This window comes from Pseudomonas sp. FW507-12TSA, from assembly GCF_058781435.1.
In genome coordinates, this window is sequence record NZ_JBYSWT010000005.1 from 54604 (window position 1) to 109706 (window position 55103).

Annotated in this window: 54 protein-coding genes (1 of these 54 running past the window's edge); 30 read left to right on the forward strand and 24 right to left on the reverse strand. The window is 65.7% G+C overall.

Annotated elements, in window-relative coordinates; genetic code table 11:
• Nucleotides 1-14, reverse strand: partial view of a hypothetical protein gene (locus AC3WK8_RS06570; protein WP_103324300.1) — the start only. It extends 388 nt beyond the left edge of the window; only the first 14 of its 402 coding nucleotides appear in the window; it begins with the start codon at nt 12-14; its stop codon lies off the left edge, out of view.
• 373 nt (nt 15-387) lie between these two features.
• Here AC3WK8_RS06570 and AC3WK8_RS06575 point away from each other — a divergent pair, with 373 nt between their 5' ends.
• The 4 genes from AC3WK8_RS06575 to AC3WK8_RS06590 all read left to right on the forward strand — a co-directional run bounded on the left by AC3WK8_RS06575 (nt 388) and on the right by AC3WK8_RS06590 (nt 2960).
• On the forward strand, nt 388-606 hold the full coding sequence (locus AC3WK8_RS06575) for a DUF3079 domain-containing protein (RefSeq protein ID WP_022644042.1): 219 nt from the start codon (nt 388-390) through the stop codon (nt 604-606).
• Between the two features lie 106 nt (nt 607-712).
• Nucleotides 713-1357, forward strand: a complete 645-nt coding sequence (locus AC3WK8_RS06580) for a DUF2239 family protein (RefSeq protein WP_103324299.1) — start codon at nt 713-715, stop codon at nt 1355-1357.
• A complete protein-coding gene (locus tag AC3WK8_RS06585; RefSeq protein ID WP_103324298.1) occupies nt 1357-2256 on the forward strand; it encodes an alpha/beta fold hydrolase in 900 nt (299 codons plus the stop codon). Before AC3WK8_RS06580 ends, AC3WK8_RS06585 begins: the two co-directional genes overlap by 1 nt.
• Before the next feature lie 83 nt (nt 2257-2339).
• Nucleotides 2340-2960: a LysE family translocator gene (locus AC3WK8_RS06590; protein WP_085598779.1), complete on the forward strand. Its 621-nt coding sequence runs from the start codon at nt 2340-2342 to the stop codon at nt 2958-2960.
• Between the two features lie 46 nt (nt 2961-3006).
• Here AC3WK8_RS06590 and AC3WK8_RS06595 read toward each other — a convergent pair whose 3' ends face one another.
• Complete coding sequence (locus tag AC3WK8_RS06595) at nt 3007-3618, reverse strand: AidA/PixA family protein (protein WP_158091441.1); 612 nt, start codon at nt 3616-3618, stop codon at nt 3007-3009.
• Between the two features lie 224 nt (nt 3619-3842).
• Nucleotides 3843-4484 (reverse strand): alpha/beta fold hydrolase, encoded by a 642-nt coding sequence (locus AC3WK8_RS06600; protein WP_103324297.1) that lies wholly within the window; start codon nt 4482-4484, stop codon nt 3843-3845.
• A 233-nt stretch (nt 4485-4717) separates the two neighbouring features.
• Here AC3WK8_RS06600 and AC3WK8_RS06605 point away from each other — a divergent pair, with 233 nt between their 5' ends.
• Complete coding sequence (locus tag AC3WK8_RS06605) at nt 4718-5911, forward strand: PrpF domain-containing protein (protein WP_103324296.1); 1194 nt, start codon at nt 4718-4720, stop codon at nt 5909-5911.
• A gap of 120 nt (nt 5912-6031) precedes the next feature.
• Here AC3WK8_RS06605 and AC3WK8_RS06610 read toward each other — a convergent pair whose 3' ends face one another.
• Nucleotides 6032-6361 carry a low molecular weight protein tyrosine phosphatase family protein gene (locus AC3WK8_RS06610; protein ID WP_103324295.1) on the reverse strand — a complete coding sequence of 110 codons (330 nt, stop codon included), beginning with the start codon at nt 6359-6361 and terminating at the stop codon, nt 6032-6034.
• Between the two features lie 171 nt (nt 6362-6532).
• Between AC3WK8_RS06610 and AC3WK8_RS06615 the strand changes: the two genes are divergently transcribed.
• The 3 genes from AC3WK8_RS06615 (at nt 6533) to AC3WK8_RS06625 (ending at nt 8295) form a co-directional block, all read left to right on the forward strand.
• Nucleotides 6533-7090 carry a helix-turn-helix domain-containing protein gene (locus AC3WK8_RS06615; protein ID WP_053130558.1) on the forward strand — a complete coding sequence of 186 codons (558 nt, stop codon included), beginning with the start codon at nt 6533-6535 and terminating at the stop codon, nt 7088-7090.
• 92 nt (nt 7091-7182) lie between these two features.
• A complete protein-coding gene (locus AC3WK8_RS06620) occupies nt 7183-7755 on the forward strand; it encodes an HD domain-containing protein (protein ID WP_103324294.1) in 573 nt (190 codons plus the stop codon).
• A gap of 33 nt (nt 7756-7788) precedes the next feature.
• Nucleotides 7789-8295, forward strand: coding sequence for a GNAT family N-acetyltransferase (locus tag AC3WK8_RS06625; RefSeq protein ID WP_103324293.1), 507 nt, complete (start codon nt 7789-7791; stop codon nt 8293-8295).
• An 11-nt stretch (nt 8296-8306) separates the two neighbouring features.
• On the opposite strand, the gene AC3WK8_RS06630 is transcribed toward AC3WK8_RS06625, so the two are convergent.
• The 4 genes from AC3WK8_RS06630 to AC3WK8_RS06645 all read right to left on the reverse strand — a co-directional run bounded on the left by AC3WK8_RS06630 (nt 8307) and on the right by AC3WK8_RS06645 (nt 14916).
• Nucleotides 8307-10649, reverse strand: coding sequence for a penicillin-binding protein 1A (locus AC3WK8_RS06630; RefSeq protein WP_103324292.1), 2343 nt, complete (start codon nt 10647-10649; stop codon nt 8307-8309).
• 41 nt (nt 10650-10690) lie between these two features.
• A complete protein-coding gene (gene mrdA, locus AC3WK8_RS06635) occupies nt 10691-12613 on the reverse strand; it encodes a penicillin-binding protein 2 (RefSeq protein ID WP_103324291.1) in 1923 nt (640 codons plus the stop codon).
• A gap of 157 nt (nt 12614-12770) precedes the next feature.
• On the reverse strand, nt 12771-14462 hold the full coding sequence (locus AC3WK8_RS06640) for a peptidoglycan D,D-transpeptidase FtsI family protein (protein ID WP_103324290.1): 1692 nt from the start codon (nt 14460-14462) through the stop codon (nt 12771-12773).
• Nucleotides 14463-14538: 76 nt separating this feature from the next.
• On the reverse strand, nt 14539-14916 hold the full coding sequence (locus AC3WK8_RS06645; protein WP_085598762.1) for a peptidoglycan-binding domain-containing protein: 378 nt from the start codon (nt 14914-14916) through the stop codon (nt 14539-14541).
• A gap of 185 nt (nt 14917-15101) precedes the next feature.
• Here AC3WK8_RS06645 and AC3WK8_RS06650 point away from each other — a divergent pair, with 185 nt between their 5' ends.
• Nucleotides 15102-16013: a LysR family transcriptional regulator gene (locus AC3WK8_RS06650; protein WP_103324289.1), complete on the forward strand. Its 912-nt coding sequence runs from the start codon at nt 15102-15104 to the stop codon at nt 16011-16013.
• Nucleotides 16014-16037: 24 nt separating this feature from the next.
• Here the strand turns inward: AC3WK8_RS06650 and AC3WK8_RS06655 are convergent, their stop codons facing one another.
• Complete coding sequence (locus tag AC3WK8_RS06655) at nt 16038-16931, reverse strand: LysR family transcriptional regulator (protein ID WP_103324288.1); 894 nt, start codon at nt 16929-16931, stop codon at nt 16038-16040.
• Nucleotides 16932-17032: 101 nt separating this feature from the next.
• On the opposite strand from AC3WK8_RS06655, the gene AC3WK8_RS06660 reads away from it, so the two are divergent.
• Nucleotides 17033-18172, forward strand: a complete 1140-nt coding sequence (locus AC3WK8_RS06660) for an alpha/beta hydrolase (protein ID WP_103324287.1) — start codon at nt 17033-17035, stop codon at nt 18170-18172.
• 133 nt (nt 18173-18305) lie between these two features.
• Nucleotides 18306-19421 carry an MFS transporter gene (locus AC3WK8_RS06665; protein WP_256592249.1) on the forward strand — a complete coding sequence of 372 codons (1116 nt, stop codon included), beginning with the start codon at nt 18306-18308 and terminating at the stop codon, nt 19419-19421.
• Between the two features lie 96 nt (nt 19422-19517).
• On the opposite strand, the gene AC3WK8_RS06670 is transcribed toward AC3WK8_RS06665, so the two are convergent.
• The gene (locus tag AC3WK8_RS06670) at nt 19518-20567 is read right to left on the reverse strand and encodes a hypothetical protein (RefSeq protein WP_146043242.1); all 1050 of its coding nucleotides are present in this window, start codon (nt 20565-20567) and stop codon (nt 19518-19520) included.
• Between the two features lie 144 nt (nt 20568-20711).
• Nucleotides 20712-21014 (reverse strand): hypothetical protein, encoded by a 303-nt coding sequence (locus tag AC3WK8_RS06675; RefSeq protein WP_146043241.1) that lies wholly within the window; start codon nt 21012-21014, stop codon nt 20712-20714.
• 642 nt (nt 21015-21656) lie between these two features.
• Here AC3WK8_RS06675 and AC3WK8_RS06680 point away from each other — a divergent pair.
• Nucleotides 21657-22106 carry a hypothetical protein gene (locus AC3WK8_RS06680; RefSeq protein WP_103324285.1) on the forward strand — a complete coding sequence of 150 codons (450 nt, stop codon included), beginning with the start codon at nt 21657-21659 and terminating at the stop codon, nt 22104-22106.
• A 46-nt stretch (nt 22107-22152) separates the two neighbouring features.
• Here the strand turns inward: AC3WK8_RS06680 and AC3WK8_RS06685 are convergent, their stop codons facing one another.
• From AC3WK8_RS06685 to AC3WK8_RS06705, 5 genes are all read right to left on the reverse strand, one after another.
• Nucleotides 22153-22818 (reverse strand): TIGR02466 family protein, encoded by a 666-nt coding sequence (locus tag AC3WK8_RS06685; RefSeq protein WP_103324284.1) that lies wholly within the window; start codon nt 22816-22818, stop codon nt 22153-22155.
• Nucleotides 22819-22829: 11 nt separating this feature from the next.
• The gene (locus AC3WK8_RS06690; RefSeq protein ID WP_031320216.1) at nt 22830-23144 is read right to left on the reverse strand and encodes a DUF2388 domain-containing protein; all 315 of its coding nucleotides are present in this window, start codon (nt 23142-23144) and stop codon (nt 22830-22832) included.
• Nucleotides 23145-23449: 305 nt separating this feature from the next.
• Nucleotides 23450-24118, reverse strand: a complete 669-nt coding sequence (locus tag AC3WK8_RS06695) for a hypothetical protein (protein ID WP_178087995.1) — start codon at nt 24116-24118, stop codon at nt 23450-23452.
• Complete coding sequence (locus AC3WK8_RS06700; RefSeq protein WP_053130527.1) at nt 24096-24740, reverse strand: hypothetical protein; 645 nt, start codon at nt 24738-24740, stop codon at nt 24096-24098. The genes AC3WK8_RS06695 and AC3WK8_RS06700 overlap by 23 nt, the downstream gene beginning before the upstream one ends.
• 66 nt (nt 24741-24806) lie before the next feature.
• The gene (locus AC3WK8_RS06705; RefSeq protein WP_068583903.1) at nt 24807-25235 is read right to left on the reverse strand and encodes a hypothetical protein; all 429 of its coding nucleotides are present in this window, start codon (nt 25233-25235) and stop codon (nt 24807-24809) included.
• A 180-nt stretch (nt 25236-25415) separates the two neighbouring features.
• Here AC3WK8_RS06705 and AC3WK8_RS06710 point away from each other — a divergent pair, with 180 nt between their 5' ends.
• The 5 genes from AC3WK8_RS06710 to AC3WK8_RS06730 all read left to right on the forward strand — a co-directional run bounded on the left by AC3WK8_RS06710 (nt 25416) and on the right by AC3WK8_RS06730 (nt 28831).
• Nucleotides 25416-26372, forward strand: a complete 957-nt coding sequence (locus AC3WK8_RS06710; RefSeq protein WP_103324282.1) for a helix-turn-helix transcriptional regulator — start codon at nt 25416-25418, stop codon at nt 26370-26372.
• 20 nt (nt 26373-26392) lie between these two features.
• The gene (locus tag AC3WK8_RS06715) at nt 26393-26656 is read left to right on the forward strand and encodes a hypothetical protein (protein WP_103324281.1); all 264 of its coding nucleotides are present in this window, start codon (nt 26393-26395) and stop codon (nt 26654-26656) included.
• 312 nt (nt 26657-26968) lie between these two features.
• Nucleotides 26969-27250 (forward strand): DUF3077 domain-containing protein, encoded by a 282-nt coding sequence (locus AC3WK8_RS06720; protein WP_103324280.1) that lies wholly within the window; start codon nt 26969-26971, stop codon nt 27248-27250.
• Between the two features lie 321 nt (nt 27251-27571).
• A complete protein-coding gene (locus tag AC3WK8_RS06725; protein ID WP_146043240.1) occupies nt 27572-27955 on the forward strand; it encodes a hypothetical protein in 384 nt (127 codons plus the stop codon).
• Between the two features lie 99 nt (nt 27956-28054).
• Nucleotides 28055-28831 (forward strand): hypothetical protein, encoded by a 777-nt coding sequence (locus AC3WK8_RS06730; protein WP_256592248.1) that lies wholly within the window; start codon nt 28055-28057, stop codon nt 28829-28831.
• A gap of 154 nt (nt 28832-28985) precedes the next feature.
• Here the strand turns inward: AC3WK8_RS06730 and AC3WK8_RS06735 are convergent, their stop codons facing one another.
• Together AC3WK8_RS06735 and AC3WK8_RS06740 are read right to left on the reverse strand one after the other, a co-directional pair.
• Nucleotides 28986-29612 (reverse strand): helix-turn-helix domain-containing protein, encoded by a 627-nt coding sequence (locus AC3WK8_RS06735; RefSeq protein ID WP_068583919.1) that lies wholly within the window; start codon nt 29610-29612, stop codon nt 28986-28988.
• A gap of 73 nt (nt 29613-29685) precedes the next feature.
• Nucleotides 29686-31638: an oxidoreductase gene (locus AC3WK8_RS06740; RefSeq protein ID WP_103324278.1), complete on the reverse strand. Its 1953-nt coding sequence runs from the start codon at nt 31636-31638 to the stop codon at nt 29686-29688.
• A gap of 214 nt (nt 31639-31852) precedes the next feature.
• Between AC3WK8_RS06740 and AC3WK8_RS06745 the strand changes: the two genes are divergently transcribed.
• From AC3WK8_RS06745 to AC3WK8_RS06800, 12 genes are all read left to right on the forward strand, one after another.
• The gene (locus tag AC3WK8_RS06745) at nt 31853-32908 is read left to right on the forward strand and encodes an ABC transporter substrate-binding protein (RefSeq protein ID WP_103324277.1); all 1056 of its coding nucleotides are present in this window, start codon (nt 31853-31855) and stop codon (nt 32906-32908) included.
• A 73-nt stretch (nt 32909-32981) separates the two neighbouring features.
• Nucleotides 32982-33776: a class II aldolase/adducin family protein gene (locus AC3WK8_RS06750; RefSeq protein ID WP_022644048.1), complete on the forward strand. Its 795-nt coding sequence runs from the start codon at nt 32982-32984 to the stop codon at nt 33774-33776.
• A gap of 281 nt (nt 33777-34057) precedes the next feature.
• Nucleotides 34058-34696 (forward strand): TetR family transcriptional regulator C-terminal domain-containing protein, encoded by a 639-nt coding sequence (locus tag AC3WK8_RS06755; RefSeq protein ID WP_085598724.1) that lies wholly within the window; start codon nt 34058-34060, stop codon nt 34694-34696.
• An 83-nt stretch (nt 34697-34779) separates the two neighbouring features.
• Nucleotides 34780-35496, forward strand: a complete 717-nt coding sequence (locus tag AC3WK8_RS06760) for a response regulator (RefSeq protein WP_022644050.1) — start codon at nt 34780-34782, stop codon at nt 35494-35496.
• A gap of 1 nt (nt 35497) precedes the next feature.
• Nucleotides 35498-36283 carry a substrate-binding periplasmic protein gene (locus AC3WK8_RS06765; protein ID WP_103324276.1) on the forward strand — a complete coding sequence of 262 codons (786 nt, stop codon included), beginning with the start codon at nt 35498-35500 and terminating at the stop codon, nt 36281-36283.
• Nucleotides 36280-38550: an ATP-binding protein gene (locus AC3WK8_RS06770; RefSeq protein WP_103324275.1), complete on the forward strand. Its 2271-nt coding sequence runs from the start codon at nt 36280-36282 to the stop codon at nt 38548-38550. Before AC3WK8_RS06765 ends, AC3WK8_RS06770 begins: the two co-directional genes overlap by 4 nt.
• A 274-nt stretch (nt 38551-38824) precedes the next feature.
• Nucleotides 38825-40165, forward strand: a complete 1341-nt coding sequence (locus AC3WK8_RS06775; protein WP_164485052.1) for an amino acid permease — start codon at nt 38825-38827, stop codon at nt 40163-40165.
• A 334-nt stretch (nt 40166-40499) separates the two neighbouring features.
• The gene (locus AC3WK8_RS06780) at nt 40500-41291 is read left to right on the forward strand and encodes an enoyl-CoA hydratase/isomerase family protein (RefSeq protein ID WP_068587065.1); all 792 of its coding nucleotides are present in this window, start codon (nt 40500-40502) and stop codon (nt 41289-41291) included.
• A 52-nt stretch (nt 41292-41343) separates the two neighbouring features.
• Nucleotides 41344-42504, forward strand: coding sequence for an acyl-CoA dehydrogenase family protein (locus AC3WK8_RS06785; protein ID WP_085598715.1), 1161 nt, complete (start codon nt 41344-41346; stop codon nt 42502-42504).
• 21 nt (nt 42505-42525) lie between these two features.
• On the forward strand, nt 42526-44625 hold the full coding sequence (locus AC3WK8_RS06790; protein WP_103324274.1) for an acetate--CoA ligase family protein: 2100 nt from the start codon (nt 42526-42528) through the stop codon (nt 44623-44625).
• Between the two features lie 10 nt (nt 44626-44635).
• A complete protein-coding gene (locus AC3WK8_RS06795; protein WP_103324273.1) occupies nt 44636-46246 on the forward strand; it encodes a 5-guanidino-2-oxopentanoate decarboxylase in 1611 nt (536 codons plus the stop codon).
• 27 nt (nt 46247-46273) lie between these two features.
• Nucleotides 46274-47449 carry a pyridoxal phosphate-dependent aminotransferase gene (locus AC3WK8_RS06800; protein ID WP_068595681.1) on the forward strand — a complete coding sequence of 392 codons (1176 nt, stop codon included), beginning with the start codon at nt 46274-46276 and terminating at the stop codon, nt 47447-47449.
• A gap of 144 nt (nt 47450-47593) precedes the next feature.
• Here the strand turns inward: AC3WK8_RS06800 and AC3WK8_RS06805 are convergent, their stop codons facing one another.
• Nucleotides 47594-48031 (reverse strand): RrF2 family transcriptional regulator, encoded by a 438-nt coding sequence (locus AC3WK8_RS06805; protein ID WP_103324272.1) that lies wholly within the window; start codon nt 48029-48031, stop codon nt 47594-47596.
• Nucleotides 48032-48162: 131 nt separating this feature from the next.
• Here AC3WK8_RS06805 and AC3WK8_RS06810 point away from each other — a divergent pair, with 131 nt between their 5' ends.
• On the forward strand, nt 48163-48867 hold the full coding sequence (locus AC3WK8_RS06810) for an NAD(P)H-dependent oxidoreductase (protein WP_103324271.1): 705 nt from the start codon (nt 48163-48165) through the stop codon (nt 48865-48867).
• A 151-nt stretch (nt 48868-49018) separates the two neighbouring features.
• Here the strand turns inward: AC3WK8_RS06810 and AC3WK8_RS06815 are convergent, their stop codons facing one another.
• The 5 genes from AC3WK8_RS06815 to mgtA all read right to left on the reverse strand — a co-directional run bounded on the left by AC3WK8_RS06815 (nt 49019) and on the right by mgtA (nt 54982).
• Entirely contained in the window at nt 49019-49804 is a 786-nt protein-coding gene (locus AC3WK8_RS06815) for a PA4824 family protein (protein WP_103324270.1), read from the reverse strand.
• Between the two features lie 68 nt (nt 49805-49872).
• On the reverse strand, nt 49873-50220 hold the full coding sequence (locus AC3WK8_RS06820) for a DUF2493 domain-containing protein (RefSeq protein ID WP_022644062.1): 348 nt from the start codon (nt 50218-50220) through the stop codon (nt 49873-49875).
• Nucleotides 50208-51917, reverse strand: a complete 1710-nt coding sequence (locus AC3WK8_RS06825; protein ID WP_053130492.1) for a Na/Pi cotransporter family protein — start codon at nt 51915-51917, stop codon at nt 50208-50210. Before AC3WK8_RS06825 ends, AC3WK8_RS06820 begins: the two co-directional genes overlap by 13 nt.
• Nucleotides 51918-51944: 27 nt before the next feature.
• On the reverse strand, nt 51945-52145 hold the full coding sequence (locus AC3WK8_RS06830) for a hypothetical protein (RefSeq protein WP_085598703.1): 201 nt from the start codon (nt 52143-52145) through the stop codon (nt 51945-51947).
• Between the two features lie 125 nt (nt 52146-52270).
• Nucleotides 52271-54982, reverse strand: coding sequence for a magnesium-translocating P-type ATPase (mgtA, locus tag AC3WK8_RS06835; protein WP_103324269.1), 2712 nt, complete (start codon nt 54980-54982; stop codon nt 52271-52273).
• Between the last annotated feature and the right edge of the window lie 121 nt (nt 54983-55103).

A 55103-nucleotide genomic window follows, 5' to 3' on the forward strand; every position in this document is an offset into this window, starting at 1 on the left:
GGGCTTGGATTCATGGGGATCCATCATAGCGGCGGCGTTCCGGCTTTCGCAGCTAAATCTGCACCGGGCCGGCAACGGCTCGGCAGTCTTGGAAAAGGGGGGAGGGAACCCTCGCACCGCAGGGCTGCGGTGAGAGGGAGGTGGAACACAAGGAAGGGGTGTGGGCAGGACTATAGCGACGCCGAAAACGGCTCGTCATTAGTACAGATGGACTAGTTCGCGGACCGGTTCTGCCGATATGCCCAGTGCCAGGGCCGCTGTGCCCCGGGAAACCCCGACAGTCTTTCCGGCCTCGCCACGCTGGCAGGCCGGGCTTGATCGGGATCAAGGTCGCGGCGCATGGGACGTTTTAACTTGAAGCTCCTTTCCCCGGCACCGGGAGTTCCCATGGCCAAGCCCTTTCCCCTTTCCCCCAAGCATCCCGAGCGCATCTGCTGGGGCTGCGACCGTTACTGCGCCGCCAATGCCTTGTCGTGTGGCAACGGCTCGGATCGCACCATGCATCCTTCCGAAATGCTCGGTGAAGACTGGTACCTGCATGGCGACTGGGGTTTCGACATCCCGGCCAGCGCCGAGCCAGCCCCGCCGGAGCGCGATACCCACTGAACCGGGAAGGGCCGGAGACGGCGGATCGAATATTTTTACCCGGGTATATTGATTGGTGTTTTATTACCCGGGTATTATTCGGCTTCATCTTCATGAGACCGTTGCCATGTCCGACATCCTCACCAAACCTGTCACCGCCTTCCAGGCCCAGCGCTTGCTGGCCCGTGGCCCGTTGCTGGAAGTGGCCCTGGCGGTGCGCGACGCGTCCCGGGATCCGGCTTGCGCCAGCCTGCTGGTATTCGACGATGCTACGGGGCGGGTCATCGACCTCGACCTGCGGGGCAGCGAGGCCGAATTGACGCAACGCCTGGCGCAGGCCCCCGCACCGGGTCGCGGGCGTTACCGTTCGGCCGCGGCTGCCGAGACCGAGGTGGAGGTTGCGGCCGATTCGCCCCGTGGCCGTGGGCGGCCCAAGCTGGGGGTGATCGCCCGCGAGGTGACCTTGCTGCCACGCCAGTGGGACTGGCTGGCCAGCCAGCCCGGTGGTGCCTCGGCGGTGCTGCGGCGGCTGGTGGACGAGGCCCGGCGCAATCCCGATGCGGCGCAGCAACGACGCATGGCGCAAGAGGCTGCCTATCAGTTCATGCTGGCGCTGGCCGGGGATTTGCCCGGCTACGAAGAAGCCACCCGCGCCTTGTTCGCCGGTGATCTCGAGGGCCTGGGCCACCGACTGCAAGGTTGGCCCGAAGATATCCGTGAACATGCCCTGCGCCTGGCCAATGGGGCCCAGCTCGCCGGGGCAGGGCAGTGATGGCCCGGCCGGGTGCCGGCCTGCAGTATGCATTGGTCAATGGCATCGAACTGGCCTGGGACAGTCATGGCGACGAGACCGCCGAGGCGATCCTGCTGATCGCCGGCCTGGGCACCCAGATGGTGCGCTGGACCTCGGACTTTTGCCGGGACCTGGCGGCCCGTGGGTTCCGGGTGATTCGTTTCGACAATCGCGATGTTGGCGCTTCGACGCATCTGGTCGAGGCCGATGTTCCGGATCTTGCGGCACTGCTGGCCGGTCGGCCGTTGGCGCTGCCCTACAGCTTGCAAGACATGGCCGCCGATGCCCTGGGGCTGCTGGATCACCTGGGCATCGAGCGAGCCCATGTGGTGGGGCGTTCCATGGGCGGGGTGATTGCCCAGGTGCTGGCCTGCGAATATCCGCAGCGGGTGCGTTCGTTGACCTCGATCATGGCCAGCAGCGGCAACCCGGCCTTGCCGCCGCCCGCACCGCAGGTCATGGCCTTGCTGACGGCGCCAGCGGCAGACCCGGCGCTCGACCTGGAGGGCCATGTTGCCCAGCGCCTGGCCCTGGCCCGCTGCATCGCCGGCAGTGTCCGGGCATTCGACGAAGCGGCCCAACGCGAGCTGGTGCTGGAGGAACTGCGCCGGGGCTGGAACCCTGCAGGTTTCATGCGCCAGCTGGCGGCCCTGGCCTGTGCTGGCGATCGCCGGGCTCGGCTGGCCAGCATCCAGGCGCCGACCCTGGTGGTCCATGGCAGCGACGACCCGCTGGTGCCCGCGGCCTGTGGCGAGGACACCGCGCGTTCGATCCCCGGTGCCGAGTGGTTGCTGATTCCCGGCATGGGCCATGACCTGCCACCGCCCTGCCAACCCCAGGTGCTGGCGGCCATCGAGCGTACGGCGCGCCAGCGCTAGGGATGGCAGGTTGTGTGGCGCCCTGGCGCTCTTTTATATTCGCGGCTGACCCGCTTCGAAGCCCAGCCCAAGGTGCACCACCAATGAACCTCACCACCCTGGTTTTGTTCCTGCCTGCCTGTTTTGCGCTGAATATGGCGCCCGGCCCCAACAACCTGCTTTCGGTGAAGAACGCCACCACCTTTGGTTTTCGGGTTTCGTGCCTGGCCGGGGTGGGGCGCTTGCTGGCCTTCATGCTGATGATCGGCCTGGCCTCGGTGGGGCTGGCGGCGGTGCTGCAGGCCTCGGAGCTACTGTTCCACGGGATCAAGATTCTTGGCGCTGGCTACCTGCTGTACCTGGCATATCGGCTGTGGACGGCCGATACCCGCGTCGAGGTCGAAGGCCGGGACGCTGCAGGCGGACTGTTGGCCCTGGCCCGACAGGAGTTCCTGATCGCCATCGGCAATCCCAAGGCGATCCTGGTCTTCAGCGCATTCCTGCCGCAGTTCATCGATCCCACGGCGCCGGTGGCCGGGCAGTTCCTGATGCTTGGGGGCTTGTTCCTGGTGCTGGAGTGCGTGGCCATCGCCGCCTATGCCGGCATGGGCCTGCACATGCGCCGCTGGTTCGGCCAACCCGCCGGGCGCCGCGTGTTCAACCGTGGTTGCGCGGTCTTGCTTTCGGGGGCGGCGTCATTGTTGCTGCTGGCGCGGCGAGCCTGAGGCCAGCCCCTCTCCCAGGCGCAGAGAGAGGCAGGAGCCTAGAGAGCTAGCTGATGACGAAGTAGGGATCCCAGGCGCAATAGCCGAGGATCTTGTCGTTGCCTACGATCATGAACGACCAGTTGTACCTCAGGTTGCTGCAGGCCTTGGCGGCACGCGCGCTCCAGTAGTAGGCCGTGACCTTCTGCGGGAACGGCTGCTCGCAGTAGCTGCCCGGAGGGTTGCTGTTGTTGATGATGGGCATCGGGGTGTTCGGCGAGACATTGGCGGTTATTTGATCCAGGTAGACATTCCTGTCTGTGGCGGGGTCAGGATTGGTCTGGGTGTACTGGTAGAGGATTGCCGAGTACTTCATGTCCTTGGTCAGGGTGGTGGTGCGCCAGTGGACGTAATCATCCTGGTTCAGGTCCACCGAGAGCTCGGCGGTGCCTTCACTGTTGCTGCCGCCGCTGACGTAGTTGCGGGTGGTGTACATGCAGACGACCTGGTCGGAAACCCGGGTGGACGAGTTGGGCATGTAAAAGCTGTACAGCTGAGTCGGTTGGTCGGGGTGTGGGCTCAGGCCGCCCGGGAAAACGCCCTGTTCGGCGCACTGCAAGATGGTGAGGGCATCGATGACGATCATGATGTCCACGACTTTTTCGTTTTCGTAGCTCATATCCAGCTCCCTGCTGTCAGGTTGGGCACCCGGTTGTCCAGGCGCATGGTTGATCACCTTTTCCGGGGGGCGACCACCGAGCATCGGGTCTCTGGCCCGGTATGCCGACAGCGGGCTGGATGCACTTCCATGAAGTCGCGAGTGGAATCTAGATCCTCAAGATGGTTAGTCAAATGGCCAGCCCCAAAAAGCGCGAGCGCAAGACGAGCGGTGCAAGGCCAGGGTTAGGCGCTCGCTGTGGCGCCCTCGGTCCGGTGGTTGCCCAGGAACTGATCGAGCCACTGCGCCACCTCAGTGGCATGGGTCAGGCCCAGGTCGTGCTCGGCCTCGGGCACGATGCGCAAGAGGGCCTGTGGCAACAGGCGGGCCAGACGCTGGCCTACCGCCACTGGACTGATGGGGTCGCGGTCGCCCCAGAGCAGCAGCACCGGCATGCACAACTCCCCCAGGCGCGGACCAAGGTCGCTGTGATCGTCGACAAACCAGCGGGGCAGTTGCGGGTAGGCCGTGCGGTAATCGTTGCGCCAGTCGGCGGCGTCCAGGTCGCTCATGTCCACGCCGCCAGAGGTGACGCTCAAGACCAGGTGGGTGACCCGCTCCGGTCGCTCAAGGGCCGCACGCACCGCAATGATGCCGCCCATGGATTGGGCCACTAGCGCTGTCGGCTGGTCGATGCGTTGCAGCACCAGGTCCACCAGATCGTCCATGCCCTGGACGTCTGGCTGTGCCGGGGTATCGCCAAAACCGGGCCAGCCCAGATGCACTTGGCGCGCCGGATGGCGCAGCTGCGTGGCCAGGGGTTGCCAGAATTGACGATTGCCCGAGGCACCAGGCAGAAACAGCAGTTGTTGGGGGGCTTGTGACATGACATCGCTCCTGGTCCATGGGCGGCGGATAAAGCCTCGCGCTGACAGCAGGGCCGCGCGGCGGCGCTAGAAAATACGGTGCTCGAGTCCTGCGAGCAAGCGCTGCCGCAGGCGACAGCGGCTTGCCATGCTGGCGCCCCGGGATCGGCTGCCAGGGTTTATCATGCTGCGCCGCCGCTTGTTGCCTGCCCGACAAGGGGCGGCTCCTTTCGCCCACCGTGGAGGTGCCCGCCATGTCCGATCTGCACAAGCTGCCAGCCTGCCCAGCCAGCCTCCTTGAATTCCCGGTGTGCCACGCCCGTGGCGGCACCTCCACCGGGCTGATCCTGGCCCGGGAAGACTTGCCCGAGGACGAGGCCCTGGTGGAGGAACTGCTGCGCCACCTGATGGGCGTACCCCTGGCTGGCGAGTGGCCGGGCAACAGCCAGATCACCGGCCTGGGCCGGGGCGGTCCCACCAGCAACAAGGTGTTCATCGTCGAGCGTCGCCCCGGCCAGACGCGGATGATCAGCACCCTGGCGCAGCTGGCGGCGGGCAAGAGCACCATCGACTGGAGCGTCAACTGCGGCAACATGTCGGCGGCCCTGCCGTTGTACGCCTGGCAACGGGGCTGGTTGTCGCCGGAGGTCAATGACGGGCAGATCGAGATCTACAACAGCAACACCCAGACCACCCTGCGCGCGCGCCTGGGCTTCCACGCCGGCCGGCTGCTCAGCGACACGCGGATCCCCGGGGTCAATGGCCAGTTCCCCGGGGTCGATCTGTTCCTCGATGACCCGGTAGGCGCCAAGACCGGGGCGCTGTTTCCCACCGGGCAGCGCGTCGACCTGCTACACGGTATCCAGGCCACCTGCATCGATGTGGCGGTACCCATGGTCATTGTGCGGGCCACGGACCTGGGCAAGACCGGCCAGGAAACCCCGGCACAGCTGGACGCCGACCCGCTGTTCAAGGAGCGCCTGCTGGGGCTGATGGTCGAGGGCGGCCTGCGCATGGGCTTGCGTCGGCGCGACGGTGGCTTGCTGACGGCCGAGGAACTGCGACGCAGCGAAACCATTCCCAAGATCTGCATCGTCAGCCCGGCCCGCGAAGGCGGTGATATCGCCACCCGCTACTTCACCCCGCAGAACGCCCATCCGTCCCTGGCGGTATCCGGCGGCTGTTGCCTGGCGGCGGCCTGCCTGGCCGAGGGCACCGTGGCCCAGCAACTGCTGGCCCAGCCCCGGCAATTGAGCGCGACCCGAAGCGAGTATCCGCTGGCCATCGAAAACCCCGCCGGCATCCTCGAGACTCTGATCAGCGCCCGCGTGCATGGCGGCGAGCTCTCGATCGATGGCGCTGCCTACCGGCGCAGCGCACAGATCCTGCTGCAAGGCCGTACCCCGCTGTACAACGCCTCCCCGGAACTGCTCCAGGCGCTTCTGTAGTGGGTTATACGGTCGATCGCTGAAGGCCCTGCGGGCCTTGTCGCAGCTTCGCAGGCTCAGCAGCGGTTACAGGTTTGGTGTAGCCGCTGCCGCAGGCTGCGCACGGGCGCGCAGCGGCCGTCAGGATTCGGGCAGGAAGGGTGGCACCCGTTGTTGCAGCAGTTGGATCAGTTGTGGGTCCATGAACTCGTAGTCATCGGGAATGTTCAGGCACACCACCTGTTGCTGGTGCAGGTGCTGCTTGAAGCGCTTGCGCAGTTTTTCCCGGTGCCGGGTTTCCATCACCAGGATCAGCCCGGCCCATTGCACCAGCTCCGGGCCCAGGGGCACCTGGGCATCGTGGTTGAGCCCGGCGGACGCGGTGACGATCCCCGGCCAATCGGCGAATACCTGTTCGGCGGTGGGGCTGCGCAGCTTGTTCTGGCTGCAGACGAACAACACATTGAGCATTCTGCCGGAGTCCCTGGCTGATGGTGCCGCCGTGATGGTGGGCGAGGGCCGAGAGTTTTTGCGGCTTCGGCCCGCTTGTCCAGCGCTGGTGCGCTCGGTCAGGCCGATTTGCCGGCAGGCTGCGGCCCCGGGCAAACTGTCGCGTCTTTCCAGCCGGGACCTGTCGCTTTCATGTCCGCATCCTTGTTCACCTCCCCGCACCTGGGCCTGGCCTTGCGCCGCTGGCGCCTGCTGCACCGGGTCAAGCAGCAGCACGCCGCCGAGCTGTTCGGGGTGGCGCAGTCGAGCATTTCCCGCTGGGAAAACGGCCAGCAAGCCATGGAACCCAGCGAGCGCGCCAAGCTGGAGCAACTGCTGGCGGCCAACCTCAGCGCCGCCGCCGACCAGGCCCTGGCCCGGTTGGTGAACGACAGCCCGCGCGCGGTGCACCTGGTCTGCGACCTGACCCACCGCCTGCTGGCCTGCTCGGCCACTCGCGCCGGGGAGTTCGGCGTGCCCTTGAGCGAGTTGCTGGGGCAATCCTTGTGGGGCTTCTGCACCGAGGAAATCGTGCGCAAGGAGAGGGCCCTCGACGACCTCGGGTGGCGCGAAGTGCTGGCGCCCCCGGCGCTGGAGTTCTTCAGTGGCCACAACGATTCGGCCATCGTGCCCATTGCGGCCAGCCAGTGCCGCTGGACCCGCCTGAACCTGTCCGACGGCAACGCGGTGCGGCTGGTGGAAACCCTCTGACTCCAGCCTGCTCCGGCGCCACGGATATTTTATCCGTGGTCGGTTACACACATCGTGGTTAGGCTGGGCTGTCATTTCATCCAGGTTTAGCCATGAACGATCAACTCCTCGGCGGTCGCCTCGAATTCCTGCGCCAGGCGGAGCGCCTCAAGGACGTACTGCGCAGTGCCCACACCTCCAGCGGTCGCCAGGAAAGCACCGCCGAGCACAGCTGGCGCCTGTGCCTGATGGCCTTGCTGCTGGAAGACCAGCTGGGCGAGCTGGACCTCTTGCAAGTGCTCAAGCTGTGCATCGTCCACGACCTGGGCGAAGCCATCCATGGCGACATCCCGGCGGTGCGGCAGGCGGCCCACCCGGACAAGGGCCAGCAGGAGCGCGAAGACCTGCAGACCCTCGCCAGTTGCCTCGATGCCCCGGCCCGCCAGCGCCTGCTGGCCTTGTGGGACGAATACGAGAATGCCAGCTCGGCCGAGGCCCGGGCGGTCAAGGCCCTGGACAAGCTGGAGACCCTGATGCAGCACAACCAGGGGCGCAACCCGGCGGATTTCGATTACCGCTTCAACCTCGACTACGGCCGCCGCTACACTAGCGCCACGCCGCTGTTCCGAGCCCTGCGCGAACAGATCGACCACGACACGCGGCGCCACATCGACGCGGCCGGCTGAGCGCCGGTCCCTTCCTGAGAGTATCCGCAGCCCATGAACCCGATCCTGCGCGCCGAACGTCCCGGCGATATCCCGGCCATCGAACAGCTGACCCGCGAAGCCTTTCGCGATGCGCCTCGCTCCAGCCATACCGAGCAGTACATCGTCAACGCGCTGCGCAGTGCCGGCGCGCTGACCCTGTCCCTGGTGGCCGTGGAGGGCGGTGCACTGCTCGGCCATGGATCGATCTCCCCGGTGGTCTTCAGCGGTGGCGAGCCCGGCTGGTTTGGCCTGGCGCCGGTGTCGGTAGTGCCGGAGCGCCAGGGCCAGGGGATCGGCTCACGCTTGATCCGCCAGTTGCTGGCGCAGTTGCAGGAGCAGGGCGCCGCCGGCTGCGTGGTGCTGGGCGACCCGGCCTACTACGCGCGTTTTGGCTTCAAGGCCGGGCAAGGACCGGTATTGCCCGGGGTGCCCCCTGAGTACTTCCAGGCGCTGGCGTTCCAGGGCCGTTGCCCGGAGGGCGAAGTGCGCTTTCATCCGGGTTTCGAGGCCCAGGGCTAGGGGCGCGGGGTTTAGAACAGCTCCTGCAAGGTGCGCTCCACGGCCGGGTTCGAGGCGGGCGCGGTATTCTCCAGCGCCGGTGCGCTCTCGCTCTTGAACAGCTCCATGGCCGTGTGCGCGGCGTCCGCGGGCGCGGCCGTGCCATCTTCCAGGTGGATGCGCCGGGTGACGATGCCCGGAGGTTCGGGCTGCGAGTAGGGGGCCTTGCCTGCCAGGGCCTGGCCCATGTAGTCCATCCAGATCGGCAGGGCGATGGTCACCCCCCATTCCCGGCGGCCCAGGCTTTGCGGCTGGTCGAAACCGGCCCAGACGCTGGTCACGTAGTCGCCGTTGTAGCCGGTGAACCAGGAGTCCTTGGCGTCGTTGGTGGTGCCAGTCTTGCCGGCAATGTCCGGTCGCCCCATGGCGGCGGCAGCGCGCCCGGTGCCGCGCTTGATCACGTCCTGGAGCATGCTGGTCAGCAGGTAGGTGGTGCGGCCGTCCACCACCTGTTCGGCCACGGCGGCTGGCGCCGGATTGCGCAGGCTGGGGGCGCAGCTCGGGTTGGCGGCGAAGAGCAGCTGGCCATTGCGGTCCTCGATGCGCTCGATGAGGTAGGGCGTGACCCGGTAGCCGCCGTTGGCGAACACGCTCCAGGCCGCGACCACCTCCATGGGCGTCACCGAGGCCGTGCCCAGGGCCAGGGACAGGTTGCGCGGCAGATCGTCGGCGGCGAACCCGAAGCGCCGGATGTAGTCGAGGGTCGGGTCGATGCCCATGGCCTGCACCAGGCGGATCGCGATCATGTTCCGCGAGCGATACAGCGCCTCGCGCAAGCGGATCGGGCCGAGGAAGGTGCGGTTCTCGTTGCGTGGGCGCCAGGCCGGGCCGGCGTAGTCGCTGCCCAGCACGATGGGCGCGTCGTTGACGATGCTCGCCGGGGTAAAACCGTTGTCCAGCGCTGCGGCGTAGATGAAGGGCTTGAAGCTCGAACCCGGCTGGCGCTTGGCTTGCAGCACCCGGTTGAAGTGGCTCTGCTGGAAGTCGAAGCCGCCCACCAGCGCACGGATCGCGCCATCTTCCGCTGCCACCGACACCTGCGCACCCTGGGCCTTGGGCACCTGGCTGAAGGCCGGTGGCTGTGCATCTTGCTGTTCGACGCGGATCACATCTCCCACCTTGACCAGGTCGGCCGGTCGCGCCGGGGCGCGGCCCAATGCGTTGTGGCTGATGAAGGGCCGGGCCCAGGCCATGGTCGACCAGGGCACGGCGTGTTCCCGGCCACTGCCATCGACGATCACCAGGCTCTGGTCCAGGACCTGGGTCACCGCCACCGCCTTCAGGCCGCCCAGGGTCGGGTAGGCCTGCAGCGCTTGTGGCCAGTCCGGCCGCGGCGTGCCACGCAGCTGGGCCTCGGGGCCGCGATAGCCGTGGCGCCGGTCATACACCTTCAAGCCCTTTTGCAGCGCGCTGTTGGCCGCCGCCTGCAATGGCGCGGTGACCGTCGTCACCACCTGCAGCCCTCGGGTGTAGGCCTGTTCGCCGAAACGCTCGACCATCTGCGCCCGGGCCATCTCCGCCACGTAGGGCGCGTCCACCTCGGGTTCCGGTGCGTGGTAGCGGGCCGTGAGCGGCTCGGCCAGGGCTGCCTGGTAGCGCGCGGCATCGATGCTGCCCAGCTCGTGCATGCGCCCCAGGATCCAGTCCCGGCGCTGCTTGGCCCGGGTCGGGTTGTTGATCGGGTTGAAACGCGACGGCGCCTTGGGCAGGCCGGCGATCATCGCCGTCTGGGCCAGGGTCAGTTGCGCCACCGGCTTGCCGTAGTAGACCTGCGCGGCAGCGGCGATGCCGTAGGCGCGCTTGCCCAGGTAGATCTTGTTGACGTACAGGTTGAAGATCTCGTCCTTGGACAGGCTGCGTTCGATCTGCAAGGCCAGCAGGATCTCGGTCAGCTTGCGCGAAAAGGTCCGCTCCTGGCTGAGGAAGAAGTTCTTCGCCACCTGCATGGTGATGGTGCTGCCCCCGGAGCGCACATGCCCGCTCCTGGCCAGCTCCAGGGCCGCGCGCAGCAGCCCCGAGGGATCGACGCCGACGTGCTGGCGGAAGTTGCCATCCTCGGCGGCCATGAAGGCTGCGAGGAAGTCATCGGGGATATCGGCGTTGGCGATGGGAATCCGGCGGATCTCGCCGAATTCGGCGATCAGCTTGCCCTCGTGGCTGAGGATCTGCAGCGGCTCTTGCAACTGCACGTCCTTGAGCGTCGCCACATCGGGCAGTTGCGGTTGCAGGTACAGGTAGGTGCCGCTGGCGCCGAGCACCAGCAGGCTGGCGATGGCCAGGGCACACCAGCCCAGGTTCTTCAGTAGTCGCATCAAAGGTTCCTCGACTGCGGTTGGCGATGGGCCCGGCATGGGCCTCAAAGGGTTGCGCTGGCGGCGCGCCGTGGTTCGCCGAGCGTCGCCTGCTCCCCGGCGGCCGGCACGGCGTACTCGGCCTTGAGCCGGCCGCTGTCATCCAAGAGCCAGGCGTCCATCACCTGGCGCACCACCGGGCCTGCCACCCGGGCGCCGGCCTCGCCGTTCTCGATCATCACGGCGACCACGATGGCCGGGCGCTGGGCCGGGGCGAAGCCGACGAACAAGGCGTTGTCGCGGTGGCGTTCATGGGTCTTGGCGCGGTTGTAGCGTTCGCCCTGCTTGATCGCCACCACCTGGGCGGTGCCGCTCTTGCCGGCGATCCGGTACTGCGCGCCACGGGCCGCCCGGCGCCCGACCCCGCGTGGGTGGTGCATGACCATCTGCATGCCCTGGATCACCCGGTCCCAGGTCTGCGGGTCCTTGAGGCGGATGTCCGGCAGCGGTTGCGGGTCGGCCAGAGCCTGGCCGCCGACCGACAGCGCCAGGTGCGGCCGGTGCCAGATCCCTCGACTGGCGATCAGGCTGGTGGCCTGGGCCAGTTGCAGCGGGGTGACCTGCAGGTAGCCCTGGCCGATCCCCAGGATCAGGGTCTCCCCGGGGTACCAGTCCTGGCGGCGGCTCGCGCGTTTCCACTCCGGGGATGGCATCAGCCCGGGCGACTCCTCGAACATGTCGATGGACACCCGCTGCCCCAGGCCGAACTCGCTGAGGTAGTCGTGCAGCCGGCGGATGCCCAGCTTGTGCGCCAGGTCGTAGAAGTAGGTGTCATTGGACCGCATGATCGCGTCGTACATGTCCACCCAGCCATCGCCGCCGCGATTCCAGTTGCGGTACTTGTGCCGGTAGTTGGGCAGTTCGTAGTAGCCGCGATCGAACACCCGCTGGCTCGGGGTGGTCACGCCGCTGTCGAGCCCGGCGACCACCACCATGGGCTTGATGGTCGAGCCGGGCGGGTAGAGCCCGCGCAGCACCCGGTTGAACAGCGGCATGTCGGCGGAGTCGCGCAGGGCGGCATAGGCCCCGGCACCGATGCCCTTGACGAAGGGATTGGGGTCGAAGCTCGGGCGGCTGACCATGGCCAGCACCTGGCCGGTGTCCGGGTCCAGGGCCACCACCGCGCCCCGGCGCTCGCCAAGGGCCGCTTCGGCGGCGCCCTGCAAGCGCACGTCCAGGCTCAGCACGACGTCCTGGCCCGGCACCGGTGGCTGGCGGCGCAGTACCCGCATGACCCGGCCCTGGGCGTTGGTCTCCACCTCTTCGTAACCCATGCGGCCATGCAGCGCCTCTTCATAGAAACGCTCGATGCCGGTCTTGCCGATCAACTGGCTGCGCAGGTACTTGGCCGGGTCGAGACGCGAGTATTCCTGTTCGTTGATCCGCCCGACATAACCCACCGAGTGGGCGAAATGTTCCCCCAAGGGATAGACCCGCGAGAACTGCGCCTGGACGTCCAGCCCCGGCAGGTGGAACTGGTTCACCGCGATCAGGGCGATCTGCCGCTCGCTCAGGTCCGGCAGCAGCATCAGCGGCTCGAAGGCCCGCCCACGGCGTTGCAGCAACTTGGCAATTCGCGCCTGTTGCCCGGCGTCCAGGCCGAGGATCCGGCTCAGGCGGGCGATCACCGTTGCCACGTCGCCGGCCCGCTCGCGGGTGAGGAACAGGTTGAAGGTCGGTACGTTGCCCGCCAGCAGCACCTTGTTGCGGTCATACACCAGGCCCCGGGGCGGCGGGATCGGGCGCAGGTGGATGCGGTTCTTCTCGGACACCGCCACTTGATAGTCGTGTTGCGTCACCTGCAGGACGTACAGCCGGCCCACCAGCGCGCAGGTCAGGACGATCACCAGCACGGCGCTGGCGATGATGCGGCGGTTGACGATCCGCTGGTTGTCGACCTGATCGTGGAAGGGAGTGTGCTCTGGCATCGAAGACTCTTGGGGCTGGGCAGTGACCGGCCAGGCGGATGGCCGGCCAGCATGGGGAACATTGGCGGTGGTCGCCGGGGGCAACCACGATCGTGGGTCGGAGCGCGGCGGGCCGTGGCGGTGGACGGATGCGCACGAGCATGGACATGGGCTGGCCTCAGCCCGGGTCCGGGGCGACCTGGTTCAGGCGCAGGGTCTCGGCCATGATCCGGCTGAACAAAGGCGCCGCTACCAGGCCGCCGAAGAAGCCGTGCTGGCGCGGGTTGTCCACCACCACCACGATCACGTAGCGCGGCGCGGCAGCCGGGGCGAAACCGGCGAACATCGCCCGGTAGGAGCGCGCCAGGTAGCCCTGGACTCCGGCACCGGTCTTGCGCGCCGTGCCGCTCTTGCCGCCCACCTGGTAACCCGCGACCCGCGCCCGGTAGATACCCCGCGGCCCCTCGACCACCTGCACCAGCATGTCCCGCACGCGGTTGGCCACCTGCGGCGCCATGGCCTGCACGCCCTTGGGCGGCGCCGATAGCCGCAGCAGCGACAAGGGCAGGCGGACGCCACCGTTGGCCAGGGTGGCGTAGGCCCTGGCCAGTTGCACCGCGCTGACCGAGAGACCGTAGCCGTAGGCGAGGGTGGCGGTTTCGCTCGGGTGCCAGGTTGCCCGGTTGGGCAGCACGCCGAGCCGTTCGCCGGGAAATTCAAGGCCCGTTGCCTGGCCCAGGCCCACCCGTTGCAGCAGGTCATGGATGCGTGGCGCGCCGATGTCGAAGGCCACCTTGCTGATCGCCACGTTGCTCGAACGCACCAGGATGCCGGTCAGGTCCAGGGTTTCGCCGGCGGTCCTGGAGGCATCGCGGATGGTGTAGCGGCCGACCTTCAGGGTGCCGGTGTCGACGTGCACGCTGTCGCCGGGTTTCCAGCGCCCGCTTTCCAGGGCCGCCGCCACCGAGAACGGCTTGATGGTCGAGGCTGGCTCGAACACGTCCACCACGGCGCGGTTGCGCATCATTGCCGGGCTCAGTTGTGCGCGGTTGTTGGGGTTGTAGCTGGGCTGGTTGGCCAGGGCGAGGATCTCCCCGGTCTTGACGTCTAGGATCACCACGCTGCCGGCATCGGCACCGTTGTCCTCGATGCCTTGGTGCAGCTCGCGATGGGCGACGTACTGCAAGCGCAGGTCCAGGGACAGCGCCAGGTGCTGGCCGGGCCGGGCCGGGCGGGACACGCCCAGGTCCTGGATCAACTGCCCACGCCGATCCTTCAGCACCCGTTGCAAGCCATCGTGCCCGCTCAGCAGTGGGTCATAGGCGAGCTCGATGCCCTCGCTGCCGCGGTTGTCGATATCGGTGAAACCCACCGCATGGGCCGCCGTCGCCCCGGCCGGGTAGAAGCGCCGCGACTCTTGCACGGCGTGCACACCGTCGATCTTGAGCGCTTGCACTTGCTGCAGCATGCGTTCGGCGACTTGCGGTGCCAGGCGCCGATGCAGGTAGAGAAACGCCTTGTGGCGATTGCCCAGCAGCAAGGCCTCCAGGCGGGCTGGCGGGATTTCCAGGGCCTGGGCCAGGGCCGGCCAATGCGGGCGTTGTTCGAGCAACTGCCGGGGGTTGGCCCACAGGGTGGTGACCGGGGTGCTCACCGACAGCGGCTGGCCGTTGCGGTCGGTGATCAGCCCCCGGTACGCGGGCAGGCCGAGGTGCCGCAGGCTGCGGGCATCGCCCTGCTTGATCAGGAAGGCCTTGTCGGTCACTTGCAGCTGGATGATCCGTGCGCAGATCGCCAGGGCCATGCCGGCGACGATGGCCACGGCCAGGCTGAAGCGCCAGGGCTGGCGGGTGGTTGATGCTGGAGTCATGGGGCAGTGCTTTGCAGGCCCGCGGTGGGCAGTCGATGGCTTGAAGAGGTCGTACACGGCGGGTCCAGCCGTGGCGTCATTCGGTTAACCAGGCAGGGCTGGGGATGTGCAGCAACTTGAGGATTCGGGCATTGAGGCTGCCGGTCAGCGGCAACTCGCAGTCCATCTGGAACAGGAAGATCGCCTGGGCGGTCTGTTCACCTGCCACGCCATCGACCAGGCCCTGGTAGTAGTCCCGTGCGGCCAGCGCCCGTTGCAACTGGCTGATGACCTGCTGGCCGGATGCCGAGCCTGGGGCCTCCTGCATGCAGTGTGGCTCGGGCGCTGAGCAGGGGCCGGCGGTATCCGTTCCCGTTTCCTGGCTCGCCAGCGTTGCCGTCAACGCCCCGGCAGGCACCACCAGCAGCAGGGCCAAGGCCGCCAGGGCTGCGCCGTGCTTGGCATGCTGTTTCATGTCTAGTCCCCTGGTATCCGTCGTGCCTCCCTGGCGCCCATCGGGCCCGGGTTGCACCGGCTGCGGATATTCCTGTGTCGCTTGAAAAGCCTTATCGCTCAATCGCTTAGTGGGCGATAAAAGGTTATGGGGGACATTTTAAGAAGGCTAGAATATAGAGCAACGCGCTATAGAGGCTATCTGATATGAATTCAGTTGATATCGAAGCGGTGGACCTCAACCTGCTTCGGGTGTTCGTCGCCTTGATCGAGGAGGGCGGGGCCAGTCGCGCCGCCATTCGCCTTGGGGTCACCCAGCCGGCGGTCAGCGCCGCTCTCGGGCGCCTGCGGGACATCTACGGCGATCCGCTGTTCGAGCGCACCGGCCGTGGCCTGCGTCCGACTACCCGGGCCAATGAGCTGGCGCCGCTGATCGGCGAGGCCATCGATCGTTGCCGCCTGGCCCTGAGCCTGTCGGTGGGCGGCCGGGAGACCCGTGGCCGGACCATCACCATCGGCCTTTCCGACGACAGCGAGATCGCCCTCGGGCAACAGATCCTGGCGGCGGTGGAGCAGCGCCTGCCCGGGCTGCGGATCATCTTCCGCCAGACCCACAGCGGCGTGGTGCAGGACATGCTCATGGGCCACAAGGTCGATATCGCCATCAGCGCCGGCGGCTTCTCGTCCCAACTGGTGACCCGTACCCGCCTGGGCCGGGGCAACTACCTGTGCATCGCCGATGCCCACAACTCGATCCCCCAGAGCGCCGCAGACTACGCGGGGCGCCCGCACCTGCTGGTGTCCTCGGCCGGCTACGTGGGCGTCGTCGACGAAGGGCTGAACGCCGCCGGCTACAAACGCACGGTCAAGGTCTCGACCTCGCACTTTGCCGCCGTGCCGTTCCTGCTGGTGGGCTCCAGCCTGATCACCACAGTGCCGACCCACGCCGCCCGGGCGATGGCGCGGATCACCTCGTTGCAAACCTTTCCCTGTCCCGTGCCGATGCCGTCCTACGAGCTGGAGATCGGCATGCGCGTGGGCAGCAAGCACGATGAAGCGATGCAGGTGGTCAAGGCCCTGATCCTGGATTGCATCAAGGAGCATTTTTTCCTGCAGTGAGTAGCGGGGGCGGGGCCAGCGGGTTCAGCCGCGGTATCTCAGGGCCTCGACCAACGCAGAGAATGCCGGCGAGGCCTGGCGCCGGTTGGGGTAGTACAGGTGGTAGCCCTGGAACACCGGGCACCAGTCGGCCAGGACTTCCACCAGCCGGCCATCGGCCAGGTACGGCGCGACCAGTTCTTCCGGCACATAGCCCAGGCCCAGGCCATCAACGGCGGCATTGAGCACATGCATGATGCTGTTGAATACCAGCTGTCCATCGGCCTTGACCGTGAACGCCTGGCCATCGCGTTCGAACTCCCAGGCATAGATCGTCCCCGATGGCCGGTGACGAATATTGATGCATTCATGGCGAGTCAATTCATGGGGTGTTGCCGGTGGCCGATGGCTCGCCAGGTACTGGGGCGAGCCCACCACCGCCAGCCGCCAATCGGGACCGATACGTACCGCGATCATGTCCTTGCTGATCGACTCGCCCAGGCGGATACCCGCATCGAATCGTTCCTCGACCACATTGGTGAACCCGTAGTCGACGTAGAACTCCAGGGTGATGTCCGGGTATTGCCGCAGGAAGCCGGCAAGCATGGGGCGCACGCACAGCTCGATCTGATCGTCGGTGCAGGAAATCCGCAGGGTGCCACTGGGCGTGTCACGCAGCTCGCCCAGGGCTTCCAGCTCGGCCGCGAGCTGCTCGAACAGCGGGGCGATCGAACGCATCAGCCGTTCTCCCGCCTCGGTCGGTGCCACATTGCGTGTGGTACGGGTTAGCAGACGGATGCCCAGCCGTTCCTCCAGGGTCCGGATCGTATGGCTCAACGCGGACGGGGTAACCCCGAGCCTGGCGGCGGCCCGGGTGAAGCTCTGCTCTTGTGCCACCGCGAGGAAGGCTTGCAGGTCATTGACTTTGGGAGAGGCCATTACTGAATTTTTCTCATAACTGCATAAAGATTATGCCTACTAATCAAGTTATCGCCGATGGGTCAAGCTCCGTTGACTGAAGTTCGAACGGAGCACTGACGATGAGCGAGACACCACTATCCCTGCTTGACGCGGACGGGGACTTTTGCCCTCAAGGGCTTGGGCGACGCGAGCTGGTAAAGACCGCAGGTGTCAGCATCGCCCTGAGCCTGCTGTCGGTTGCCGATGGTGCTGTCAGCGCCGCCGATGTGCGCTCGCCAGTCGACCTGCCGCAGGACGCTGCCAACTTTTATCAGAGTGACCAAGTCACCGTAGGTAGGGTGAGTTTCAGGAATTCATACAATCTCACCCTCGTAGGCAATCTGGTGATGCCCAAGCGGCTGGCCCATAGCGTCCCGGCGCCGACGATCATCGTGGGCCACCCCATGGGGGCGGTCAAAGAACAGAGCGCCATGCTCTATGCCCAAAAACTGGCGGAGCGAGGTTTCGTCACCCTGGCGATCGACCTGCCGTTCTGGGGCGAGAGCGAGGGCCTGCCGCGCAATCAGGTAGCTCCGGAAATCTATGCCGATGCGTTCAGCGCAGCGGTTGATTACCTGGGCACCCGGGGTGATGTTGATCGTGACCGGATCGGTGTACTGGGGATCTGTGGCAGCGGCGGGTTTGCCATCAGTGCGGCCAAGATCGATCTGCGCTTGCGTGCCATTGCCACGGTGAGCATGTACGACATGGGGGCGGCGACCCGTCATGGCCTGGGCCATTCGGTCAGCGGCGAGCAGCGCCAGTCGAGGCTGGCCAGGGCCGCAGAGCAACGTTACGGCGAGTTTGCCAGCGCAACGATGCAGTTCCTGAATTACCTGCCGGCGCAGCTTGACCCGCAAACCGACGAGGTCACTCGGGAGTTCTGGGCGTTCTATCGCACGCCACGCGGCATGCATGTTCCCAAGGGCAGGACGCTGGAGCTGACGCAGAATCGGGCGCTGACCAGTGAGGTCCGATTCATGAATTTCTATCCCTTCAATGACATCCAGACGATTGCCCCACGCCCATTGCTGTTCATCACTGGCGATCGTGCGCACTCCAGGGAATTCAGCGAAGACGCCTACCGGCGTGCCGCCGAACCCAAGGAACTGGCTTGGGTTCCAGGTGCTGGCCACGTGGATCTGTACGACCGCGCGGGCCTGATTCCCTGGAACACACTCAGCTCTTTTTTCACCCGCCACCTGGCTCCGGCTGGTTGAAAGCCTTGCCGACACACCAACCACTGGATGAGGTATGCCGATGACGGCTCAAGTATTCGATAGGCCGCCAGACGCAGCACTCGGCCGTTCTGGAACCCACACGCAGCCAGCCTGCTGGAGTGGCATCTGGGCGATGACGCTGTGCGTATTCGTGCTCATTGCTTCGGAGTTCATGCCCGTCAGCCTGCTGACGCCCATCGCCGCGGACCTGCATATCAGCGAAGGCCTGGCCGGTTACGGGATAGCCATTTCCGGCGTCTTCGCCGTGCTCACCAGCCTGATGATCCCCAGGTTGGCGGGCACGATGGATCGAAAGACGCTGTTGTTGCTGCTGACCGCCACCATGTGTGTATCAGGACTGGTTGTGGGCCTGGCGCCCAATTACGGGGTGTACTTATTCGGACGCGCCTTGATCGGCATCGTGATCGGCGGCTTCTGGTCACTGTCGGCGGCGACGGCCATGCGCCTGGTACCCGCGCCAAGCGTGCCCAGGGCCCTGGCGATCTTCAACGGCGGCAATGCGCTGGCCACTGTGGTGGCCGCGCCATTGGGCAGCTACCTGGGAAGTGTCATTGGCTGGCGAGGGACGTTCTGCTGCCTGATCCCGGTCGCGCTCATCGCCCTGGTCTGGCAATGGTTCAGCCTGCCCAGCATGAGGGTGGAGCCGGGGAGGGCGGCGGGCCCGGTCTGGCGACTGTTCAGCCGTCCCTTGGTGAGGTACGGGATGCTGGGTGCGGGACTGTTCTTCATGGGGCAGTTCGTCCTGTTCACCTACCTGCGCCCGTTCCTGGAGATCGTTACCGGCGTGGACGTTGCCACGCTGTCGAGCCTGTTGCTGGTCATCGGCCTTTCGGGTTTTGCCGGAACCGTCGTGATCGGCGCGGTATTGAAAACCGGCCTATATCGTGTCCTGATCGGCATCCCGCTGCTGATGGCCGCCATTGCCCTGGCCCTGATTGTCCTGGGCAGTACAGTGCAAGCCGCTTTTGTCCTTCTGGCGCTGTGGGGCATGGTGGCTACGGCAGCGCCAGTGGGCTGGTGGTCGTGGCTGGCCGAGGTCTTGCCCGAAGATGCCGAAGCCGGTGGCGGCCTGATGGTGGCGGTGATCCAGTTCTCCATCGCGCTGGGCTCCACCCTCGGTGGCTTGCTGTTCGATGGCAGCGGTTATCGCCTGACCTTCCTGGCGAGCGCGATGCTGTTGCTGCTTGCAGCAGTTCTGGCCTGGTTGACCTCACGCCGGGCGCGGTAGGAGCGGGGAGAGTGGCCGGCCGTGTCCATGGCTTGCCCCATGATTGAGGTGGGGATGCCGGCTTTCGTCGGCATCCCGTGGTGCCGGGAAACATCCCTATTTTAGAAGATCATTGACGTCAGTGACCTGAATGGCAGTGACGGTGCCTTTCGCGCCATCGGCCCCATCGCCCCTGGTACCCAGGTTGATGGGATCGGGATATTCACCCGCAGCACCGGGCTGGCCGGGCTTGCACCATCCATTGGAGCCCGCCGCTCGACCACCGGCGCCATAGACGCCCACCCGCCCAGGCACGCCGGCACTGCCACCCTGGCCGCCTGCATTGACGATATTCGCGTAGCTGAACAGCTCAAGCCCGGCTTGGGTCGAGACGATGACGATGTCCGCGCCGTTTCCACCTTTACCGCCCTGGCCTCCCTGTCCTCCTTGCCCGGCATTGCCGCCCCGACCGCCTCGACCAGGACCTTCCTTGCAATCAATGGCGCTGGTTGCTCCTTCCTTGCCAGGTGCGCCTTTGCCCCCGTTGCCGCCCAGCCCTCCCTTGCCGCCACTGCCGCTGTTGATCCCCCTGACGATCAGGTTCAGGTTGATGAAGCCGGGTTTTGGCTCTCCGTCGGGGCTGCTGATCTCGCCTGCAATGAGATAGATCACCGGCAGGTTCTTGCTTTCACCGTCCGTGCCTGGGCCTCCAGGCAGTCCAGGGGCCCCCGGGTTGCCCTGCCTATTGATTTCACCTGTGCCATTGGCGCCATTGGGGCCGCTAGCGCCGTCTGCTCCGTTCTGCACCGATACATATCGGTCACGTTCTATCTTGGTGGGGCTGTTGGGTTTCAGGAACTTCCACTTCTTGGCTGCGATCACGATCCAGGGTGCCTCCAGTGACTTGAGCACCAGACGTGAGTCTTGCTGAAAGACCAGTTCATCGGCCTTCAGGATCTGCCCTGAAAAATTTTCCTCCCCCGATACGGGATAGATCGTGCGAGTCAGCGGTGCGTTTCTAATGGCTTTCGCGATCTCTGGTGGCAGGGCCTGCTCCAGTTTGGCGAAGTTTGAGAAAGTATTGGTTTCATCCGCCAATACCCATTGACCAGACATCCACTGGCTCAATAGCAATGCCAGCAGAATCCTCGGTTGAAGAATGGCCATCATTGTTCTCCCCGGGCATGAAATCATGCATGCCCTCTGTGTGCTCAAGTTGCAGTTGTGCCGATCTTTTTGATATGCGGTTTGCGATGAGGAAACACTGTCAGTGGTGATCCTCCAGCACTGACAGTGCATACGCATGGGTGTCTACTTGCTATCCAGCGGAATACTTACCCCTACGCCATAGCTGGTGTTGGACTGGGAACCTATTGTTCCATCGGGAATGGGAGCGCCTGAGCCGTTGACCGATGAACCTCCCGTTACGGTCGTGGAGCTGAATCCATTGATGGAGGTCCCGCCATCGGTTGTATAAACGGGCACGCTTGTTGTCTGGTTCACGATCTCCGTGCCACCGGGACCTGCCACGCCGTAGTTGGTGGTTGTACCCAGATCATCTGCCGTTGCGGACAGAAGCGGCAAACATACCAGGAAGCCTGCTAAGTATTTCATCAGATGCTCCTTTCTTTTAACCGATCATCGTTAAGTAACTAACTCTCTCGCCGATCGGCAAGGTGGAGAGTAGAGGTAGTGCATTCGGGTTATATATTAAGTGTTGTCAGGTTGTAGGTTTGTTTGTGGTTACTATTTAAGAGCATGGGATAAAAAATTCCACTCTGCTTTTATTTGAAGTGAATTTTATTTTTTTGAATATTTTTTAGCTGCCGGCTAACTTGTTGAAAGTGTTAAGGGTTTCAGGTTTTAGTGGTGTTTTGTGCGTGAGGTCGATAAGGAAGGCTATAGGTCAAGGGTTTTTAAAAGTGAAATAATATATTTTGATGCATGGGATGGCTTGGGTAGGAACTTTGATTTTCAGTGTCGGATTTTATATACAAAGTTTTATTGCTTTTGTCGGTACCTTCTTGGGGGAGTAGATGCCAGTTGCATGGGGGCAGACTCGTCAATACCCGCTTAGGTATGTTGCAGGGTTGAAGCAACGGCTACTGATGGCCAGAAGTAGCTTTAGATGCATATTTGCTGGCACAGGCCGGTGGTCAGGGCGGCCTGTGATGGCCGGAGTGGGAAATGCTCGAGACCAGCTAGGCTTCGAGCAAGAGCGATGCAGGGTGCTGGATATCACGCAAGGAGCTGTCAATGACCGCTTTATCCTGGACCCAGGTCCGTGAAATGCCCGGCGAATCACTGGAGTTCGGCGCCGCCCATGTGCGTTGTGCCTGGCGCCGCCACACCCTGGCGGCGCACAAGTTCGCCAGCCTGGAGCATGCTTTCGTCAGCAGCCCCCACGCGCTGCCGAGGCTCTTGCAGGATGTGGGCGGCAACCCCAATGCCCGTCAGCACGAGGAGCGTGGAACAGCGGTGTTTGCCACGGTGTGGTACCCGACAGGGCAGTGGGCGATCTTGTGCGACGCGACCCGCGCCACCCTGGTGCCTCGCGCCGCAGTCGAGGCACTTGCGGCCTGCGGGCAACGCGATGACCGTGTTACCGAAGCGCTGCGGGTACTTTTTGCGGCAGCGCCGGCGAATCTTCTGCGGACGCTGGACGAGGCTTTTTATCGTTTGAATATCGCGCGACCTACTGCCTGAAAGTTGCACCTGCCTGCCGATCAACGCGGTTAAATCGCACGTTGTTTCAAACACCGAAGTTGAAAGCGATGGATATTCTTGGCCGGTTGCCTGAATAGCGCTGTACCGAATGCAAAAGCCATGAGGGAAACATCAGGAAGGTGCCACTTTCTGGTGCTTGGGTGATGCCAAAGCCCGCTGCCAGACAGTCCTTGATGCGCATGCGCAATGCCGGGTTGTAAGTCGAGGCGATCATGCCCCTGGGGTCGATGAATTCGATATCGCCTCCCACCTGCAGTTGCTCTTCGCGCCCGCCGGTATCGACCCAGTAGACCCCGGACCAGAATGCCCCGGGATGCCCATGCAGTGCATTGGCATGGCCTGCCTGATTGACGTTGACCCAGGCGTTGATCTTCCACTCGAAGTTGGGTTCGACCAGGCCGTGTTGTTCGCTGTGCACCGCAGTGAGTTGGCTGGCGAAGTCCTTGGCGAATTGCACCAGGGATTCGCAAGCCGTTCCTCCCCAGAGGTTGAAATCGCTCGCCGATTGCCAGCCGCCGTCGTTGCTGTGCTGCGTGCCGTGCAGGTCCTGGGCCATGCGGCTGTCGATCAGGGCCTTGAGTTGCACATTCAGCGCTTGGGCATCGGGGTGGCGCAGGCTCGCTACCGGCGTGGCGAACAGATGGCGGATATTGATCAGTTGCGGGTCCACGAGGGTGTTGGCAAGAGGCATGTAAATTCCATTTAAAGCGCCAGGATGGCTCTGGCTAGTTGCTGGTCCGAGAGTTGCGAGTCCCCCGTTACTTGGCGAATCCTGGCGAATGCCGCTTCAATGCGGACCCCGCGAATATCGCCGTCACTGGCGACGAATGCCGCTGCGTCATCCTTGGCGGCCAGCACGATCTTGTCGTCCTTGAACGAGCCGCTAGTGCCTTTGGACGCACTCATGGTGAGACTGACCGAAATATCGGTGGTCATGACGAAACTGGTGGCGTGGGCATGCATGCTCATCAGGCCGCAAACAACACATAACAGGTGGGGAAAGTTTGGCCGTTTCATTGGATCTACGAAGGTTAAGTTGGGGTTAAATTCGGGGGTGAACCCTACCAACGGGTAACCTTCGGCAACCTCAGGGCTTTTGCTAAAGATTGTTAAAAAGTGCGATGGGCGGGTCTTTCTTGAACTTTGCAGGCAACTTTCAAGTTGCCCTTAGTAGGCAGGAATTGATTATCGGCAACCGCCGCCTCGCGCGGCGAATTAAGTGCCGGATCGCCTATTTTCAGCGCTGTTGGCTGAGCGTTCGCTGCCGCCTCTGCTGGTAGAGCAGCGGCGGGGTGCGGCAGCGGTTTCAGTCGGGGCAGGGGCTATGGCCTGGCGCCCAAGCGCTGCACCTCGGGGAACAGCTGGCCCAGGGTGCGGCGGGCCTGGGCCGCCTCCAGGTAGGCGTAGAGCAGGTCGGTCAGGTCTTCGAAGCCCAGGCGTCGGCCGTCGAGCATGGGATTGCACAGCCACAGGCGGACTCGCATGCCCGCCGCCACGCTCCGGGCGTTGGGCGCGGCCAGGGCCTTGAAGCCGGCCGGGGCCAGCTCTGGCGCGCGCTGGCCGGCGCTCACCGAGAACACCACGGCCAGGCTCAGGTGGCGCTGCTCCAGTTCGAAGGCATCGAAACAGGTCCAGGGCGTGGGTTCGGCGGCGTTGGCGAACTGCAGGCTGTCGGCGCTCAGTGCCAGCACCCGCTGGCCGTGGCGCCGGCGCAGGGCCTCGGCCCCCATCAGGCCGGCGAGCCCGGCGCCGAGCAGCAGCGCGCCAGGCCCCCAGAACAACAGCTGGGCCGAGTGCAACTGCCAGGCCGTGGGCAGGCTGGCCAACCAGCCGCCGATGGCCAGCAACAGCACCGAGAGCAGGGCCAGCAGGGCCGCCTGGCCCAGGCAGCGCTCATGAATCTCGCACTGGCCCTGGGGGCCGTCGGCGGCCGCTTGCAGTTGTTCCAGTAACGCTTCCTTGCCGGCGTTATCCACGGCCTTGCAGCTCATCCAGTTGCTGCTGGGCGTTGGCGGCCTGGCAGTAGGCGTCCAGCAGGGCCGAGATGTCATCGACGCTGAGTTTTTGCCCGGCGCGCATCAGGCCGGCGGAGTGGATGCGGATCTGCGGTTGCGGGTCGCGCAGGGCCACGGCCTGGTTGCCGAACAGCTGGCGCACCGGGCGATGGCTGGGCAGCGGGGCGTCGGCGCGCAGGGTCAGTTGTTGCAGGGTTTGCAGCAGCTCGTCCTTGACCTGGATGTCCACCACGTCGGTGAGGTTGACCGGCGCGCTCAACGGCTCGGCGAACAACTGGCGCCGGGTCAGGCGCATGAAAACCTGCTGGCCGGCGTTGCGGTGCTGCCAGCTGACCACGGCGAACAGCAGGGTCAGGAACAGGCCGCAGAGCAGCAGGCCGGTCTTGCCCTGGTGCAGGCCCAGGGCCAGGGCGCCGAGGGACGCGAGGGTCAGCAACGGGCCGAACACCTGGTAGCGGCGGGTGTTGGTGAACTCGCTCTGCTCGGGCACGCGCTCGATCACCTGTTGCAGCTCGGCGATCACTCGCTGGCGCTGGGCGGCCTGGGGATGCTCGGCCATGGGCGGGAGGGCGGAATCGGGGTGTTGGGCATCGGTCATGGGGGAGCCTTGGATCAGGGGAGGGAACAAGCACGGGCGGCGCGGGGGCGCTCGCCCGCGTGAGGGTCATTGCGCTTTGAGGTAGTCGTTGAGGAAGGCCTGGGCATTGCCATAGCTGGACAGGTTGTCGTCATAACCCACCTTCAGCGGCTTGGCCTGGCCCGGCAGGTGCAGCTCGCCATAGCCTTCCTGGAGCACCAGCACCACGAACTTCTGGCCGTCGACCTGGGTGAAATAGCGCGTGTCGCGGGAGGTCTGTTCCACGTTCATCTTCTGGATGCGCATGTTCCAGTCGTGGTCGGCGTCTTCCACCTGCACCAGCGCCTGGTTGGCGCTGCGCTCGCCGATGCGCAGGGTCCAGACCTTCACCCCGTGCGGGCCGTTGTAGGCCACCATCTTGTCCGCCACCTGCGGGCGTTCCTCGGCCTGGGCCATCCCGGCCACCAGGGCCAACGCCATGGCCCATGCGGCCGTCCATCGGCTATACAAGTGCATCCTTCACGCTCCTGAGAAATTGAAAAGGGGCAGCTATTGAAGTCGGCGCTGGCCGCGCTGCCAAGCACTGTGACCGTCGCGCACACTAAAAATGCCGTCGCTCACAAGTGGCGATGGGCAAAGTGTGAGTGGGTTACCATTGCCCCCCGCACACCAGGCAGTCATGGACACGCTTTACCGATGGAATGCTGGAACCCCTATCTCGACACCCAATTTCGCTTCGACCGGCCCGGCGCCCTGGCCCGTGCCGGGGTCTTCGATCCCACTGCCCGCCGAGTGATGGGCAGCGCCATCGGCCACTACCGCGCCCGCACCGTGCGCGCCCATGTGCAGTACTTCGACTGCAACCTGCAATTTCCCGAGCCGCTGCGCATCCACAAGGTGCTGCCGGACAGCCTGTGCATCGTCCAGGTGCTCGACGGCCAGTGGCGGCACCGGGTCGATGGCCAGCTCAACCACTACACCCCCGGCGCGCCCCACGCCCTGGGCCTGAGCGAAACCATGGAAGCGGTGGACCAACTGCCCGCCGGCAGCCACGCCTGCCTCTCCGGGCTGCGCATCGCCGGGCATTACCTGCGCGAACTGGCCGAGGAAGACTGCAGCCTGCAACCCTTGCTCGGCCTGCTGGACGACGGCATGTGCTTCAGCGAATTCCAGCGCTGCCAGGCCCTGGGCAACCTGCTGCGACGGCTATACCAGTCGCCGTACCAGGGCGCCCTGGAGCGCCTGCACCAGGAGAGCCTGAGCCTGGCGGTGCTGGTGGAGCTGGCGGCGCACCTGCAAGGCCAGCGCCCCGGGCCACCACCGACGGTGCGCGGCCGCCTGGACCTGGCCCACGAAGCCCGGCGCCTGCTCGACGCCCAGCTGATCGAGCCGCCCGGCAGCCAGGCCCTGGCCCAGCAACTGGGCGTGGGGGAAACCACCCTGCGCCGGGCCTTCGCCCAGGTCTTCGGCCAGTCGATGCTGCAGTACCTGCGCCAGCAGCGCATGGAACTGGCCCGCACCCTGTTGCGCCAGGGCAAATGGCAAGTGGCGCAGATCGCCTACCGCCTTGGCTACGCCAACCCCGCCAATTTCAACCACGCCTATAAAGCCCACTTCGGCCATCCGCCAGGGGCGGAACGCGGCAAGCCCTAGCCTCTTGAGGATGACGAACCATGAGCAAATTGACTGCGCTGATCGCTGAAGCCAAGGCTGGCCTCTGTGTGCAGCAGAACATCCCCCAGGCCGCCTGGGAGGCCATCGCCCGGCAGTGTGGCGAGGCGGAAATCGTCGAGATCGAGGCGCGCATCGCCACGCTGACCGCCCAGCGCGAAGCGGTGGAGGAGTGGGATGGCGACACCCTGGATGACCTGTATTTCGCCATCGCCAACTTCACCCGCTTGTTGGCACTGGCCGTGGGCCATGGGCGTGGAGAGTGAGGGGGGCGGTTGACCGCACGACATTTGCTCGACGGCTTGAGCCGTGGATCGGGCCCTATGTTCGCGTGGGGCTTTGCACAATGGACATAACCCGCGACGTTTTGAGCATTGCCCCGATACGAACAGGTACCTAGCCTGTTGCGGTCGCTGCAAAATCAGCGACCGGGCCTGAGAACCCGATCAGATGCAGGCACATTGTTGATCAGGAGTTTCAATCATGTTTGCCGGTTATCTGCCCGATTTATTCTGCCCTTCGTTTCTCTTCCCAGCGCTCAAGCGCAACCTCCGCCAGCCCATGGCCGGAGGTGCCCAATGAACTCAAGCGAGCCGATCCAGACCCAAGGTTTTGTCACCTTCGGCAACTGCCCTGAAACCGACCACAGCCTGTTCCGTGTCAACGCCGGAGTGCCTCTGCAACAGGCACTGGAGCAGGCCTCGACATTGCTGTACTACGCCAAGAAACTCGCACTGGATGCCGCCCTGGAAGAGCAGGGCGAGCGTTATGCCTGGGCTTCGCATTTTTTGGCGGAGATGGGGAAGGCGGTGATTGATGATGTGGGGTTGGGGTTGGGGGACGTAAGGACTCGGAGTTAAGGCAACAACATATGAGGTAGATTGAGATGCCGCTTATTCCTGGTTGGTAAGCGGCTTTTTTGAAACATGAGTCGATCCGAAACTCGTAGGCGCAGATGACCGCCTCTGGCCGATAGCGGGCCTGTACTAACGGTAACTTTATTTGTGAATTCAACCAATCGACGCAATAAGCTAGCTAAATCATCTCGTAGGTATTTCATGTTTCAGTGTTTTCCGATCTCGACATTTTTCTATTCCATCCGTATAAATTGATGCGATTCGATTATTCGGCACTGTATCGCTGGAGTCGCTTGGAAATCCTTAACCTAATAAGAGTCTTTAATGCTAAAAAGTTATTCCTATTACTTTGAAGAGTTAGTTTTTAAATTCCCCTTTGGTGCAAACGAAGGCGCTGACAATCCTCCATGGAATGAAAATGAAGATTTTCCGCCGTTGTCTCCGCGAGTAGCAATCGCGGTTTCCAGGCTCGCTCTCTTCGACATGCTTAGGGCTTACCCCTACGCCGAGCCGAAATTTCATTCTTGTGCATTAAAAAAAGTCAACGATTCTGATTGTAGTTGGTGGTATTACGATGTCGAATGGATGGTTTACCCTCCCGAATGTGGCGATCGGAGCTCGATAAACGTGCCTGTTATGCTCAATGGACGAGTTCCTCCGTTTGAAGTTTTCAAATACGAAGATCGTTTTTCAGCATGGAGAGAATGAAGTGCTGAGCAGGTTGGAAGCGGTCATTCTGTCTTTTACCAACGTATGGACGATTCAGCAGTAGTTGTAATCATAATGAAGATACAAAGGACGTTTCCAGTGGAAAAAGCATCCCTTAAGAGCTTTGTGGCTCTTGCTTCTGTCTTTTTAGCTGCATTCGCAAGCGCGAATGAAAGTGATCTAAAAGTATCCGCCGAAAGCGAGATGCTGTACTTCAAAGCGCTGCCTTACCTAGAAAAAATCGATGAAATACAAAACGATATGTTCACTTTTCGAAAGCAGTTAGCGGTCAGTGAAAAGGTTCCCGACCAAAAAAAAGAACAATATAGAGACGAAATGCTTCGGCTTGTAAATGAAGGAGTACCTTTGCTCAAGCGTTCTGCTGAGGAAGGCAACCCAGCAGCGCAGTACCGTCTAGCGCTAATGTTGTCGACATTTGAATCTCGCGATCAAGTCGCTGAAAAGGTCTGCACTCTCCTAAAATCCAGTTTCAGTAACGGATTTACTCCAGCGGGTTTGCAGATGCTTTTCTATTGCTTCGATGAGGTTAAAACACCTGGGTATCGGTCACTTGTCGACGCGTTGCCTAATGATGAAACCCTGTATAGCAGGTACTACCCCCAGCCAACGATGATGCCGAGTTGCGATAGAAATAGTCGCTCTGAGAGCAATCCAATCGTGTTGCTCGACGAAAAAAGCTTTCGCGCCAACCTTTATATGAGTATGGCGACTCAAATGTTGACGCAAAACCTTAAGCAAGAGCGGGTGCGGTTTATCAATAAAGCCGCCGAGCATGGATGCACCAGGGCAATAGAAAGGCTAAAGCTCAGCAGCGCCACTAATGGAGCTCACCCGAAACTGGGAACACATGATTAACCGCGCCTGGAATGAAATGGGCGAGCAACCCGCTCCGCTGACCGCGGCCCAGTTCAGCGAGTGGTTGCGGCAGCAGTTCTACTTCCCAGTCCGTGACAGCTAGTTTTCAGTAAACGAAAGAGCGGTGCATTGCGCTTCCGCTCAGTCACCCCCCTCAAAACGTCGGCGGCGTGATCACCCACAGCACCACCGCATCCTCTTCCCCAGGATTCCCATACTTATGCGGCTCCTGGCTGGAGAACCTGAAGCTGTCCCCCTCGCTCAGCTGGAAATAGCGCTCCCCCACCCACAGCTCAAAGCTCCCCGACAGCACATACCCGGCTTCTTCGCCCTCATGGCTGTAGCTCTCCTTGCTGTAGGTGCCCGGGGGAAAGCGTGAGTGCAAGAATTCCAGTTGCTGGGTCGGCTGCGGGGTCAGCAGTTGGTCGACGATGCCGTTTTCGTAGTTCACCTGCAGCCGCTGTTTCTTGCGCACCACGTAGCCCTGGTCTTCGGGGGCGGTCTGGGTTTCGCTGGCGAAGAACCACTGGATGGTCACGCCCAGGCTGCGGGCGATGTTGAACAGGGCGGGGATGGAGGGGTAGGCGAGGTTGCGTTCCAGCTGGCTGATGTAGCCGGCGGTGAGTTCGCTCTGCTGGGCCAGTTCGCTCAGGGTCAGGCCGCGGCGTTTGCGCAGGCCGCGGATGCGCGTGCCAAGGAACTGCGGGCCGCCGGGGGCCTGGTGGTCGCCGCCGGGCTCGGGCAGGTGGCTCGCGGGCGGCGTCTTGCTGCTTTGGGTCATGGCGGGCTCCAGGCTTGACAGGCGGGCGCGTCCGAGCACCCGTCCTGCAAAAGCCCTGGAGTATAAAGCAGCCTCAAAGCGCCCAGGCGACTTTCAAGCCCTCGTGGATGGCTTCTTCGACGGTGCGCGGGGCCAGGCAGTCGCCGATCCGCTGGAAGGCCACCAGGCCCTTGAGTTGCTCGCCCAGGTCGTCCACCGGCTGGTGGCCCTGGCACAGCACCAGGCTGTCGACGTTTTCCAGCAGCATCGGCTCGCCGCTGGCGGTGTGCTGCAGGTACACGGTGTTGTCGTCGCAGCCGTAGAGGCGGGCGTAGGGGATGATCGGCAGCCCCAGCTTGTGCAGTTCCCCGGCCAGTTGGTCGCGCACGTACAGCGGCAGGCTTTCGCCGCAGTGAGTGCCGTTGACCGCCAGTTGCACCTGGTGCCCGGCGCGCAGCAGGCGCTCGGCGATGCCCGGGCCGATCCAGTCGCAGCGCCAGTCGGCCACCACCACCGAGCGCCCGAGCTGGACCTCGTCGCGCAGCACTTGCCAGGCGTCCACCACTTGCAGCTCGCCGGCGCGCTCGAAATGGGGCCAGTAGGGGCGGGCGCCGGTGGCGATGATCACGTGGTCGGGCTGTTCGCGCTCCACCAGGGCGCGATCGACCCGGGTGTTGCGCACCACCTCGACCCCGGCCAGTTGCATTTCCCGTTGCAGGTTGGTGCTGGCGCCGCCGAATTCGCTGCGCCGGGGCAGCAGTTGCGCCAGCAGCACCTGGCCACCGAGCTGGGAGCCGGCTTCGTAGAGGGTCACCTGGTGGCCGCGCTGGGCGGCGACGGCAGCGGCCTTCATGCCCGCCGGGCCACCACCCACCACCAGGATGCGTTTGCGCTGTCGGGCCGGCCGAGCCTGGGCGTACAGCAGTTCGCGGCCGGTTTCCGGGTGTTGGATGCAGGAAATCGGCAGGCCCTTGTGGAAGTGGCCGATGCACGCCTGGTTGCAGGCGATGCAGGCGCGCACGTCATCGACCCGGCCGCTGTCGCTCTTGTTGGGCATTTGCGGATCGCAGATCAGCGCCCGGGTCATGCCGCACACGTCGGCCTGGCCTTTGGCGAGGATGGCCTCGGCTTCCTGGGGCTGGTTGATGCGCCCGGTGACGAACAGCGGGATCTGCAGCGCGGCCTTGAAGGTCCCGGCTTCGCGGGCCAGGTAAGCCGCTTCCACCGCCATGGGCGGGACGATGTGCACGGCGCCGCCGAGGGAGGCCGAGGTGCCGGCGACGATGTGCAGGTAGTCCAGCTGGTCTTGCAGGTGTTGGGCGGCGGCCAGGGACTCGTCCTCGGTCAGGCCCTCGGGGTCGCGTTCGTCGGCGCTGATGCGCAGGCCGATGATGAAGTCGTCGGCGGTGCTGGCGCGCATGGCCGCCAGCACCTCGCGAATAAAGCGCAGGCGCTGCTCCAGCTCGCCGTTGTAGCCGTCGCTGCGGCGGTTGACCCGCGGGTTGAGGAACTGCGCCGGCAGGTAGCCGTGGCTGGCCACCAGCTCCACGCCGTCCAGGCCGGCCTGGTGCAGGCGCCGGGCGGCATCGGCGTAACCCTGGATGATCGCGTCGATCATCTCCTGGTCCAGGGCCCGGGGCATGACCCGGAAGCGCTCGTTGGGCACGCCCGAGGGGGCGTAGGCCACCGCCAGCAGGCCGTCGGCGGACTCCATGATCTCGCGCCCCGGATGAAACACCTGGGACAGCACCAGCGTGCCGTGGGCATGGCAGGTCTCGGCCAGGCGCCGGTAGCCGTCGATGCAGGCATCGTCGGTGGCCATCAGCACATGGCTGGTGTAGCGCGCACTGTCGTGGACCCCGGCCACCTGCAACACGATCAGCCCGGCCCCGCCTTCGGCCCGGGCCCGGTGGTAGGCGATCAACTGCTCGTTGACCAGGTTGTCGGTGGGCATCGAGGTGTCGTGGCCGCTGGACATGATGCGGTTCTTCAGGCGCTTGCCACGGATCTGCAACGGCGCGAAGAGGTGCGGGAAGGCGGTGGTCATGGCGCGGGCTCCAGGCGGGCCAAGGGCAGGGCGATGCCTTGGCGTCGTTATTGTTTTCCTATAAAAATTTACCGGTAGTAAAAAATCAACTTGTTTTTTTACTAATCCTTGCAGTAGCTTCGATTGGCGCCCCAGCCTGCGGGGCGCCCCTCACAACAATAAAAAAGGGCCGTGCCGGAGCTGTCCGGCAGGGCACCGTCACGAGGAATCACCGATGAAAGCGCTCACCCGCAAGCATGGTTGTTCGTTCCTGGCCCTGAGCCTCGCCCTGACATTGGGCCTGGACAGTGCCCGGGCAGCCCCCGACATGGTCGTGGTGGGGTACGGCGGAGCCGGCCAGAAAGCCCAGGATGTGGCGTTGTTCCAACCCTTTGCCAAGGCCGATGGCAGCAAGCTGATCCAGAGCGAGTACAACGGCGAGATGGCGCGAATCAAGGTCATGGTCGACACCGGCAACGTCGATTGGGACGTGGTGCAGATCGAAGGTCCGGACCTGATGCGCGGCTGCGACGAAGGCATGTACGAACCCCTGGACTGGAAGGCCCTGGGCCACGCCGACGAGCTGATCGCCGATGCCGCCCAGCCCTGTGGCTCGGCTGTGCTGGTGTGGAGCGTGGCCATCGCCTACGACCGCAACAAGCTGGCCAGGGCCCCGGCCTCCTGGGCCGATTTCTGGGACGTCAGGCAGTTCCCCGGCAAGCGCGGCCTGCGCAAGCGCGCGGTGTACAACCTGGAGTTCGCGCTGCTGGCCGATGGGGTCAAGGTCGAGGACGTGTACAAGGTCCTGGCCACGCCCGAGGGGGTGGAGCGGGCCTTCGCCAAGCTCAGCCAGCTCAAGCCGTACATCCAGTGGTGGGAGGCCGGGGCGCAGCCGGCGCAGTGGCTCAGCGCCGGCGATGTGGTGATGACCTCGACCTACAGCGGTCGCATCGCCGCGGCCGCCCAGGACGGTGCGCCCCTGGCCGTGGTCTGGCCCGGCAGCCTGTATGGCATGGATTACTGGGCGATCATCAAGGGCTCCAGGCACGTGGCCCAGGCCAAGCGCTTCATTGCCTACGCCAACCGCCCCGAGGCCCAGGTCGACTATGTGCGCGCCATTCCCTACGGCCCCACCAACACCCTGGCCGCGGCCCGGCTCGACCCGGCGCTGGCCCAGTGGGTGCCGACCTCGGAGCAGAACCTCAAGGGCGCCCTGGCGATGAACGTGGAGTTCTGGGTCGATCATGGCGAGGAGCTGGAAGAGCGCTTCAACGCCTGGGCCAGCAAGTAACCCCAACGGGCTGGACGTCGGCGGACGTGCGGCCCTATCGTTTGCCAGCCCAACAGCCTGGAGGACTCCAATAATGAACAAGATCGTGCCCAGCCCCCACGCCCTGACCGAGCGCAGCGCCACCGAGCAGCGCCTGCGCGAAGAGCTGGCGGCTTGCTACCGCCTGATCGCGCACTTTCGCATGACCGATTTGATCTTCACCCATATCTCGGTGCGCCTGCCCGGGCCCGAGCATCACTTCCTGATCAACCCCTACGGGCTGATGTTCGAGGAAATCACTGCCTCCAACCTGGTGAAGATCGACCTCGATGGCCAGGCCGTGGAGCCTTCGCCGTACCCGGTGAACCCGGCGGGGTTCGTGATCCACAGCGCCATCCATGGCGCTCGCGATGATGCCCAGTGCGTGCTGCACACCCACACCAAGGCCGGTTGCGCGGTGGCGGCGCTCAAGTGTGGCTTGCTGCCGGTGAACCAGATCTCCATGGAGTTCTATGGCCGGGTGGCCTACCACGACTACGAAGGCGTGGCCCTGGACCTGGCCGAGCAGCAGCGGCTGGTGGCCGACCTGGGCGACAAGAGCGTGCTGATGCTGCGCAACCACGGCCTGCTCACCGTGGGCGAAACCGTCAGCCAGGCATTCTTGCGCATGTACTACCTGGAGAAGGCCTGCGAAATCCAACTGGCGGCCCAGGCGGCGGGGGAGATCGTGCTGCCACCGGACGCGGTCTGCGCCCACACCGAGCGCCAGTTCAACGACCCGGGCCGGCCGTTGCAGGAAGGCGAGCTGAGCGACCCGGACGCCATGCAACTGGCCTGGGCCGCGCTGCTGCGCCTGCTCGAGCGCATCGCCCCCGACTACCGCGACTGACGCCACCACCCCAGCGCCCGCAACACCAAGCACCGCAGCGCGGCAGGCAAACCGTGGATAACGATTGGCGGCTAGTGCCGAGCCGTGCGCAGCCTACGACAGCGGCCACACGAGGCCTTAGCCGCTGTCGAGCGCAGCGAGGCTGCGTCAAGGCCGCAGGGCCTTCAGCGATCGATCGGCCAACACCGTCCCGGCACCGTTGGGAACCTGGCCAGTTCACAAAGGCTTGTTGTACAGTCGTTCAACTGTCATTTCCCGTCATTGCCAAGGAGTCATGCCCCATGAACCAGCAAGCGCGCTTTTCCCGCCTGGAACCCGGGTTGCGCAAGGCCGAGCTGATCGAGGCGACCCTTACCTGCCTCAAGCTCCACGGTTTCCAGGGCGCGTCGATCCGCAAGATCAGCGCCGAGGCCGGGGTCTCGGTGGGGCTGATCAGCCATCACTATTCCGGCAAGGACGAGCTGGTGGCCGAGGCCTATCGCTCGATCACCGGACGGGTCATGAACCTGCTGCGCGAAGCCATGGACCAGGCCGCGCCGGCGCCCCGGGAACGTTTGTCGGCGTTCTTCCGGGCCTCGTTCTGCGCCGAACTGCTGGACCCGCAACTGCTGGACGCCTGGTTGGCGTTCTGGGGCGCGGTGAAGACCGCCGAGGCGATCAACCAGGCCCACGACCATTCCTACGCCGAATACCGCAACGAACTGGCCGGGCTCCTGGCCAGCCTGGCCGGGGACCAGGCCTGGGCCGACTTCGACGCGGACCTGGCGGCCATCAGCCTCAGCGCCTTGCTCGACGGCCTGTGGCTGGAGTCCGGGCTCAACCCCGGGACCTTCAGCCCGCAGCAGGGCGTGCAGATCTGCGAAGCCTGGGTCGAGGGCGTGCTGGCCAGCCAGGGGCGGGGCTTTCGCCAGCCGACATAGGGCTGTTGATCGGTTGTTCAGTAATGGCTAGGCTGCTGCGCACAAGGCGACACCTCTAATAAAAATAATCAGGAACACAGGCGATGACTCCTCGGGTATTGATCGTCGACGACGATCCGTTGATTCGCGAACTGCTCCAGGCCTATCTGTCCCAGGAAGGCTACGACGTGCATTGCGCCGCCACGGCGGAACAGGCCGAGAGCTTCCTCGACCAGCACACGGTCGATCTGTTGATGCTCGATATCCGCCTGCCCGGAAAGGACGGCCTGACCCTGACCCGCGAGCTGCGAGTGCGCTCGGAGGTGGGGATCATCCTGATCACCGGGCGCAACGACGACATCGACCGCATCGTCGGCCTGGAATGCGGCGCCGACGACTACGTGATCAAGCCCCTCAACCCCCGCGAGCTGGTGTCCCGGGCCAAGAATCTGGTCCGCCGCGTGCGCCATGCCCGCCAGCCACCAGCGCCGGCCAGCCATCCCAGCCCGGTCAAGCAGTTCGCCGACTGGGCCCTGGACACCGACCGCCGCCGGCTGATCGACGCCCGGGGCGGCGAGACCCTGCTGACCCACGGCGAATACCAGCTGCTCAGCGTGTTCCTGCGCAACAGTGGCCACACCCTCAGCCGCGACCAGTTGATGGACCAGATCCGCAACCGCGAGTGGGTGCCCAGCGACCGCTCCATCGACGTACTGGTGGGCCGCTTGCGGCGCAAGCTGCATGACGACCCGGCCGAGCCGGAGCTGATCATCACCATCCACGGTGCCGGCTATCTGTTCACTGCCAGCGTGGCCGCCTGAGGTGGTGCGCCGCGCCTGGGCCCTGGGGCTGATGCTGCTGGCCGGCGCGGCGCTGGCCGAGCCCCGGCCGACCCTGAAATATTGCGACTACCCGGTGTACCCGCCGATCTCCTGGAGCGACGGTAGCCAGGTGCGCGGCCTGGCCCCGAGCCTGGTGCGCCAGGTGCTGGGGGACTTGGGCTACCAGGTGCAGGTGGTGGTGCTGGGCAACTGGAAGCGCTGCCTGCTGGATGCCGCCGCCGGCCGCGTGGACGTGGTGCTGGCCTACCGCACCGGCCAGCGCCAGCAGGGGTTGCGGTTCTCCCGGGTGCCGGTGCTGCGCGAGGAGGTGGCGCTGTTCGTCAACCGCCGCCACCTGCCGCGATTCCAGCAGTTGCAAGACCTCACCGCCTATCGCGGCGGCCTGCTGTTCGGCGAGAGCTACGGCCAGGATTTCGACCGTGAGGTGGTGCAGCACGGCAACATCGAGTGGGTGTCCAGCAGCGTGCAGAACTTCGGCAAGCTGATCCGCCAGCGCATCGATTTCATCCCCCACGAGCGGCGTACCGGGCAGTTGTTCATCGAACGCCTGCCGGGCGCCCAGGACATCGTCGCCTTGCCCCAGGCGATCAGCGTCGACTACCTGCGCCTGGCGGTGTCGCGCCAGTCGCCCTTGGCGGCGCGCATGGACGAGATCGACGCGCAGTTGCAGCGCCAGGTCGACAGCGGCGCGGTACAGCGCTGGCTAGACCAGAGCCAGGCCGACTACCGCGCCATGCTCAAGGCCCAAGCCGGTGCGGCGCCATGATCGGCCCACGGCCCGGCGGCCTGCTGCGGCGCCTGTTGCTGTTCATCCTGCTGTTCAGCCTGTGCTTCACCGTGCTGGCCAGCGCCGTGCAGCTGTACTTCGAATACCGCCGCGAAATGCGCGACATCGACAGCCGCATGGAGCTGATCCGCGCCGGTTACCTGGGCAGCCTGGAGCGCAACCTGTGGGACCTCAACCAGGAACAGCTGACGGTGCAGTTGCAAGGCCTGGTGGACTTTTCCGATGTGGCCCGGGTGCACCTGCTCAGCAGTGATTTCGACCTGCAACAGGGCAGTGCCGAGCTGATCGGGCCTTTGCGGGTGGAGCGCTTCGCCCTGAGCTACCAGCCTCCGTCCGGGCCCCGTCGCGAGCTGGGGGAGTTGCAGGTCAGCACTGACCTGGGGGCGGTGTACCGGCGCCTGTACACCACCGGGCTGGCCAGCCTGCTGTGGATGAGCGTGTTTCTCTGCGGCCTGGCGGTGGCGCTGTCCGGGCTGTTCTATCGCCTGGTCACCCGGCACTTGCAAGTCATGGCCGAGTTCGCCCGCCGCGTGGCCGGTGGCGACTTGCAGCAGCCCCTGCACCTGGACAAGCGCCAGCGCCCGGGCGGCGACGAGATCGACACCGTGGCCGGGGCCCTGGACGACATGCGCCGGGCGATTCTCGATGACATCCAGCGCCGCGAGCAGGACCGCCAGGCCCTGCAGGACAAGCGCGACGAATTGCAGAAAATGGTCCAGCGCCGCACCGCCAGCCTGATGCACGCCAAGGATGAGGCCGAGGCGGCCAACCTGGCCAAGTCGCGCTTTTTGGCCACCATGAGCCACGAGCTGCGCACGCCGTTGAACGGCATCCTCGGCATGGCCGAACTGTTGCGTGGCGCGCCGCTTGCGCACCAGGACCGCCAGCGTTTGCAGGCCCTGCACAAGGCCGGCGAGGGTTTGCTGACGATCCTCGACGAGGTGTTGTCCTTCGCCCGCCTGGAGGAGGGGCAAAGCCGCCCGGAGGCCCTGGATTTTTCCCTGCGCCAGTTGCTGGAGGAGGTCAGCACACTGCTCGAACCCCGGGCCCGGGAGCACGGCACGCAGTTGCAGGTGCACGTCGACCCGCGCTTGGCCCCGGGGCAGCATGGCGCCGAGCAGTACCTGCGCCAGGTGCTGAGCAACCTGCTGGCCAACGCCATCCGCTTTACCGAAGGCGGCTGGGTGCGGGTCGAGGTCCAGGTGCTGGAGGACGGACCACAACGGCAACGGCTGCGCTGCTCGGTGGCCGATAACGGCATCGGTATCGCGGCCTCGATGCGCGACAAGATCTTCGAGCGCTTCGTCCAGGCCAGCGACGCGGTGAGCCGGCGCTATGGCGGCACCGGCCTGGGCCTGGCGATCTGCAAGCACCTGGTGCAGCAACTGGATGGGCGCATCGGCGTGGACAGCGAGCTGGGGCAGGGCAGTCGTTTCTGGTTCGAGCTGGCCCTGGGGGTCGGCCTGGGGCTGCCGGCGCCACCGTCGGTCGCGGCACCGGTGCCGGGGCTGAAGATCCTGGTGGTGGAGGATGTGGCGCTCAATCGCGAGGTGGCCCAGGGCTTGCTGGAGCGCGACGGCCACCAGGTGTGGCTGGTGGAGGACGGCGAGGCGGCGCTGGAGCTGTGCCAGCGCCAGGGCTTCGATTTGTTGCTGCTGGACGTGCAACTGCCGGGTATCAGTGGCATCGAGCTGTGTCGCGAACTGCGCCGGCGCCCGGGGCCCAATCGCCAGGCGCGGATCTTCGCCCTGACCGCCAGCGTCCAGCCGGCCCTGGTGCGCAGTTACCTGGAGGCGGGGATGCAGGGCATCCTCGGCAAGCCCTTGCAGATGGACAGCCTGCGCCAGGTCCTGGCCACCGCGGAGCAGGCCAGCAAGGAATTGGCGCCGCCAGCCCGGAGCCCCGAGGGCGTGCTCGACCAGGAACTGCTGGACACCCACCGCAGCCTGCTGGGGGAGCAGAAGTTGCAGGGGCTGTTCAAGGTCCTGGCGAGCACCCTGGACCAGCAACGGCCGTTGCTCGATGACGCCCTGGCGGCGGCCGACAGTACCCAGGTGCAGCACCTGGCTCACCGCCTGGCCGGCAGCGCCGACTCCCTGGGCTTTTGCGAACTGGCCCGGGTGCTGCGGGCGCTGGAGGATGCGGCGGGGCAGTCCGGCGTCGCGGCAATGGCCGCCCAGGTGCCACACCTGCAGCAGGCCTGGCAGCGGGCGCGCAGGGCCCTGGATCAACTGCTGGCGGCCTGAAGTACAAAAACCTTACGACTTTTTACATCTTCGATCTTTTGCTTCAACGCGAACTTACATGGCTTTCCAATAATCGGTCGAGCCGCGCCCGCCGCGGCCTTCGAAGCTTATTGGAGATAATAATAATGAACCGCCTGCAAGCTGCTGCCCCATCCCGTCGTACCCCTTCCCAGTGCGCCCTGCGCCTCACCGACTGCTGAGGTGCGCCGTGACGACCACTACTGAACGCAAAGGCATCCAACTGACCCGGGCCTTGAAGAGCCGGCACATCTTCATGTTGTCCCTGGGAGGGGTGATCGGCACCGGGCTGTTCATGGGCTCCGGGGTCACCATCAACCAGGGCGGTCCCTGGGGGGCGATCCTGTCCTACCTGGTGGCGGGCTTCCTGATGTACCTGGTGATGGTCTGCCTGGGTGAGCTGTCGGTGCAGATGCCGGTGTCCGGCTCGTTCCAGGCGCATGCCACGAAGTACATCGGCCCGGCCACCGGCTTCATGATCGGCTGGGTCTACTGGATGAGCTGGGCCACCACCGTGGGCCTGGAGTTCACCGCGGCGGGCATGCTCATGCAGCGTTGGTTCCCCGGGGTGCCGATCTGGTACTGGTCGGCGTTTTTCGTCGCCTTGCTGTTCGGCATCAACGCCCTGGCCACCCGCGCCTTCGGCGAGGCCGAGTACTGGTTCGCCGGGATCAAGGTGCTGGCGATCCTCAGCTTCATCGTGGTCGGGGTGCTGGTGATCTTCGGCGTCATCGACCTGCCCGGCGGTGCTCCGGCGCCGATGTTCGACAACCTCACCGGCGATTCGCTGTTTCCCAACGGCCTGCCGGCGGTGTTCGCGGTGATGATGACCGTGGTCTATGCCTTCCAGGGCTGCGAGATCATGGGCGTGGCAGCGGGGGAGACCGACCAGCCGGAAAAGAGCATTCCACGGGCGGTGCGCAACGTGGTGTTCCGGGTGCTGATCTTCTACGTGCTGGCGGTGATGGTGCTGGCGGCGATCATTCCCTGGCAGCAGGCCGGATTGGTGGAAAGCCCGTTCGTCCAGGTGTTCGACATGGTGGGCATTCCCTATGCCGCGGACCTGATGAACTTCGTGATCCTCACGGCGATTCTCTCGGTGGGCAACTCCGGGCTGTACGCCTCGACCCGCATCCTCTGGGCCATGTCCAAGAGCGGCATGGCGCCCAAGGCGCTGTCGCCCCTGAGCAAGCAGGGCGTGCCGCTGCGGGCCCTGGCGATCACCCTGTGCTTCGCCCTGATCTCGCTGATGACCAGCTTCATCGCCGCCGACACCCTGTTCATGGTGCTGATGGCGGTGAGCGGCATGGCCGGCACCGTGACCTGGATCGTCATCGCCCTGGCCCAGTACCGCTTCCGTCGCCAGTTCCTGCGTGAGGGCGGGCAGTTGGAGCAGCTCAAGTACCGTGCGCCGTGGTTCCCCCTGGTGCCGCTGCTGTGCATCGTCCTGTGCAGTTCGCTGTTCGTGTTCCTGGCCCTGGATGAAACCCAGCGTCCATCCTTGTACTGGGGCTTCGGTTTCATCGCCCTGTGCTACGGCGCCTACTACCTGGTGAACCGCAAGCGCCAGGCCCAGCCATTGGCCGCCGCCACCTGATAGCCGAAGACCCTGCGGGCCTTGGCGCAGCCTCGCTCCGCTCGACAGCGGCTACAGGGTTTTGTAGCCGCTGCCGCAGGCTGCGTACGGGGGCGCAGCGGCCGCAAGGTCTGCATCTTTATTTACCGGGTTGTAGTGGCTTGTTCGAAGTTGTAACAGCAGCTCGGCCACAAATCGTTCGAATCACTATTTATTCAATAAAAACAACAGGATGGATAGGTAATCCGGCCCTGGCCGGTGTACCGCTCGAGCAATTGCCGTCTTGTTGAACAGTCGTTTAGCATGGTTCGCAACTCACCTCCCTCATGCCAAATACAATCATTCGAGGACGCCCATGAGCACTTCATCGTCGCTGCTTTGCCAGATCGAGGCGGGTATCGCCTGGATCACCCTCAACCGCCCGGACCAGCGCAATGCCCTGGACATTCCCGGCCTGCGCCAATTGCACGGCTTGCTCGAGCGCTGCCAGGACGACCCGGCGGTGCGGGTGGTGGTGCTGGGCGGCAGCGGCCGCAGTTTTTGCGCCGGCGCCGACCTGGCCGAATGGGCCGAAGCCGAAGCCCGGGGCGCCCTGGAAAGCTACGGCTGGACCGAAACCGCCCACGCCCTGATGAGCTGCCTGCACAGCCTGGACAAACCCACCATCGCCGCCATCAACGGTACGGCCGTGGGCGCCGGCATGGACCTGGCGCTGTGCTGTGACCTGCGGGTAGCGGGGCAGTCGGCGCGGTTCAAGGCCGGCTACACCGGCATGGCCTATTCGCCGGATGCCGGTGCCAGCTGGCACCTGCCAAGGTTGATCGGCAGCGAGCAGGCCAAGCGCCTGCTGTTCCTCGATGAGCTCTGGAGCGCCGAACGTGCCCTGGCCGCCGGGCTGGTGGGCGAGGTCTGCGCCGACGAGCAACTGCACGCCACCGTCAGCGAACTGGCCGGCCGCCTGGCCAACGGCCCGACTTTCGCCTTCGCCCAGACCAAGCGCCTGCTGCGCGAAAGCGCCGAGCGCGACCTGCCCGGGCAACTGGCCGCCGAACTGGCCGCCGGGCTGCTGTGCGGGCGCAGTGCCGACGGCGCCGAGGCCCTGCGCGCGGCCACGGAAAAACGCCCGCCACGCTTTATCGGTCGCTGAGCCACGACCCAATCCACTTATTTCGCACCGTCAACCCGCCACAGGTAGCGCCATGAACTTCCAACTCAGCCAAGAACAAGAAATGTTGGTCGATGCAGTCCGCAGTTTTGTCAGCAAGGAGTTGCTGCCCCACGAAGAAGCGGTGGACCGCGCCGACGAGGTCCCGGCGGAACTGGCCGCAGAGATTCGCAACAAGGCCGTCGCTGCCGGTTTCTATGCCTTCAACATGCCCGAGGAGGTCGGTGGCGGTGGCCTCGACTACCTGTCCCAGGCGCTGATCGAGCGCGAGCTGGCCAAGTGTTCCTGGGCCCTGCATGTGTTCGTCGCCCGACCTTCGAAGATCCTCATGGCCTGCACCGGCTCGCAGATCGGCGACTACCTGCTGCCTTGCGTGCAGGGCAAGAAGATCGACTGCTTCGCCCTCACCGAACCCGGCGCCGGCTCCGATGCCAATGCCATCAAGACCCGCGCCGTGCGCGAGGGCGGCGACTTCGTGATCAACGGCGCCAAGCACTTCATCAGCCACGCCGGGCATGCGGATTTCGCCATCGTCTTCGCCGTCACCGGCACCTACGAGCACAACGGCCGCCAGCGCAATGCCGTGACCGCGTTCCTGGTGGACCGCGACACCCCGGGCCTGACCATTCGCCGTGGCCCCAAGTGCGTGAGCAACCGTGGCTACCACACCTTCGAGATGTTCTTCGACGACTGCCGGGTGCCGGCCCACCAGGTGCTGGGGGAGGTGGGCAAGGGCTGGGAGGTGGCCAACGCCTGGCTCACCGCCGGGCGGGTGATGGTCGCGGCCAACTGCGTGGGCCAGGCACAGCGGGCGCTGGATGCCTCTCTGCAATGGGCGGCGGACCGCAAGCAGTTCGGCCAGGCCATCGGCAGCTACCAGGGGGTGTCGTTCAAGCTGGCGGACATGGCCACGCAGATCCGCGCCGCCGAGCTCTTGACCCTGCACACCGCCTGGAAGATGGACCAGGGCAGCATGACCGACGGCGAGGCCGGCATGGCCAAGCTGTTCGCCAGCGAAGTGCTGGGCAAGGTGGCCGACGAGGCGGTGCAGATCTACGGCGGCATGGGCCTGATGGACGAAGGCCCGGTGGAGCGCATCTGGCGCAACGCGCGGATCGAGCGGATCTGGGAGGGCACCTCGGAGATCCAGCGGCACATCATTTCCCGTGAACTGCTGCGGCCGTTGCTGCGCTGAACCGCCTGGAGAACCTGCGTCATGTCCCAGACCCTACGTGACAACCTCAAGCGCCTGCTGGCGCCCCGGCACCTGGCCTTCGTCGGCGGACGAAGCATGGCCCGGGCCCTCAAGCGCTGCGCCGAGGGCGGTTTTGCCGGCGACCTGTGGCTGGTCAACCCGCAGCACGCGCAGATCGACGGCGTGCCCTGCGTGGCCAGCATCGACCAACTGCCTTGCGGCCCGGATGCGGTGTTCGTCGCCACCCACCGCGAGCTGACCCTGGACTGCGTCGCCCAGCTGGCGGCCAAGGGCGCGGGCGGGACTATCTGCTACGCCTCGGGGTTCGCCGAGACCGGCGCCGAGGGCCAGGCCCTGCAACAGCGATTGCTGCAGGCCGCCGGCGACATGGCCCTGCTGGGGCCCAACTGCTACGGCCTGCTGGATTACCTGCACGGCGCCGCCCTGTGGCCGGTGGCCCACGGCGGCCAGCAGGTCGAGCGGGGCGTGGCGGTGCTGACCCAGAGCGGCAACTTCGCCTACAACCTGTCCATGAGCGACCGTTCGTTGCCGGTGGCCTACATGGCCTCGGTGGGCAACCAGGCGCAACTGGGCATCGCCGAACTGATGGACGTGCTGCTGGACGAACCCCGAGTCACCGCCATCGGCCTGCACCTGGAAGGCCTGAAGAACGTGCCGGGGTTCGCCAAGGCTGCGTACAAGGCCCTGGAAAAGGGTATTCCGATCATCGCCCTGAAGACCGGGGTGTCGCAGATCGGCGCCGAGTTGGCCCTGAGCCACACCAGCTCGCTCTCCGGCTCCGATGCGCTGTACGACGCCTTGTTCCAGCGCCTGGGGGTGATCCGCATCAGCGGCCCGGTGAGTTTTGTCGAGACCTTGAAGGCCGCGTCCTGCGGCCAGTTGCCCGCGGGCCCGCAGTTGATGGCCCTGGCCTGTTCCGGGGGCGATGCCGGGTTGATCGCCGACTACGCCGAGCGCAATGGCCTGGAGTTGCCCAAGCTGGCGAGCGAGCAATGCCAGGCGCTGGCCCAGGTGTTGCCGGGGTACGCCAACCTGGTCAATCCGCTGGATTTCACCACCGCGATCTGGGGCGATGCCCAGGCCTTGCAGCAGATGCTCGATACCGTGCTGGGCAGCGCAGCCGACAGCGCCATGCTGGTGCTGGATTACCCGGCCGAGTTCACCGGCGAGCGCAAGGAATGCGACCTGCTGCTGGAGCTGTTCTGCGCCGCGTTGCAACGCCATGGCAAGCGCGGTTTCGTCACCTCGGCCTTCCCCGAATTGCTGCCGGCGGCGGCCCGGGAGCGCCTGCATGCCCTGGGCATCCCGGCCTTGCAGGGGGTCGAGGACGGCCTGGCGGCCTGGGGCCGGATCGCCGCCTACCAGGGCCGGCGCCAGGCCTTGCTGGAGCTGGGCGAGGCGGCCCTGGTGCCGCTGTGTCCCGAGGCCCTGGAGGGGACGGGCCAACTGCTGGATGAGTGGCAATCCAAGCAGGCCCTGCGCGAATTTGGCCTGCGCATTCCCGAGGGCCTGCTGAGCACTCCCGAGCAGGCGCTGAGCGCTGCGGCGGCGGTGGGTTATCCGCTGGTGCTCAAGGCGGTCAGCGTCGAGCTGCCGCACAAGACCGAAGCCGGCGCGGTGGCTCTGAACCTCAAGGACCCCGAGGCGCTGGGCGCGGCGCTGCGGCAGATGCGCGCGCGGATCGCCGAGCATGCCCCGGGGGTGGCCTTCGACCAGGTGCTGCTGGAGCCCATGGCCGCGCCGCCCCTGGCCGAGCTGATCGTCGGCATCAAGCGCGAGGAGCATTTCGGCCTGGCCCTGGTGATCGGCGCCGGCGGGGTGCTGGTGGAGCTGCTCAAGGACAGTCGCAGCCTGTTGCTGCCGACTCATCCGGGGGCGATCCGCCAGGCCGTGCTGCAACTGCGCAGCGCTGCCTTGCTGCAAGGCTTTCGCGGGCGCCCGGCGGCCGACCTGGACGCGCTGGTAGCGGCCATCGGTGCGGTGGCCGACTACGCCTGCGAGCACGCGGCGACCCTGCTGGAGCTGGATGTGAACCCATTGTTGGTCGGTGCCCGCGGCACCGTCGCGGTCGATGCGTTGATTCGCCTTGGCCGGGTATGAGGAGAGAGACATGCACGAACAGACCTTGACCGGTGGCCAGGCCCTGGTGCGCCTGCTGGCCGGCTACGGCGTCGACACGGTATTCGGTATTCCCGGGGTGCACACCCTGGAGTTGTATCGCGGCCTGCCCGGCAGCGGCATCCGCCATGTGCTGACGCGCCACGAACAGGGCGCCGGGTTCATGGCCGACGGTTATGCCCGGGTCAGCGGCAAGCCGGGGGTGTGTTTCGTCATCAGCGGCCCGGGGGTGACCAACGTCGCCACGCCCATTGGCCAGGCCTATGCCGATTCGATCCCGCTGCTGGTGATTTCCAGCGTCAACCACAGCGCCAGCCTCGGCAAGGGCTGGGGCTCGCTGCACGAAACCCAGGACCAGCGCGCCATCACCGCGCCGATCACCGCGTTTTCGGCCCTGGCCCTGAGCCCCGAGGACCTGCCCGAGCTGTTGGCCCGGGCCTTCGCCGTGTTCGACAGCGAGCGCCCGCGGCCGGTGCATCTCTCGGTGCCGTTGGATGTGCTGGCGGCCCCGGTGGCCCGGGACTGGACTGGCGAAGTGCGTCGGCGCCCGGCCCGTGGTCCCGCCGCAGCGGCGGATGTGCACCAGGCGGCGGACCTGCTGCGCCTGGCCAAGCGGCCGATGATCATCGCCGGCGGTGGGGCTTTGCAAGCCGGCGCGGCCCTGCAGGAACTGGCGACCCGGCTGGGCGCGGTGTGCTTCAGCAGCGTGGCCGGCAAGGGCCTGCTGGCGGACCGGGCGCCGCTCGATGCCGGTGCGACCCTGTGCGTGGAGCCCGGCTGGCAGTTGATCAGCCAGGCCGATGTGGTGCTGGCGGTGGGCACCGAGATGGCCGACACCGACTACTGGCGCGAGCGCCTGCCGCTCAACGGCCAGCTCGTGCGGCTGGACCTCGACCCACGCAAGTTCAATGACTTCTACCCCTGCGCCGTGGCCTTGCACGGCGATGCCCGGCAGACCCTGGAGGCCTTGCTCGAGGACCTGGAGCAACCGCCGGCGGACTCCGGTTGGGCGGTGGCGGCGGTGGCCCGGTTACGCCGCACCGTGGACGAAGGGCAGGGCCCGTTGCAGCGCATTCACCAGCAGATTCTCCAGCGAGTGGCGGCCGAGCTGCCCGAACGCGGTTTCATCAGCAGCGACATGACCCAGCTGGCCTACAGCGGCAACTACCTGTACCCCAGCCAGGGGCCGCGCAGCTGGTTGCACCCCACCGGCTACGGCACCCTGGGCTACGGCCTGCCGGCGGCCATCGGCGCCAAGCTCGGCGCGCCCGGTCGCCCGGGCCTGGTGCTGGTGGGCGACGGTGGTTTTCTCTACACCGTGCAGGAGCTGGCCACGGCGGTGGAGGAACTGGACAGCCCGCTGGTGGTATTGCTGTGGAACAACGACGCCCTGGGCCAGATCCGCGATGACATGCAGGCCCTGGACATCGAGCCCATCGGGGTCTTGCCGCGCAACCCGGACTTCATCGCCCTGGCCCGGGCCTTCGGTTGCCCGGTAAGCCAGCCGGCCAGCCTCGACGAGCTGCAACAGGCGCTGCGCCGTGGGTTCGCCCAGCCCGGGGTGACGCTGATCGAGCTCAAGCACGCCTGCGCCCAGGCCTGACCTACATTTTTTGCCAGGAGTTTCGCCATGCGTTTTTCCAAGCTGACCCAACGTATCGCCGGCGATGGCGCCGCCGCCTGGGATATCCACTACCGGGCCCTGGCCAAGCGCGAGCGGGGCGAGCCGGTGTGGCTGCTGTCGGTGGGCGACCCGGATTTCGACACCCCGCAGCCCATCGTCCAGGCGGCCATCGACAGCCTGCGCGACGGCCATACCCATTACGCCGACGTGCGCGGCAAGCGCGCCCTGCGCGAGGCCATTGCCCGCCGTCACCAGTCGCGCAGCGGGCAGGTGGTGCAGGCCGATGAGGTGGTGGTGCTGGCCGGTGCCCAGTGCGCGCTGTACAGCGTCGCCCAATGCCTGCTGGACCCGGGGGACGAGGTGATCGTCGCCGAGCCGATGTACGTCACCTACGAGGCGGTGTTCGGCGCCTGCAATGCCCAGGTGGTGCCGCTGCCGGTACGCGCCGAGGAGCGCTTCCAGGTGCGCCCAGAGGACGTGGCCGCGCGCATCACCGGCAAGACCCGGGCACTGGTGCTCAACAGCCCGCACAACCCCACGGGGGCGAGCATTCCCCGGGCTACCTGGGAGGCGTTGGCGGCGCTGTGCATCGAGCATGACCTGTGGCTGATCTGCGATGAGGTCTACAGCGAACTGCTGTACGAGGGCGAGCACGTCAGCCCGGCCAGCCTGCCGGGCATGGCCGAGCGCACTGCGACCCTCAACAGTTTGTCCAAGTCCCATGCCATGACCGGCTGGCGCCTGGGCTGGGTGGTGGCCCCGGCGCCCCTGGCCGCGCACCTGGAGAACCTGGCGCTGTGCATGCTCTATGGCTCGCCGGAGTTCATCCAGGACGCTGCCATCGTCGCCCTGGAGCAACCATTGCCACAGTTGGCGGCGATGACCGAGGCCTACCGCCAGCGGCGCGACCTGGTCTGCGATTGCCTGGCCGACTGCCCGGGTGCCCGGCCGCTGAAGCCCGATGGCGGCATGTTCGTGATGGTCGACATTCGCGCCACGGGCCTGAGTGCCCAGGCCTTCAGCGAACGGCTGCTGGACGAGCAGGGGGTGTCGGTATTGGCCGGCGAGGCCTTCGGTCCCAGCGCCGCCGGGCATATCCGCCTGGGCCTGGTGCTGGAGCCCGAGGCCCTGCGCGAAGCCTGCCGGCGCATCGCCCGCTGCGCCAGCGATTGCCTCGCCTAGGCGGAGGATCGTCGGAAGGCCCTGCGGGCCTTGGCGCGGCCTCGCAGACTCAGCACGGCTACCGGCTTGGTATAGCCGCTGTCGCAGGCTGCGTATGGGCGCGTAGCGGCCGCAGGGTTGGGGATCGTTGGAAGGTGTTGGGGGTTAAGCGCGGTCGGTTTCCAGGGGCGGGTCGAAGGTCACGAACAGCTGGTCGGCGGTGATGTTGGCCAGGTCCTGGCGCATGTTGCGCTCCAGCAGGCTGAACAGCCGGGTGAAGACGTCGAACACCTTGCAGTGCTCTTCCATGCCAGAGAAGGGGTTGTCGATCTTCTCGGCGATCAGCGAGCTTTCCTGCACCGCGTCGTAGACGTCCTGCAGGGTGATCTGCGCCGCTGGGCGGGCCAGGGTCAGGCCGCCCTTGGGGCCACGGCAGGAGGCGAGGATGTCGGCCTTGACCATCTGCGACACCAGGTTGCGCACCCGCGCCGGGTGGATCTTGACCCATTTGGCGATGGTCTCGGTGCGCAGCTTCTGCGGCGCGTTGGCGGCCACGAAGGACAGGATGTAGGAAGCGGTGATCAGGCGGGTCGACTGGCTCATGGGTGTCTGCAAGTCCCTGGGAAGGCGCCAGTATGCCAGCGCTGGCCGTTCAACGACGCGGTGAAAGCGATTGTGTGGAAAATAAAGTATTTGTTACGGTAACAATTATAAATAAACCCCGAGGAACCGCCATGAATGTGCTGATCGTCCACGCTCACCCCGAGCCGCAATCCTTCACCGCCGCGCTGCGCGACCAGGCTCGCAGCACCTTGGAGGCCCAGGGGCACCAGGTGCAGGTCAGCGACCTGTACGCCATGGACTGGAACCCGGTGGCCAGCGCCGCCGACTTTGCCCGGCGCGACAACCCCGAGTACCTGGTCTATGCCCTGGAGCAGCGGGTGGGGGTGAAGAACGGCGGGATCGCCGCCGACATCCAGGGCGAGCTGGACAAATTGCTGTGGGCCGATCTGCTGATCCTCAATTTCCCGGTGTACTGGTTCTCGGTGCCGGCCATGCTCAAGGGCTGGATCGACCGGGTGCTGGTGTCCGGGGTGTGCTACGGCGGCAAGCGTTTCTACGACCAGGGCGGCCTGGTGGGCAAGAAGGCCCTGCTGAGCCTGACCCTGGGCGGGCGCGAGCACATGTTCGGCCAGGGGGCGATCCACGGTCCGCTGGAGGACATGTTGCGCCCGCTCTTGCGCGGCACCCTGGCCTATGTCGGTTGCCAGGTGCTGGAGCCGTTCGTGGCCTGGCACGTGCCCTATATCAGCCAGGACGCGCGCGAGGGGTTCCTGGCCCAGTACCGCCAACGCCTGGAGCGCATCGATGAGGAGCAACCGCTGGTGTTCCCGCGCCTGGAACAGTTCGACGAGGCCCTGTACCCGTTACCGGCGTGATGGGCTTCGTGTAGCCGCTGCCGCAGGTTGCGCATGGGCGCGTAGCGGCCACGGGGTTGGCGATTGCTGGAAGGACCTGCGGGCCTTGGCGCAGCTTCGCGGGCTCAGCAGCGGCTACAGGGGTTGTAGCCGCGACCGTGGGAGGATCGGCTCAGAAGCGCAGGGTGACACCGGTGGTCAGCCAGCGGTCGCGCTGGTCCGTCAGGTGCTGGCCCAGGATCAGGTCCAGGTCCAGGGCGTGGCCGATGTGCAGGCGCGGGCCGGCTTGCCAGGCTCGTTCGCCGCCGCGCTGGCCGTAGCGCTCGGCGATCAGGGTCAGGCTGGGCAGCAGCTCGTATTCCACCCCCGTGCCCCAGGTCCAGCGATGGTGCTGCTGGCCGTCGTCATAGGCGTGGCTCCAGCCGGTACTGAGGTTCAGGTGCAGCGCGTCGCTGGGGCTGAAGGTCAGCGGCAGGCTGAGGTCGCCACCGTCGAAGCTGTGGCTGCGGTTCAGTGCCCAGTGGGCGGAACCGGCGAGCGCCAGTTGCAGGCCCAGGTCGTCGCGGTCCAGCAGGGCCAGCTTGACCTGGGGGCTGAGCTGGGTTTCGCCGTGCTCATCGGTTTCCTGGCGTTGCAGCGCGGCGCCCAATTGCACCCCAGGCAGTTGGCTGAAGGTGCAGGCCGGCACCAGCACGCTGTTGTGGTTCGAGCCTTGGCGGCGATCGGCCTGGTACCAGAGGTCGACATTGCATTCGCCGGGGGCGTTGATCCCGCCGTTGTCCACCACGTAGGCGCCACCGGCGGCCTGGGCCTTGGAGCACAGGGCCAGGGTCGCGGTGGCGCCGGCGGTGATGGCCAGGAACAGCAGGTTGCGCTTGAGCATGCGGCTTTTGGCGACGGGCAGCGGTTGGCCCCAGGCGCGGGAGCGGGAGGAGCGATGCGGACGATGCTGGGTCATGGCGAATCTCACGGCTGTGGGCGCCGGGTTGGCGGCGCCCGGGGTTGGAGTCATGAAGTGGCGGGTGATCACTCACCCAGGCCCAGGGTCTGGATGCCCTGGGTCCGGGCTTGGGCCAGCAGTTCCTCGGTGTCGTCGCCACCGGGCAGGGCGAGGACGATGTCGGGGCGGCTGTCGGCCAGCATGAAGCGGTTGCGCAGGCGCTCGGCGTGCTTGCCGTGCAACTGCCAGTTGGGCGGGTAGCGGACGAGGTCGGCGCCGATCTCCCGGGCCCAGTCCTCGATCTGCGCCCCGAGGAACTGGCTGCCGCCATGGATCACCACCCGTACCGGGTGCAGGCGCTGGAAGGCCTCCAGTACCTGGCGGCAGCGGCGGCTGTCGGTGTAGTGGCGACCGGCGCAGATCAGGACGCGCATCGGCTGTCCTCCCGGGTGTCGTGCGACTGGCCGGGCAGGGTCTCGGCCAGTGGCTCGCCGAGATAGCCGTGCTCGATGTCACGCTCGCCGGCCCGCTCCAGCACTGGGTAGGCCAGGGCGGCGATGTGGTGGTGGACCCGCCGATAGTCGCGCAGCAGGCGCTGGAAAATGTCCCCGGACTCGGCCCAGGCGCTGCGGTCTTCGCGCAGTTGGCGAAAGTGCTCGCGGCCGGCGGCGGCTTCCAGGCGGCGCACGTTCTCCTTGCGTGCCACCAACTGATGGGCGGTGGCCAGGTCTTCGCGCAGGAACACCGTGACCGCGAGGCTAAGGCTGGCCAGCAGTTCCTGGTGCAGCGGCACCAGGGTCCCCAGCTCGAAGGCGGAGAACGGCTCGCTGCGGCGCAGGCGTCGTACCGCCAGCTGCGCCAGGCTGCTGCTGAGGATGTCGCCGGCGTGTTCCAGGTTGATCACCAGCAGCAGGATTTCCTGGGAGCGGTCGGCGTCCTGGTCGCTGATGCCTTCCTTGCCGATGTCCGCCAGATAAGCACGGATCGCCGCGCTGAGCAGGTCCAGGGACTGGTCGATCTGGCGGATCTGCTCGGCGTTGGCCACCTGCGAGGTGCGCAGCAGTTGCAGGACCCGGTCGAGCATGCCCGAGAGCATGTCGGCCATGCGCAGGGCCTCGCGGGCAGCATTGGCCAGGCCGATATTGGCCACTTCCAGCCCGGCCTCGTCCAGGTACAGCGGCATGCCCGGATCGGTCACTGGCGGCGGGGCCGGCAGCAGGCGGGTCAGCAGCTTGCCCATGGGCTCGGTGAAGCCGATGAACAGCAGCCCCAGCACCAGGCTGAAGACGCTGTGCAGGTAGACCACCAGCAGCGCCCCGGGCAGCTGGCGCACGCCTTCGAGCTGGGCCAGTGCGCCGATCCACGGCAATACCAGCGCCACCCCGGCCAGGCGCACCAGCAGGTTACCCAGGGGCAGGCGCCGGGCGACGTTGCCGCTGGCGCCCAGCAGCGAGGGCAGGCTGCCGCCGAGATTGACCCCCAGCACCAGGGCCATGCTGGTGGCCGGCGACAGCAGCCCGGTGCCGGCCAGCGAGGCGACCAGCAGCACCACTGCCACGCTGGAGTGGCACATCCAGGTCAGCACGACCGCCACCAGCAGCGCCAGCAGCAGGTCGCCGTCCAGGCTTTGCATCACCAGGCGCAACACCGGGGTGTGTTCCACCGCACCCAGGGTGGCGCCGAGCGTGCCCAGGGCCAGGAGCATCAGGCCCAGGCCGATCAGCGCGGCGCCGATGCTTTCAAAGCGCGAGTCATCGCGCAGGCGCAGGCACAAGAAGCCCGCCAGCAACGCCACCGGGGCGGCCAGCGAGAGGTCCAGGCTCAGCAGCTGGACCACCAGGGTCGAGCCGATGTTGGCCCCCAGCATCACCGCCAGCGCCGGGGCCAGGCCCAGGGTGCCGGCGGCGGTGAAGGAGCTGGCCATCAGGCTCACTGCGGTACTGCTTTGCAGCACCCCGGTGATGCCGACGCCGCACAGCAGCGCCAGCCAGCGGTTGTTCAGGTGTTGCCCGAGCCAGTGGCGCAGCGGGCTGCCGAAGCCGCGCAGCAGCGAGTTGCAGATCATCTGCGAGCCCCACAGCAAGAGGGCGATGGCGCCGGCCAGGTTGATCAGAAGGGTGGTTCCCGACATGAGGGTTCTCCCGGGACGGGTGCGGGTTCAGGCGATTGCCAGGCGCAGCGAGGCGCGGTTGATGGCGGCGCTCAAATCCAGCACGAAACGCATTTCCACGGCGCTCAACAGGCCCCGCACATAGAGACGGCAACCCAGGCGGGCGAGCAGCCGGGCACAGGCGCACAAGGCGCAGACCAGCAAGGCCTTGAAGCCGCGTTGCAACGAAGAAAAAGGCTTGAGGGACATGGCGACGCTCCTTTGGGACGAGCGCTGTCGGCGTCGGCACGGCGCGGGCCGCGCCGACGGTGGCAGCAGTGGGCTGGATGATCGCAAGCGACCGCCGGCGGGCGGCCGCGCCACGTTTCAGGCCCTTAGAACCACTGCTTGAAGCGGCGGATGTACAGGGTCTTCATGGTCTGGGCGACCACGCAGTAGCTGAGCAGGGTGCCCACCAGCCAAGGGAAGTACTCCCACGGCAGCGGCACCAGGCCGACCATGCTGCCCAGGGGCGAGAAGGGCACGTAGATCCCCAGCGCTATCACCAGTCCAGTAGCCAGCATCACCGGCAAGGCCGCGGTGCTCTGGATGAACGGGATCTTGCGGGTGCGCAGCATGTGCACCACCAGGGTCTGGGACAGCAGCCCCTCGATGAACCAGCCGGACTGGAACAGCGCCGCCATCTCCACACTGTTGGCGGCGAACACGTACCACATCAGGGCGAAGGTGGTGATGTCGAAGATCGACGAGGTCGGCCCGATCCAGATCATGAAGCGCCCGATGTTGTTGGCGTCCCACTTGCGCGGCTTGGCCAGGTACTCCTTGTCCATCTTGTCCCAGGGCAGGGCCAGCTGGGAGAAGTCGTACATCAGGTTCTGCAGCAGCAGGTGGATCGCCAGCATCGGCAGGAACGGGATGAAGGCACTGGCCACCAGTACCGAGAACACGTTGCCGAAGTTGGAGCTGGCGGTCATGTTCAGGTACTTCATGATGTTGCCGAAGGTCTCCCGGCCCTTGATCACCCCTTCCTCGAGCACCATCAGGCTCTTTTCCAGGAGGATGATGTCCGCCGATTCCTTGGCGATGTCGGTGCCGCTGTCCACCGAGATGCCGACGTCGGCATCGCGCAGAGCGGGGGCGTCGTTGATCCCGTCGCCGAGGAAGCCCACGGTGTGGCCGTTGGCCTGCAGGGCCTTGAGCACCCGCGACTTCTGCAGCGGGGTCAGCTTGGCGAACACCGTGCGTTCTTCCACCAGCCGGCCCAGGACTTCATCGTCCATGTGCTCGATGTCGCGGCCCAGCAGTGGCTCGCCGGCTTCCAGGCCGACCTCGCGGCAGATCTTGGCGGTGACGATGGGGTTGTCGCCGGTCAGTACCTTGACCGCTACGCCGTTGTCGCGCAGGGCGGCGATGGCCGGGCCGGCGGTTTCCTTGGGCGGATCGAGGAAGGTCAGGCAGCCTTCGATCACCAGTTCGCGCTCATCGCTGGCGCTGTACTGGCTGCGGGTCTGGCCTTTGGGCAGCTCCCGGGTGCCCACCAGCAACACGCGAAAGCCGTCGCGGTTGTAGCGTTCTGCCAGGGCCAGCAGTTGTGCCCGGCGCTCGGCGTCCAGCGCCACGGCAACGCCGTCCTGGCGCACCCGGGTGGCGGTCTCGAGCATTTCCTCCACCGCGCCCTTGCACACCAGGAGGTGCTGGCCATGGGCGTCAGCGAGGATCACCGACAGGCGCCGGCGCACGAAGTCGAACGGCAACTCATCGATCTTGCGCCAGGCGGCGGGCGGGGTGAAGCGCGGGTTCTCTTCGGCGAAGGCCACCACCGCGCGGTCCATCAGGTTCTTCATGCCGCTCTGGTGGTAGCTGTTGAGCCAGGCCAGTTGCAGTACCTGGTCGCAGCGTTGGCCGTCGATGCCCACGTGGTGCTCGAGAATGATCCGGTCCTGGGTCAGGGTGCCGGTCTTGTCGGTGCAGAGCACGTCCATGGCGCCGAAGTTCTGGATCGCGTTGAGGCGCTTGACCACCACCTTGCGCTTGGCCATGGCCGCGGCGCCCTTGGCCAGGTTGGCGCTGACGATCATCGGCAGCATTTCCGGGGTCAGGCCGACGGCCACCGCCAGGGCGAACATGAAGGCATCGGCCCAGTTGCCCTTGGTGAAGCCGTTGATCAGAAGCACCACCGGCACCATCACCAGCATGAAGCGGATCAGCAGCCAGCTGACGCTGTTGACCCCGCGGTCGAAGGCGGTTTGCGAGCGCGAGCCGACGATGGAGCGGGCCAGGGAGCCGAAGTAGGTACGCGCGCCGGTGGCCACCACCACGGCGGTAGCGGTGCCGCTGACCACGTTGGTGCCCATGAAGCAGATGTTGGGCAAATCCAGCAGGTCTTGTTGGTCGGCGGCCTGGGCCTTGGCGGATTTCTCCTGGACGGCGCCCAGGGTGTCGTACTTCTCCACCGGCAAGGCTTCGCCGGTGAGCACCGCCTGGCTGATGAACAGGTCGCGGGACTCGATCAGGCGGATATCGGCGGGGATCATGTCGCCCGCCGAGAGCTGGATGATGTCGCCCACCACCAGTTCGCGCATCGGTACTTCGCGTACCCGGGCCTGCATGCCCATCTGCTCGCGCCGCAGGACCGCGGCGGTGGTGCGGACCATCGCCTTGAGGGCCTCGGCGGCCTTGGCCGAGCGGTGCTCCTGCCAGAAGCGCATCAGGCCGCTGGCCAGGACCATCACCAGGACGATGATGACGCCGGTGAGATCGGTTTCTTCGCCGGCCTGCAGCGGCAGCCAGAAGTCGGTGAAGAAACTGATACCGGTCAGGGTCATCAGCACATAGATGAAGGGGTTGTTGAAGGCTTGCAGCAGCTGCACCAGGGCGTGCGGCGGACGGTCGTGGGCGACCTCGTTGTGGCCGTCCCGTTGCAGGCGGCCTTCGGCGTCCAGTTCGGTGAGGCCGGCGGTGCTGGAATTGACATTGGCCAGGGTCACGGCCAGGCCGTTCTGGGCTTCACGGGCGGCGCGCATCGACAGCTTGTGCTGGTCGCCGGTGGCGTTGTGGTTGCGCGAAGTTGCGATTTTTACAGTCATGGGTGTGTGCTCCTGCCGCTTGCTGACGGCGCGACACACGAGCCACTCAACTAATCAAAGGCGAGCGAAAGTATGTCGAACCGCAGGTTGGCGATCGATTTTGATCTGGGCGTCTTTCAGG

Excerpts from the sequence above, each read along its gene's own strand:
- AC3WK8_RS06715 (WP_103324281.1), top strand. The coding sequence starts at position 26,393 with ATGAGCAAATTGACTGCGCTGATCGCTGAAGCCAAGGCTGGCCTCTGT.
- AC3WK8_RS06580 (WP_103324299.1), top strand. The coding sequence starts at position 713 with ATGTCCGACATCCTCACCAAACCTGTCACCGCCTTCCAGGCCCAGCGC.
- AC3WK8_RS06810 (WP_103324271.1), top strand. The coding sequence starts at position 48,163 with ATGAATGTGCTGATCGTCCACGCTCACCCCGAGCCGCAATCCTTCACC.
- AC3WK8_RS06600 (WP_103324297.1), bottom strand. The coding sequence starts at position 4,484 with ATGTCACAAGCCCCCCAACAACTGCTGTTTCTGCCTGGTGCCTCGGGC.
- AC3WK8_RS06750 (WP_022644048.1), top strand. The coding sequence starts at position 32,982 with ATGAACAAGATCGTGCCCAGCCCCCACGCCCTGACCGAGCGCAGCGCC.
- AC3WK8_RS06605 (WP_103324296.1), top strand. The coding sequence starts at position 4,718 with ATGTCCGATCTGCACAAGCTGCCAGCCTGCCCAGCCAGCCTCCTTGAA.
- AC3WK8_RS06660 (WP_103324287.1), top strand. The coding sequence starts at position 17,033 with ATGAGCGAGACACCACTATCCCTGCTTGACGCGGACGGGGACTTTTGC.
- AC3WK8_RS06690 (WP_031320216.1), bottom strand. The coding sequence starts at position 23,144 with ATGAAACGGCCAAACTTTCCCCACCTGTTATGTGTTGTTTGCGGCCTG.
- AC3WK8_RS06800 (WP_068595681.1), top strand. The coding sequence starts at position 46,274 with ATGCGTTTTTCCAAGCTGACCCAACGTATCGCCGGCGATGGCGCCGCC.
- AC3WK8_RS06720 (WP_103324280.1), top strand. The coding sequence starts at position 26,969 with ATGAACTCAAGCGAGCCGATCCAGACCCAAGGTTTTGTCACCTTCGGC.
- AC3WK8_RS06805 (WP_103324272.1), bottom strand. The coding sequence starts at position 48,031 with ATGAGCCAGTCGACCCGCCTGATCACCGCTTCCTACATCCTGTCCTTC.
- AC3WK8_RS06595 (WP_158091441.1), bottom strand. The coding sequence starts at position 3,618 with ATGAGCTACGAAAACGAAAAAGTCGTGGACATCATGATCGTCATCGAT.
- AC3WK8_RS06585 (WP_103324298.1), top strand. The coding sequence starts at position 1,357 with ATGGCCCGGCCGGGTGCCGGCCTGCAGTATGCATTGGTCAATGGCATC.
- AC3WK8_RS06825 (WP_053130492.1), bottom strand. The coding sequence starts at position 51,917 with ATGTCGGGAACCACCCTTCTGATCAACCTGGCCGGCGCCATCGCCCTC.
- AC3WK8_RS06640 (WP_103324290.1), bottom strand. The coding sequence starts at position 14,462 with ATGACTCCAGCATCAACCACCCGCCAGCCCTGGCGCTTCAGCCTGGCC.
- AC3WK8_RS06830 (WP_085598703.1), bottom strand. The coding sequence starts at position 52,145 with ATGTCCCTCAAGCCTTTTTCTTCGTTGCAACGCGGCTTCAAGGCCTTG.
- AC3WK8_RS06620 (WP_103324294.1), top strand. The coding sequence starts at position 7,183 with ATGAACGATCAACTCCTCGGCGGTCGCCTCGAATTCCTGCGCCAGGCG.
- AC3WK8_RS06815 (WP_103324270.1), bottom strand. The coding sequence starts at position 49,804 with ATGACCCAGCATCGTCCGCATCGCTCCTCCCGCTCCCGCGCCTGGGGC.
- AC3WK8_RS06695 (WP_178087995.1), bottom strand. The coding sequence starts at position 24,118 with ATGAGCTGCAAGGCCGTGGATAACGCCGGCAAGGAAGCGTTACTGGAA.
- AC3WK8_RS06725 (WP_146043240.1), top strand. The coding sequence starts at position 27,572 with ATGCTAAAAAGTTATTCCTATTACTTTGAAGAGTTAGTTTTTAAATTC.
- AC3WK8_RS06820 (WP_022644062.1), bottom strand. The coding sequence starts at position 50,220 with ATGCGCGTCCTGATCTGCGCCGGTCGCCACTACACCGACAGCCGCCGC.
- AC3WK8_RS06645 (WP_085598762.1), bottom strand. The coding sequence starts at position 14,916 with ATGAAACAGCATGCCAAGCACGGCGCAGCCCTGGCGGCCTTGGCCCTG.
- AC3WK8_RS06770 (WP_103324275.1), top strand. The coding sequence starts at position 36,280 with ATGATCGGCCCACGGCCCGGCGGCCTGCTGCGGCGCCTGTTGCTGTTC.
- mgtA (WP_103324269.1), bottom strand. The coding sequence starts at position 54,982 with ATGACTGTAAAAATCGCAACTTCGCGCAACCACAACGCCACCGGCGAC.
- AC3WK8_RS06760 (WP_022644050.1), top strand. The coding sequence starts at position 34,780 with ATGACTCCTCGGGTATTGATCGTCGACGACGATCCGTTGATTCGCGAA.
- AC3WK8_RS06650 (WP_103324289.1), top strand. The coding sequence starts at position 15,102 with ATGAATTCAGTTGATATCGAAGCGGTGGACCTCAACCTGCTTCGGGTG.
- AC3WK8_RS06700 (WP_053130527.1), bottom strand. The coding sequence starts at position 24,740 with ATGACCGATGCCCAACACCCCGATTCCGCCCTCCCGCCCATGGCCGAG.
- AC3WK8_RS06795 (WP_103324273.1), top strand. The coding sequence starts at position 44,636 with ATGCACGAACAGACCTTGACCGGTGGCCAGGCCCTGGTGCGCCTGCTG.
- AC3WK8_RS06680 (WP_103324285.1), top strand. The coding sequence starts at position 21,657 with ATGACCGCTTTATCCTGGACCCAGGTCCGTGAAATGCCCGGCGAATCA.
- AC3WK8_RS06775 (WP_164485052.1), top strand. The coding sequence starts at position 38,825 with ATGTTGTCCCTGGGAGGGGTGATCGGCACCGGGCTGTTCATGGGCTCC.
- AC3WK8_RS06665 (WP_256592249.1), top strand. The coding sequence starts at position 18,306 with ATGACGCTGTGCGTATTCGTGCTCATTGCTTCGGAGTTCATGCCCGTC.
- AC3WK8_RS06785 (WP_085598715.1), top strand. The coding sequence starts at position 41,344 with ATGAACTTCCAACTCAGCCAAGAACAAGAAATGTTGGTCGATGCAGTC.
- AC3WK8_RS06575 (WP_022644042.1), top strand. The coding sequence starts at position 388 with ATGGCCAAGCCCTTTCCCCTTTCCCCCAAGCATCCCGAGCGCATCTGC.
- AC3WK8_RS06710 (WP_103324282.1), top strand. The coding sequence starts at position 25,416 with ATGGAATGCTGGAACCCCTATCTCGACACCCAATTTCGCTTCGACCGG.
- AC3WK8_RS06745 (WP_103324277.1), top strand. The coding sequence starts at position 31,853 with ATGAAAGCGCTCACCCGCAAGCATGGTTGTTCGTTCCTGGCCCTGAGC.
- AC3WK8_RS06590 (WP_085598779.1), top strand. The coding sequence starts at position 2,340 with ATGAACCTCACCACCCTGGTTTTGTTCCTGCCTGCCTGTTTTGCGCTG.
- AC3WK8_RS06655 (WP_103324288.1), bottom strand. The coding sequence starts at position 16,931 with ATGGCCTCTCCCAAAGTCAATGACCTGCAAGCCTTCCTCGCGGTGGCA.
- AC3WK8_RS06615 (WP_053130558.1), top strand. The coding sequence starts at position 6,533 with ATGTCCGCATCCTTGTTCACCTCCCCGCACCTGGGCCTGGCCTTGCGC.
- AC3WK8_RS06705 (WP_068583903.1), bottom strand. The coding sequence starts at position 25,235 with ATGCACTTGTATAGCCGATGGACGGCCGCATGGGCCATGGCGTTGGCC.
- AC3WK8_RS06675 (WP_146043241.1), bottom strand. The coding sequence starts at position 21,014 with ATGAAATACTTAGCAGGCTTCCTGGTATGTTTGCCGCTTCTGTCCGCA.
- AC3WK8_RS06685 (WP_103324284.1), bottom strand. The coding sequence starts at position 22,818 with ATGCCTCTTGCCAACACCCTCGTGGACCCGCAACTGATCAATATCCGC.
- AC3WK8_RS06735 (WP_068583919.1), bottom strand. The coding sequence starts at position 29,612 with ATGACCCAAAGCAGCAAGACGCCGCCCGCGAGCCACCTGCCCGAGCCC.
- AC3WK8_RS06755 (WP_085598724.1), top strand. The coding sequence starts at position 34,058 with ATGAACCAGCAAGCGCGCTTTTCCCGCCTGGAACCCGGGTTGCGCAAG.
- AC3WK8_RS06625 (WP_103324293.1), top strand. The coding sequence starts at position 7,789 with ATGAACCCGATCCTGCGCGCCGAACGTCCCGGCGATATCCCGGCCATC.
- mrdA (WP_103324291.1), bottom strand. The coding sequence starts at position 12,613 with ATGCCAGAGCACACTCCCTTCCACGATCAGGTCGACAACCAGCGGATC.
- AC3WK8_RS06790 (WP_103324274.1), top strand. The coding sequence starts at position 42,526 with ATGTCCCAGACCCTACGTGACAACCTCAAGCGCCTGCTGGCGCCCCGG.
- AC3WK8_RS06610 (WP_103324295.1), bottom strand. The coding sequence starts at position 6,361 with ATGCTCAATGTGTTGTTCGTCTGCAGCCAGAACAAGCTGCGCAGCCCC.
- AC3WK8_RS06780 (WP_068587065.1), top strand. The coding sequence starts at position 40,500 with ATGAGCACTTCATCGTCGCTGCTTTGCCAGATCGAGGCGGGTATCGCC.
- AC3WK8_RS06740 (WP_103324278.1), bottom strand. The coding sequence starts at position 31,638 with ATGACCACCGCCTTCCCGCACCTCTTCGCGCCGTTGCAGATCCGTGGC.
- AC3WK8_RS06670 (WP_146043242.1), bottom strand. The coding sequence starts at position 20,567 with ATGGCCATTCTTCAACCGAGGATTCTGCTGGCATTGCTATTGAGCCAG.